Raw genomic sequence first — 57671 nt, forward strand, 5'->3', positions numbered from 1 at the left:
TTTCTATAACGAAAGAACAAATTGAAAATACACCAGAACACTTTACTATATATTCAGGTATTGGTACGCCTTACTTGGAAAATCTCGTATCTACTACAAACCGAAAACTTGTTAAATTATTTGATCGTGATGATGTGGCAATCTACAATTCTATACCAACTGTAGAAGGTACATTAATGATGGTAATTCAACATACCGACTATACAATTCATGGCTCTAATGTAATGGTTTTAGGATTTGGTAGAACAGGGATGAGCGTTGCCAGAGCATTTCAATCATTAGGAGCACATGTCAAAGTTGGAGCAAGACGGTCTGAACATATTGCACGTATTACAGAAATGATGTTTTCTCCTTTTCATATGCAAGACATTGAGAAAGAAGTAGGAAATATCGATATTGTAATTAATACAATTCCGCATCTCGTTGTGACAGCGAATGTTATTTCAAAAATGCCAGCTCATACGTTAGTAATTGATTTAGCTTCTAAACCAGGTGGTACCGACTTTAGATACGCAGAAAAAAGAGGGGTTAAAGCGTTGTTAGCACCTGGATTGCCAGGTATCGTTGCTCCGAAAACAGCAGGACAAATTTTAGCGAACGTTCTTTCTCAGTTATTGGCAGAAGACGTAATAGCAAGAAAGGAGAATGGGGAATGAATTTAAAAGGGAAAAGAATAGGATTTGGTTTTACAGGTTCACATTGTACGTATGAAGAAGTGATGCCTCATTTAGAGAAATTAATTGCTGAGGGCGCAGAAGTACGTCCCGTTGTTTCTTACACTGTTCAATCAACAAATACTAGATTTGGAGAAGGAGCAGAGTGGATTAAAAAGATTGAAGAAATAACAGGTTTTAAGGCAATTAATTCAATCGTTGGCGCAGAACCGCTAGGACCTAAAATTCCACTAGACTGCATGGTGATTGCACCGCTAACAGGAAATTCTATGAGTAAATTTGCAAATGCAATGACAGATTCTCCGGTACTAATGGCAGCAAAAGCGACGTTGAGAAATGGCAAGCCAGTCGTATTGGCGGTTTCGACGAATGATGCGTTGGGGCTTAATGGGGTAAATCTAATTGCACCAACAAGGTGGCGACAAAGCGCGAACGCTTATATGTCGCCATCTTGAGGGAGCTTAGGGTAAAGCACAAGTTCGAAATCATCGAGTCTTTGCCACTTTTCTTTTCTATAAACAGCCTTTTCTAAAACCGACTTTAGGAGGCTGTTTTTCTTTTTCGGATCATCTGTTTTAAAGTACAAATCAAGAACATGCTCCACTTGAGGTATTGTATCCTTCTTCACTTTTTCCTTCTTAATTTCTGTTTTTATTTCTTTCTTTAAGTTTTCCATTGTGGAAGTAATTTCATTGATACGGTCGGAAACGGCTTTCGAACGTTCTAAAAATATATCTACAGTGTAAACGCCGCGCTCTAATAAATCATGTAAATTATTTTTTTGTTTTTGGACATCCACTAATTCTTTCTCAAGCTTTCGTAATGCAGCCTCATTCATTTGAATAACTTGTGTTTCTTTTAATTTGTCATCTTGCTTATGTGCTTCAAAATCAGCTTTATAATTGATATACCATTCTTTTAATGCCTCGAGTAAACGCTTCTCAATTAATTCAGTATAGCTGGATTTGTTTTCGCAACCGCGATGTTTACAATCCATAGTTTCTTTTCGGTTCTTCGGATAACGTTGAACCATACTATAACCACATTTACTACATTTTATAATGCCAGCCAGAGGATTTTTAATTCCGTTCGTATTGTAAGGAACGTGGTACCTCGAATTTAATTTCTCTTGTACTTGCTCAAACAAACTTTCAGGGATGATAGGATCATGTTTGCCGTCAGCGATAATCCAATCTGATTTATCGTTTCTCGCCCGACTACGTTTCACAGCATCAGGACGTTTTTCTTCTTTTCGTTTTTGCCATGTTACTTTTCCGACGTACACATTGTTTTTTAATATATCCAAGATGCTGTAAGGATTCCAATCATTCCCTAACTTACTTTTGTAGCCAAGGTCATTTAATTTGTTCCTAATTGTACTAGCACCCATATCTTCGTTTGCATACCAATCAAATATCATTCTTATGACAGAAGCTTCTTCTGAATTAATCGTTAACGTACGTTCGCGCTTATTTAAGCGATGTATATCATATCCGAAGGGAGCATGTGTACCTAGGTAATTTCCAGCCTCTACACTTGCGATACGGCCGCGTTGCATACGGCGTGTAATAATCTTTAACTCCTTACGTGCCATAAACGCTTCAAATTCGCTGTATTCTTCGTCCCATTCATCATTAAGGTCATAAGTCTTCCTAGGCGTCATAATCTTCGTATTCGAGCGTTTAAACGTTTCTAAAATGATTCCTTGCTCTTTCATACCACCACGACCTAAACGGTCCATATCCATACAAAGGACAACATCATATTTATTATCTTCAATTTCTTCAAGCAGCGCTAACATCTCAGGACGTTTCACTAAGCTCTCACCAGAAACGATTTCCTCTCGGACAGCTAAAACATTTAAGTTCATTTCCTTGGCAATTTTCAGCAGGGTAGTGCGGTGCTTTGCTAAAGTTTCACCTTCGCCGCGTGCTTCGGCTTCGAGATCGGCACGGGATTTTCTTAGATAGATTGCTGTTTTCATAGCATATCCTCCTTTTAATAGTTATTATAAGCTTTAATGATGAATATAGAAGCACTGTTTTTCTGTGAACGCAAAGAACGTTCGTTCTTATTTTGCTGAAAAAGAAAAGCCTATAAAGGCTTTCAAATATGATATTTTATTGAACAGACACAAATTTCTCGAATAAAGCTTTGCGCTTGGCCTTATCATACACGTATGGATTGTTAAATTTCTTATTCCAAGATTGATCCTCTACCTTTAAATCTTCAATCTTAAATCCAAGATATGTATTCAAAGAATTCCTATCTAAGCTAGTGTTATATGTTTTCCCATCGAATGGAAGCGTCATTTTTACCGTATTTAAATCCGGAAACTGTCTTAGTAATCTAGCTGGTTCGCTTACAAACATTTTTTCAATAGCATCTCCAGTTGAGAAATATTGTTTATATTGTTCTTCAGTAACGTTGCTATCTGGTTTTGCTGATTTATAAGATGCAAACGAATCATAGAATGTAATTTCAGCTTCTTTATTATTGAGTTTCATATCCTTAATAAAATTTCCACCTCTAATGTTTTGGACATAGGAAATGAATTCTTTTTGTTTTTCTTCAGCCTTTTTTTGTTCCTCAGCTAATTTCTTTTCTTTAGCTTTTTGTTTCTCTTCAGCATCTTTTTGCTCTTTGGCCTTTTGTTTCTCTTCAGCTTTTTGTTTCTCTTCAGCATCTTTTTGCTCTTTGGCCTTTTGTTTCTCTTCGGCTTTTAGCTTCTCTTCAGCATCCTTTTGTTCTTTGGTCTTTTGTTTCTCTTCGGCTTTTAGCTTCTCTTCAGCATCTTTTTGTTCTTTAGCTTTTTGTGCTTCTTCATTTCTTAACTTTGCATCAGCTTTTTGCTTAGCCTGAATTTCTTGCTTTTCTTCAGGAGTCATATTCATATCAACTCCTACAAATGAAATTATAGATAAAACAAAAGCGATTCCAGTGAATTTTAAGAACTTCTTCATTTTTGGACTCTTTTTAAATAGAAGTACAAGAGAAGTAATTAATAAAACAGTAGTAGCTAAAGTAGCCAGTACTAATAAAAGGGAGAAAAATATTTTCATAGATGTAACTCCTAACGTATAAAAGTGTATTTTAGTTTCAAATTAATAAGTTTTTAAACGAGCAAATCCACTCGGAACTCCATGAATTTCCGCAACTTCTTGAATAGACAAACAAGTATCTTCATAAGCAGAAACCATTTCATCGGTAAGCAACAACTCCACAGCAAATGTATTTGCTTCAATTTCTAAACGATCTACTGAAAAGAATGTTTGGTTACGTAAGAAGGGAGTGTTTGCTTTCGGATGAAGTACAGCATGGCCTAATTCATGTGCACAAACAAATCGTTGGGTAGTTTCATCGATTTGATTATTAATATGAATGAATTTAAAGCGCTTATAAGTGTTGTAAAAGCCAAGAGTATTCCCTAGGTCTTCATACAACACGATAATATCTTTTCGTTTAGCAATTTCAAATGGATTTGTTGTGCCATGTTTGTGTGTGATTTTTAGTACATATTCTTTAATATCCATTCTGTTGCTCCATTCAATCTTTTTTATATTTGTTTGGAGTGAATTTTTGTTTTGCTAGCTGTTTTGCCATTCGCATTGAGTTTTCAAGAGAAATACGAATCATTTCCTTTGTATGCTCATCGATTGGTTCTCCATCAAACATTAAGGCATCTTCGCTGTTTTCTAATTGTTCTAAGGTTTTTTCTAAATCGCGAGCGATGTCACGGGTATCTTTTTTCGTTAATTCAGGAAGTGGACCAGACGAATCTAAATTATCGGCTCTTCCTAATAAATAATCTGTTGTTACTCCTAAAATATTTGCCAAATCCTTTAACATTTCATTTGAGGGAGTACTATGACCATTTTCGTAGTTACTAATGGTGCCTTTAGTTGCATTAACTTTATCTGCTAATCCTTGTTGTGTAAGTTTACGCATTTTACGTGCTTCTTTTAGTCTTTGTGTCAACATTTTCAGCACCTCCTATTAATAAAAGTACAAAAACATTGTACCTTATATGAATTTGATATTAAACTTTGTACAAGAAAATTGTACAAATGCATTGACGTACAAGAATCTTATACTTATAATAAAAGTACAAGTTACTTATACAGGTGGTGAGACAATGAATAAAAACATAAAGTTGATTAGGGCTAGGAACAAAGTAGGATTAACGCAACAAGAATTAGCGGATCAAATGCAAGTCACCAAATCTACAATTAGTAATTGGGAAAATGGATATAGCAACCCAAATCTTGAAAAAGCTATAAGGTTATCCGACATTCTCAATTGTGATGTGAAAGATTTAATTTGACATACAAAAGTACAAGTTTCTTATACTTTCGAGTGCGAAAGCAGGTGGGAAAATGACAGCAACTAACATGGCAGTACCAACAGATCAGCAGCATACAAATATAGAAAGCACTTCAAGAGGTGACACCATGAGCCAACAAGAAGAATATGCAGCGTCTTATGAATTTGGGAAAACGAAAGTTTATATTGTGGCTCCTGAGCCGAAACCACAAAAGGATATTGATAAAATCCTTCGAGCATATTACAAGGCAGGTTGGGCCATCATCGATGAATTGCAAACAAAAGAAAATATGGAGGAGTAGTTCCTCTCTTTTTACATGAAAAATAGACAGGTTATGTATGTACTAATAATTTTAATACTTTAACAACTTAATATGGAGGCGAACAAATATGGGAACAAGCATATATTGTAATTCATCAATAGGTGCGTTATTGCGAGGAGCCAGAGAGTGTTGTGAAGATACAACGTTAACAACGAAGAAAGGACTTGTAGCGCATCTTGGAATTACATATGAACGCTTGAAAAATATTGAAGCTGGTATTTCACAGGTTCCGTTTGAACTAGCGATGGATTGGTGTGATGCAACGAAATCGCCTTTAAACAAACAGGCGATTAAACATATATATGGTGTTGGATTACCACCTACAGATCCACGTTTAACGAGCGATGTGAACTTACAACTTATGAATTACATTAAGCAAGCTGAGGACGGCATTAAAGCAGCAAAAGAAATTATGACATTGCAAGTTACAACAAGACCTTGGCAAATGAATGACTCAAAAAAGAAAGAGTACGCGCAACATGCTACAGAAATATATGACATGATACAAGCGACTCAATGTGTTGTGCAAGCATTAGAGGGCATACACCCTGGACTTCTTGAAGAAGTAAATGGGAACTGGTTAAGAAAAGCCATTTCGGAAAATGTGGTTGTTCATTCGGTTGAGAGTTTACTGAAGTTATCAAAAGTGATGTAAGGGGGAATAACAGTGACAGTAGATTATATAAATCCTAGTTTAGAAGAGTATAAAGAGTTAATTCGTCTTGATGCAATGTTAACAGGTGAAATTAAAATAGCGGCAACGTTTGTTGAGGATGAAAACTTAGAGGAATTAAAAAGAGAGAAAAAACTAATTGGCATTCGAATCAAAATTATAGAAGCTTCATTCGTTTTAAAACATAAATGGGCAAAAGAAAAAGCTACCGCCTAGACAACAGTAGCTCGCAATATATTTCACAAAGCAATTATAACATTATATAAATCATTTGGACAAGCGCTGTGCTTGTCGTTATGACCAGAAAGGGATTGTTCCTCCCATCCCCTTACAATAAGCCTTTCTGGTTGTAACGATGCGTACAGCATCAATTTAAAGAGAAAAGAGGTGTGAACCATGACAACGAAATACAATCGTCTCCATGATCTCGTTCTTCCAGGAGACTTTTCATTTGCGAATAAACTTCATGATTGTATGGTTGCATGTATTCATAACATGTTCAATGCACAAACAATCGAAGAAGCTAATCGTTGGGAAGAGGAGCTTGATCGTTGTACGAAAGAATTTCAAATGCTTCGTGAGACAAAAGCAGAGCATGAAGTATCGAAAAGCTATCGTGTAATCATTAAAGGTCTTCATGCTAAAGGCATTAATGCTTCACTTGTAACTCGTAGAAAATAAAAAATCTACCACTTTGCAGAGTGATAGATGAATGCTCTTGAAAAATTCAAGTTAGGTCAATTATACCAAATTAAACCATGTGAAAGCAATGGAGCGTGTTAGATGCTTTTAGACAAATCGTTATATAAAGTGTTGTTGAATCCTAAATTACTTCAGCAATCGACATCAGAGCAGCACCTTATTTATTTAGTAAAACAATATCTCAAAACAGGATATAAGAATTATCGCTTATTACGTGTAGAGGACGGATTTGCGATATGTAAACAGGAGGATGAATAATATGGCAGTTTATAGACCAGTACATGTTTCATTTTGGCAGGATTCATTTGTTTTAGATCTTACACCGGAGGAAAAATATTTCTACTTATATTTGATGACAAACAGTAAGACGTCCCAATCAGGAATCTATGAGCTTCCACTTCGTATCATTGAAACTGATACAGGGTACAACCGCGAAACTGTTATGAAACTATTAGAACGCTTTGCTGAGTATGGAAAAATTAATTACAACCAAAAAACAAAAGAGTTGTTCTTAATCAATTGGTTGAAATTCAACCCGATTAAAAATGTAAACATTGAAAAGTGCGTTTTAAAAGAAATTCAATCTGTTAAGGATCATGATTTCTTAGTTGATTTTTATGAAACTTGTTTGCAATTAGAAAGAGAGCAAGATTTTAAAATCCCTCGTATTAAGGAGTATTTATCAGTTCGTTTGAAGGGGCTTATAAGGGGCTTCCAAGACCCTAGCAAGGAAGAAGAAAAAGAAGAAGAAAAAGAAAAAGAAAAAGAACAACAACAAGAAGAACGCGCAGGCGCGGAAGAAGTTGTTGAGGTTAATCCAATTTCTTTTTACGAGAAAAACTTCGGATTCATTACACCGTTTATCGCTGATGGTATTCATGCTTGGATAGATGATTTAAATGCAGAGCTTGTTGTAAAGGCTATGCAAATTGCTTTAGAGAAAAATACGAGAAACATGAATTACGTAAATACGATTTTACGAGATTGGCACCTTAAGGGATTGAAAACAGTAGCAGATGTTGAAGCGGCTGATCAAGCATTTCGTGCTCAACGATTAGCAAAAGTACAACAGCAAGCACCCTATCAACAAAAAGGCTTATCAAAATCTACTAAGAACGTAATACAGCAGCAAGAATCATGGGAACAGAACATTCCAACAGAAGAAGAACTTGCAGCACTTAACAAACAGAATGCGTGGTTGGTTCAATGAGTAACGATATGATTCGTAACGTAGAAGCTGAACAAAGCGTTTTAGGTAGCATTATTCAAGAAGGCGATTTAATTAAAGATTGCCAGCTGAAGGCAAAACAGTTTTCTTTACCAACGCATCAAGTGATTTTTAAAGCAATGAAAGAGCTAGAGGATGCTGAGGTTCCGATAGATCTTGTTGCTCTCATTGGAAAATTCGATAAAAGCTTTATGCATCAAATTGGCGGAATTGAATTCTTTGTAAACTTGACAGAGGTTGTAACAACAACTAAAAACTTCTCGTATCACGAAGGTTTAGTGATTGAAGCTTGGAAAATGAGACATGCTCAGGAGGTTGCTGGTAATTTATACAACCGTCTTCAGCAAGATAGGGATATGAGTGCTATTAGTACATCGATTGATGAATTAAGTGCCATCGAAGAAACGGGTTACTCAGATGAATTTAACTTGAAAGATACGCTTGTTGATCTGTATAAAAAAATGCAAATTGATGTAGGGGATTTAACCGGTATTCCAACTGGTTATGACGACTTGAACAGAATGACAGCAGGGCTACAAGAAGGTGATTTAATCATTATCGGCGCTCGTCCCTCGATGGGGAAAACAGCATTTGTATTAAACGTTGCTTTTCATGCAGCAAGTGCTCAGACAGCAACAGGAGTCTTCTCGCTAGAGATGGGAGAAGAACAGTTACTTAAGCGGATGATCTCAAGTACTGGAAATATAGATGCTACAAAATTAAAGAACCCTAAAAAGCTATGTAATTTAAAAGATTGGGAAAAAATTAGTCAGGCAATGGGATTAATAAATGATTTGCCATTAGAAATTTACGATAAAGCAAATGTCATGATGCAAGAGATTTACGCTAAGACTAGGAAACTGAAGCGTAAGTATCCTGATAAAAAGGTTTTAATCGCAATTGATTATTTGCAGCTTATTGTAGGTGACCCAAAGCACAAAGGAAATCGCATGCAAGAGATTGGTGAGATTAGTCGTAAGCTAAAACTTATGGCAAGGGAGCTAAATGTATGTGTAGTTGCATTATCACAGTTAAGCCGTGCTGTTGAAAGTAGGCAAGATAAGAGACCATTACTATCAGACTTGCGTGAGAATGGTCAAATCGAGCAAGATGCAGACTTAATCGCATTCTTATATCGTGAAGATTACTATGACCGTGAAACAGAAAATAAAAACATTACAGAAATCATTTTAGCGAAACAGAGAAATGGTCCAGTAGGTGTTGTTGAGCTGGCATTCATTAAAGAATTTAGTAAGTTCGTAAACTTAGAGCGAAAGTTCAATCAGCAACAGGAGGCGTAATCATGTTATTACGGCGGGAAGTAGAGCGCAGAAAACTAGCAATTATTCGCAAGTTATTAGGCCTTGGATTATCGGAAATTAATGGGCAAACATTAGATCAACTAACGTTAACGCAACTAGAGAACATATTAATTGCAAGCCTTCAAGTATTGGAGGGCAATTAACATGATTCTAACGAGAAATTGGCGTAATGGTGATACGGTTCATATTAAGCGTAAAAAATTTGGAGATATTTTACGAGCGGTACAAGAGTTAGAAAAGCGAGGATACTCATGTGTACATCCGATTAAATCACTAGTACAAAGGCAAAAGGAATTCGTTCATAAACGAACGAACGGAAAGATTAGTGCAGCTAATTACAACTTTACACAGACGAATGCTGATACTTGTTATGTAGTAATGATGAGAAAAGAAAAGAGTGAAGAACATGCGGAAGCAATTAACAATTTTTGATGTTGAGCCTGTTGTTTCATTTGATTCAAAGAAAGCAACAATTCATCGTTTGAATTCAAAACTACGATATACAGATGTGGTTGTACAAATACCACGCCAAGCAAAAGCGATTGATGAATTAAAACCAACGACAGCACCTGATGAACGTTATGAGTTATTTGAAGATTATGTAATTGGCATTTGGCGTTACAAACGAGTGGAGGATAAACAATTTGTATGGGAAGAAGCTGAAGAAATGTGTAAGCGGGCAAGAGATGAAAAAGAGCCGATTCCAATTCGGCTCCATCTGTCACTTGAACAATCATTTGTTCCGGAAAACGTTTTGCAATATTTATAGACAAATAAAAAAAGCTGAGATCACTCTCAACTTACTCCGACAAAGTAATTATAACATATTTGGGAGTGGTTTCGGTGGCGATTATCAAGGAAAACATTGCGGAAATGACAGCGGAAATTTCATTAAATCAAAATATGATCTATGTTGTGAAGGATGGACAGATTCACCCGATCGAGCCGCCAACAACTGGTTATGGCGAACAATCGTTTATATATAAAAGTGGAAAAGTAACTCGTATGGATGAGCGGAAGGTACAGTTAATCTAGATATTTATAAAGATGAGTTCGAAGAAAGGAAGTGAAACTTATGATAGGATAAAGTTAATAAAGCCTATAGTTAACTTAGGTTTGTTATTTGGATGAAAGGAGAAATTATTAGATGATAAAGTCGTTGGAGGATTGGTGTATAGATAATAATCGAATGGATATTTTAGAAGAATATGGGGGGAAGTTAGGTGAATTTTTAAAGGTTACTAAACCTTCAAAAATAGCCTATAATAGTTCGGAATATATACGATGGAATTGTCTAAAATGTGGTTCGTATAAAGCGTTAAAATTCAAAGAACGTATTTTGTTAGATGAAATTGATTGTCTAAGGTGTAAGAAAGAAAAATCATTAAAAAAGCGATTTGAAAAACTACAGTCGCAAGCTACAGACATTGGTTATTTAGCAAAGTCAATACAATCATCTATTCCAGAACAATATTTATACTATTATCTAAAAAAAGTATTTAATAATATTGAAAGTCAAAAACAATTTGACTGGTTAGGGAAGATGTCTATTGATATTTATCTCCCTGAATATAGAATAGGAATTGAATACGATGGAGAAAGATTTCATTCAAATAATTTTAATGACGAATTAAAATTTAAACTTTGCAAAGAGAATCAAGTGAAATTATTAAGAATAGTGGAAAGCTCTAAAGAACAACAAACAAAAACAGAGTATCCTGCGGATTGGTATTATTCATACTGTCCAAATCATAATTATGCTAATATTTCTGAAGTGATTTTGGGATTATTAAATTATATAGATAAAAATAAAGAATCCATATTTCTTGAACACCCTATCAGTCTAAAGAGTGATTTGGCTAATATTGAGAAACAGATAAAAAAAGAATTCGACAAACGAACATTATTCTATAAATGGCCAGAATTAGTGGAGTATTGGGATTATGAAAAAAATGGGGATATACTACCAAATCATGTATTTAAATCAGATAACAAAAGATATTACTTGAAATGTCCTAAATGTAATAAAGAATATAGCTTTATTCCTTATTATAGAAGAAAGGCTATTCCTCCATGTTTTTGTGAAAAACATCAATATGAAAAACGAACAAAGGAGATAATATCTATATATGAAAATAAAGGTTTAATAAACTTTGAAAATAATCTATTAGATAGACAGGTAGAGGATGAAATCTTAAGAACAGCTAAGTGTTTATATGAAAGCTATAGACATTTCGGAACTATTGAAATGTGCTATATAGAGCAATTTAGTAAACCTTTTCTAGTTTATTATCTTCATAAATATACGAATAAAAAAATATACTAATTAATGTATTTATTATTAGGATAACGTGTAAGTTTGAGAGCGAGTTATACTGTTTGTAAAAGGTCGCGCTGTTGTGCATTATCAGGTAAAGCTGTCCCTTTAAAGTTTTTGAAGTTTGGATTAAACCTACTTAGTCACAATTAAATTTGGTATAGAAAAAGATGCTTGGGACGTTATGCAAGGATATTATGCGTCAAATAGAACATCAGGGATTCAAGGGATGTGTTTATAGTAAAATACTAAGTTTTTAACGAAATAATCTTTTTAATAACTGATTGTGCTATTTATATGTGATAATTTATAGTAGGATAAAGTGAGATTAGTAGAGATATAAAAGGAATTTTAATAAAATGATGAATAAATAATCAGGTTACATAGGGAATCTTAAAAGAAATGTCGAAATATAGTTAGCAAGCAGTATTTTCCTATGCTATAATTGATAAGGTTTTTTTAGTGGTTACAATTTATTAAAATATGAATATAAGGATGGGATATGAATAATGGAGTATCCTATAATTGATGTTAATTCATGGGAAGTTGTCGAAGAAATGGGACCAGGAGTCGGAGATCGCCAAAAAGAATGGATAAGAGATCCTGAAACTAAAAGAATTGCAATGTTTAAAATCCCTAGAGAAGGTAGGGGAGAGCATTGGGCTGAAAAACTATGTAGTGAAGTTGCGAGAGTCATAAATTTTCCGTGTGCAGAAGTAGAATTAGCAACTAGAGGCGGGAAAATAGGATGTTTGAGTTATTATTTCGTAAACAGGGAGGATGGTTTTTCTCATTATGATGGTGGGAAATTTTTCCCTTTTGATTATGATGAAGAAACTAATTTAGGTTATAATATACAACTGATTTACCAAGTTTTGAGTCCATATGATTTATTTGAAGAGTTTTTATTCATTGTTGTTTTCGATGCTTTGGTGGGTAATGGAGATAGGCATCAAGACAACTGGGGAATTACGAGGCATGATAAGAGGGATGAAATTTTTATTTCACCTCTATATGACAATAGCGCATGCTTAGGACGCGAAGTTTCATTGGAAAAGGTAAAGGAATATCTTTGCTCAAATTCTCAATTTTTACGATATATATTTCGCTCTCAAGCAAAAATAGGCTGGAGAGAAACGAGAAAAGAAAAGCATTTTGCATTAGTTAAAGAACTTATTGCTCTATTTCCAAATAAAATGTCTGAGTTAATAAAACAATCGGAATCGCTTACAGATGGAATAGTGGAAGAAATTGTTGGAAAACTACCAAATGAAGTAGTTTCGGATGAGTATAAATTGTTTATAATGAAATACATACAGAAAAGAAGAGATATCTTAATAAGAATTGGTGAGAATATGAATAATAAAATTGATAAGTTATTATTAATATGGAAAGATCCGGAGACACGTACACGTTTTACTATAGGGGAATTGTCTTTCGAAAAGGAAACAAATACCTACAAATTCCAATATCAGCAACCCGGGTTAGATGACGCGAAAGAACATGGGTTTAAAGATTATCCTAATTTTCCGAATTTAACGCAGGTTTATGAGTTAGAAGGAAAGTTGTTTCCAAGTATAAAGAGTCGCCTGCCACAGCAGAAGCGACCAGATTTCCCTGAAATCTTAGATCGATATGGATTAGATACGTCTTGTACTGATTTGGAATTATTGGAAGCTACACGTGGACGTTTAGCGACAGATAATTTTGAATTTGTAAAGCCAATAAATGTGGATGGAGAAGTACAACCAAAGATTACTTTTGATTTAGCTGCTGCAAGATATTATAATTTTTCACTGGTTGCCAAAGACTTGCAAGTTGGTGATGCAATAAAGTTGGAGTTAGAAGATAGTGAACATGATAAGTTTGCTGTGAAAGTTTTAACTATAGGAGATGTGCATATTGGTTATGTTCCAAAGTACTATTCTCAAGAGGTGCATTGTATTTTAAAGAAATATCCGAAATGTTCAGCATCCATAGTGGCTTTAGATATTGATAATAAAAACCCAGATGAATGGGCTAAAATCACTTTGGAGATCGTACTTGAAGATAAATAAAGAAAAGCTTACAAAACCCATCTGTTTTTAAATAGATGGGTTTTGTAATATGAAATGGAAATGAATTTTTTTGATCCTATAAAAAATGATACTGTTTGGACTAAGGAGAAAAAGGGGAGAAGTATTAGAAGTGCTATAACTACAGCGCAAAGCATTTTTTAAGATTGTTAAAAAGTGATATAATAACTATTGAATATTTAGTCCTACTGGAAGAACCAGCGGACACTGAACTACAAAGAGCATTAGTGATATTGCTCTGTAGTTTGGTGTCCGCTTTTTGTTTTTTATTAATAAAATAGACAAGGAGTGTTTTTATATATGGCGCAATTAACTTTCTTACCTAAAATTGACCGCAAAGCAACACAGGTTCGTTTGGAAGAGATTCTTGAAAATGTTCGTATTTATAGACAATTTGGGATGATTAGAAATGAGATGAAAGTCACAGCTTCTTGTGAGGTAAGATATCATGGTCCAACAAATATGATAGGAAAGCCAGCTGAAGATATTGCTTTAGTAAATGTTGCTATGAGTGAAAGAGAAATGAAATTGCAACGTTTATCTTGTCAAATCGATAAGGCATTAAGTCGTTTTAGTAAAAATCAAAGGGACATCATTATAAAACGATATTTGGAAGGTGAAGAAGTTTTTGATTACATGGTTTATAACGAGATTGGTATGAGTGAACGTACATATAGACGAAATAAATCTAATGCCTTTTATAAACTAGCTTTTGCTCTTAGATTAGAAGTGTATGAGACAGAAGAACAGGTTGGAGGGGATAGTCTATGAACTTTGTTCAACCTATCCGTGATCCAGAGCAAATACAACATATTAAAGAATACCTAAAGGAAAACAATGAACGCAATTATATTTTGTTTGTGATGGGAATTAATACAGGGTTACGTATAAGTGATATTCTAAAGCTTAAAATAGGAGATTTAAAGGGCAGTCATATTTCAATGAGAGAAAAGAAAACAGGTAAACAGAAACGTATTCAATTGACACCAGCATTAAAAAGAGAGTTACGTTGGTACATTGAAGAAAGAGAAGATAATGAGTATTTAATTAAGAGTCGAGAAGGAAAGAATAAACCGATTGGTCGCAGTATGGCATATAAGATACTTAGAAGTACAGCGGCAGAGTTTGGATTAGATGAGATAGGTACACATACATTACGTAAGACATTTGGATATCATATGTACATGCAAACAAAGAATATAGCTTTGTTAATGGAGATATTCAATCATTCATCAGAAAGAGTTACATTAAGATATATAGGCGTGAACCAAGATGCAATGGATAAGGCTATGACCCGATTTAAAATATAGCAAACATCTTTTTTATTTTTTTGATTTTTTACAGTTAACCATTTTTAGTGTGTTGTGTAATTCAAAAGAGAAAGTATTATGAAGCTATGAATATCAAGGGATTCAGCGACAGGGGCAGTTACACAAAATATAAGATATGGGTAACTATTAATAATATTTCTTAAGGGTTTAATAAATTGGCGCGCTAGTATAGTAATATTATATTTAGATATAAAATTATTAAGGGTTCGAGGATGAATAAGGAGGATGTAATAAATATGTTGAAAGAAGCATGGGGATATATAGTTCAAACAGGTTCAATGTTAGCTTTTATTGGATCTATGGTTACGCTAGTAGTGAATTTAACAATTAATAAAAGAACTAATAAAGTGAGTTCGAGAACATATCTGCACACAACTGTCGAAAATACAAATTTAACGCTTGCAGATTTTCAATTTGAAGATCGAGCAAAATTAATTTTCACTGATGAATATAGAAAATTTGTTCGTGGATTAAATGGACTGGAAAACTCAGACAAAATAAAAAGTGAAACTCCATGTTCATTTTTGAAAATAGGAAACTTAGGTTCTAATCCTTGCTTTGATGTGAAAATCAAACTTACATTGGAGGAGTGGAATAAAGAACTAATACATAAAAGTTACAATGTCTATGTATTACAAGAAGGTGAAGATATATTCATCCCTTTAATAACTTTTAATCGTGAAATATATACATTAGTTTTTTCTGAAATAGAGTATAAGACACTTGCAAATGAAACCTTAATATATCAGATTCGACCGATACGAGAGGCTAATGGAAGAGTGAATATTACTCAGGGCATGTATGTTAAAAGACGGATTAAAAACAAAAAGATTTTCCAAATAGACGCTCCAGATTTAGAATGGAGAAAGTTGAAATAAGTGGCAGAGTCGTGACCGCTTTTTGGCAGGAAATGTGCCGGTTGTTTTGGAATCAACGTGATATATTTGTATTGTGAGAAGTGGCGGAAAACACAACTCACTATGTTGTTCTTGAATTTCTAAACGGTTTGTAATGACGGCACATAAAATCCGAAACCAGCAGATGGTACTGATTGGATGTTACCGTTAAGAAGGAGAGCTTTTGCTCTTCTTTCAATCGCTGACTCTGAGACAAGTAGAAGCAACTATGGGAGAGTGATGTATTGTCGGCGTTTGAAAGAGGTGTAAAACCTCATAACCAAACAAAGTAAAAATATGAAGCACACAAACAAGATTTGTGTATTTGGAACACCGCTATCTTTTATGGTAGTGGTGTTTTCCATTATTAATGGGTAAAACTTCATTTACCGTATTTAAAGTAATAACAATAAGAAATTAACGAAAGGGCAACTGATGCATGGTTGCTCTTTTTACTGTCGATAAATGACGAACGATTGATATAGTCATTAAGTCTCTTTTTGTCGGATAATGAAGATAGAAGGAGATGAGAAATTTGGAAAACTTGAATACTATGGTTGAAAAATTATTAAATGAAATCGATGAAGAGTTTCATTTTATTGAAACGTACAATAAAAAACAAAGGGAAGTTTTGGAGAAACAAGAAAAGAAAATTAAAGAAACAGCAATGACGCTATTACCTATAATGCGTAAGATAAAATCTAATATGTACTTTTTTACAGCAAAAGAAAACAATTTAACGGCGAGAACAAGAAGAGGGCCTATTCTTAAGTTTGATAGTGTTGAAGAGTTAATATATGTATTTTCAGTGGATGATGAGGCACCTGTGATTGTAAACTTAAATAGTGAAGGTAATGTGCAACGTATTAGTTATGATAAGTTACTTCAAGAAGTTGAATTTACACAAATCATGGAGAACCTTCTTTCAGTAGTAACATTCACGGATTCGGTAAAGAAACAATATCAAGATGCAATTAATCAGCTTGAAACACAATTAACTAAATACGAAAACTTATAATTGTAAAAAAGCATTCCATATGGAGTGCTTTTTATTATGCAAAAATTACATAGGTGGTGTTTCGTGTGTTTAGGATATTTAAAATGTTTGCACATGACATTAAGACTTATGTTCATGATGTAATTCAATTGTTCAAAGGTACTAATCGCAAACAAGCAATACCAACTTTGATTGTAGCTCATGATCCAATAGATAAGATGGTCGAAAAAGAAATGGCACAATTGAAAGCAATAAAGGATGAGAAGGAGCAAGAAGAAATGAGTAAATACAAAAAACAAATTACATCCTTAGAAGAACTTCACAAAGTTATCGATGCATTAGAAACATTAAATAAAAAGTATGTAATTACAAAGGTAGTACAAAAAAACGAAACTTTACCAATAGGGAACAGATATCTTTTTAATGTTTGGTTCATTGAGGAAATCGAATGATTAAATCAATAGCATTTGCTTTAGGAATCTGGTCGGGTGTGTTGTTAAGTGTATTAAAGAAAGATAAGGAGAGTGAAACAAAATGATTACTGAAATTAGAAAAACAATATCAGGTACAGAGTATTGGGATAACAAAGAAAAGCGAAGTCTGTTTGTTCCAACTGGTGAAGAACCAGGATTCGAAGTAACTGTTAATCCTGAGAGTATGATCTTGGGCATGGACTTATCAAGTGAGCCTGATAAGACAGTAGTGACAGTACCTTTTAATGATATGACAGTGAAACAGTTACGCGAGTATGCTGATGAGTTAGGTATTGATATTCCAGCTGATGTTAAAAAGAAGGAAGACATCATTGAATTATTATCATGAAGTACTGTGACTTCAATGGCTGCCGTAACAAGATAAGCAAAGGACGTTACTGCGAAGAACATAAGCGCAATAAACCAAGGAAGAAGAAGGATAAGAAGAACATCTATCATCATGATAACAAACCATTCTATCGTACTGATGCATGGAAGTATGTCAGGTCAAAGGTATATGAAAGAGAGAAGGGATGTTGTCAACGATGTGGAGGGTTCGTCTTTGGTAGGCGTGCTCATGTTCATCATGTAATACCAATCAAGGAAGACGAAACACTTAAATTAGAAGAGAACAACTTACGATTACTTTGTCCAGTTTGTCATACAATCGAAGAAAATGAAGACAAACCCAAAAAAGTTTTTCCGAGTTATTTTGGAAGCCCCCCGGTCAAAAAATAAAATTTGTCCTCTGGGGAGGATAGGTAGCGTAGGGGGCACATCAATAGTTGCACCATTTTTTAAAAATGAAGGGGGGTGTGAAAATGGCTCGAATGTCAAAGAAGAAAAAGTTGGAAATGCTAGACGTTGCAAGGGATGAAGAACGAAATAGAATCATAAAATTATTGACTGATGAGGAGAATTTCACACCTTCACTCGAACCATTAATTGAAAATTATTTAGATGCTTTTATCATTTATAAAACTATGTTTGATGAATGGAAATCTGATGGTTTTGCAGCTACAAAAACGCATCAGAATAAGGCTGGGGCGACAAATGAAATGAAACATCCACTTGCTCAACAAGTTGAAACTTGGAATGATAAGAAGAACAAAATGCTAGAATCGCTTGGAATGACGAATAAGGGAAAAAATATGCAAAAAACGCCTAAAATTGTTCCGCAAAATGTACCTAAAGATGAATTAGCAGCTCATCGGAATAAATGGCGGAAATCTAAATGATTATTACATCAGGCGTTAACTATGCTGATAAGTATGTGAATAACGTCATGCGTAATAAAAAGAAATACCCGAAATCGATCATTCTTGCTGTAGAGCGTTATAAGAAGTGGAAAAAACGTAAAGATATTTGGTTTGATGTAGATCGTGCAAATGAAATGTTGGATTTTGTCCAGTCGTTCATCCGTCATGTTAAAGGTCCGCTTGCAGGTCAATTGATGGAATTAGAGCTTTGGGAAATGTTTGTTTTTGCGAATATGTATGGTTGGTATCATAAAAACGAAAAAGGAAAAACAGTTCGTGTTATTCGTGAATCGTATGTTCAAGTACCAAAGAAGAACGGAAAAACAATTATCGCAGCAGGTGCATTGCTCTATGCTATGTATGGAGAACTTGAACTTGGAGCCGATTGTTATTGTGCAGCATCAGACTATGAACAAGCACAAAATGCAGCCGAACCAATCGCACAAGCGATAGAAAATTCCGAGCCTTTGGCAAGTCCCACGCAAATTTATAAAGGTGTTAATGGCACTGTCAGTGGTGCTATGTATCGATATAGCATCGATGGAATTGCATATCAAAATAAATTCAAAGTATTAACGAAAAATACTAAGGGTCTTGAAGGAAAGAACCCTTATTTTGTGTTGAATGATGAGCTCCACGCGCAAGAAAACATGGATATGTACGATAACTTGAAATCAGCACAGATTTCTCGTGAGCAACCAATGATGCTTAATATTTCAACGGCTGGTAAAGGCGCTTCATCTGTTGGGATGCGTGTTTATAAATATGCGAAACTTGTTCTTGAAAATGACGATGATGATTCTTTGTTTGTTGCAATTTGGGAACCAAATAAAAATTATGATTGGGAAGACCGTAAAGTTTGGGAAATGGTTAACCCGAATATTGGTGTTTCCGTTACGATGGAACAACTTGAAATTGAGTTCAAAAAGGCGAAGCAATCGGCACATTCAAAAGCTGAGTTCCTTTCCAAACATTTAAATGTTTTCGTAAATGGTGCTGATAATTATTTTGAGCATGATCAAGTACAACATGTTCTTGTGGAAGATTTGGGTGATCTTACAGGCGAAATTTGTTATTTAGGATTGGATTTATCCAAAACAACAGATTTAACATGTGTAAGCTTAAATTTCCCTTCACATGATGACGAAGGAAAGTCACTTCTCAAAGTGAAACAGATGTATTTTCTTCCTAATGAAAATATTGATTTTAAAGAAAAAGAAGATAATGTACCGTACACTGATATGGTTGAACGAGGTTTTGCTACGTTCTGTGACGGGAAGATGATTGACCAGGATCAAGTCATGGAATATATCGTTGAGTGTATGGATCTATACGATGTACAACAAATAAACTATGATCCAGCGATGTCTCAAAAGTTAATAGAAAAGCTTGAAAATCTCGGTTTAGAATGTATTGCAGTAAATCAGTATCCAAACGTTATGAATGCAATGCTTGATGATTCAGAGATATTAATTTATGAAAAACGCTTAATTACAGACAATCCTTTATTTGTTTATTGTGCTCTTAATGTTGTAGTTGTAACAAATATCAATGGAATGAAAGCACCAAGTAAGCGACAGTCCAAAAAGAAGATTGATGGATTTGTTGCTTTTTTATGTGCTCATAAAGAAACGATGATGGTTATGGATAGCATAACTGAAGAAGGCATGGATGAATTGATTGGTGATATTTATCGATAGAAAGGTGGTGAGAAATTGGGTTTAAGGGATCGGTTTTCAAATTACTTATTTAAAAAAGCTGAAAAGCGTGGCTATCTTGATGATGTTTTAGGTAAAAGTATTCGTTACGGCGGTGTGTATGTTACGGATTCAAATATCTTGCAATCTAGTGATGTTTACGAATTACTACAAGACATCAGTAATCAAATGGTATTGGCTGATATTGTTGTGGAAGATGAATTTGGGAATGAAATCAAAGATGATATTGCACTCCAAATCTTAAGGAATCCTAACCATTATCTAACACAATCTGAGTTCATTAAATTAATGACGAATACCTATTTACTCGAGGGGGAAACATTCCCGATATTAAATGGTGCTCAAATACATTTAGCTTCAAATGTTTTTACAGAGTTAGATGATAATTTGGTAGAGCATTTTAATATTGGTGGCCAAGAAGTTCCTCCATTTATGATTCGCCATGTGAAAAATATTGGTGCAGATCATTTAAGAGGGAAAGGCCTCCTTGATTTGGGACGAGATACACTCGAGGGTGTTATGTCAGCTGAGAAAACTCTGACTGACAAATATAAAAAGGGTGGACTATTAGCATTCTTGTTAAATTTGGATGCTCATATTAACCCGCAGAATGGTGCACAGTCAAAGTTAATCAATGCTATTTTAGATCAACTGGAATCAATTGATGATGCAAGGTCTGTTAAAATGATCCCTCTTGGAAAAGGGTATTCAATAGAAACTCTTAAAAGCCCGCTAGACGATGAAAAGACCCTAGCATACCTAAATGTATATAAAAAAGATTTAGGTAAGTTTTTAGGCATAAATGTGGATACATACACGGAGCTAATCAAAGAAGATATTGAAAAAGCAATGATGTATATCCACAACAAAGCAGTAAGACCAATAATGAAAAATTTTGAAGACCATTTGAGTCTTCTTTTTTATGGTCAAAATTCGGGGAAACGAATTAAATTCAAAATTAATATTCTTGATTTTGTTACTTATAGCAACAAGACAAATATCGGTTACAACCTGGTGCGTACAGCTATTACTTCACCTGATAATGTCGCTGATATGCTTGGATTCCCTAAACAAAATACAAAGGAATCACAAGCTATTTATATTTCTAATGATTTAACTGAAATCGGCAAGAAAGAAGCAGCGGATGGTTCATTGGGAGGGGGGAATGAAGATGAAGGAAATAGTATTACGGCTTGATGGGATTAATGAAGTACCTCGCATATTAGTAGATGGGCGAGAAATTAAAAATATTGTCGCTATTGATTTTAATTGGGGTTCATCAGGTCCTTGTTTTCACGGTAAATCTTTTATAAGAGTTGAATATATCGAAGGAAATGCCGTCAAATCGATTTCTATTGATAGACTTGGCCAACCAACGAAGGGAGGTGACGGCATTGAAAATTGAGGTCCGAGGGAATCAAGTCATACTTGATGGATATGTGAATGTTGTGGACAGAGAAAGTCGAATGTTGCCTTCGCCAAGGGGTTATTTCAAAGAGACGATTGTCCCTAAGGCGTTTGAAAAAGCGTTAAAGAAAGCAAAGAATGTGGACTTACTGTTTAACCACAATAAAAATAGAAAGCTTGGTTCTATTGAAAATGGAAATCTAGAATTGTATGAAGACAATATTGGTTTAAGAGCCATTGCTACAGTTACAGATGAACAAGTGATTGAGAAAGCAAGAAATAAAGAATTACGCGGTTGGTCATTTGGCTTTGTTTCTGAAAAAGATTCATGGGAAGAGGGCGAATCTGGTGTTCAAAAACGATCTATTGAAGAATTAGAGCTTTTAGAAGTTTCTATTTTGGATATGACACCAGCATATGTTGCCACTTCCATTGAAACCAGGGGCGAAAATACAGCCATGATTGAAATGAGAAGTGAAGAAACAGCTGTAAAAACAGTTGTGGAAGATGATACGGAAGAAAGAAACAACATTATTAAACAAATAAAAAAAGTCTTGGAGGAAAATTAACATGAATTTAAAGGAAATCTTAAAAGCGTCTCAAGCTCGAAATAAAGCTCGACTAGCAGAATTGCAAGGTAAAGTAGAGAAGGGTGAAGTTCGTTCAGAAGAATTAGCAGCAGTTAAGGCTGAAGTAGAAGTGTTAACCGAAGAAGCAAAAACTCTTGCTGATGAATTAGCGAAATTAGAAGAGGAAGAAAAAGAAAATCTGGACAAAAAGGATGAAGAGGACCCAGAGAAAAAAGAAGATCCAGCAGCAAAAGAAAATCCGAATACACAAACACAACTATCAGAAGAACAGCGCTCTGTTATTAGTGCGGCTATTGCAGCGGCTCTTTCTACCGAAGGTCATAAATCTACTAAAAATAAGAAGGTAGAGATTCGTTCGGCATTTGCTAATTTTGTCGTTGGTAATATTTCAGAAATGGAAGCACGTGCTTTAGGTATCGAAATTAACAATGGTTCTGTTACTGTTCCGGTTGAAATTTCTAAAGAAGTTATCAGTTATGCTCAAGAAGAAAACCTATTACGTAAATATGGTACTTATGTGTCTACAGATGCTGATATAAAATACCCTGTACTTGTTAAAAAAGCTGAAGCAAATGTATCAAAAACAGAACGTGCGAAATCAGGTAAAGAAATTACGCCAACTGATATTGAATTTGATTCAATTGACTTAGATCCAGCGGAGTTTGATGCATTAGCTACAATTACTAAAAAGCTTCTTAAACGAACAGGTGTGAAAATTGAACAAATCGTTATTGATGAATTGAAAAAAGCGTATGTACGTAAAGAAATAAATTTCATGTTCCGAGGTGACGATGTTGGAAATGAAAACCCAGGGGCTCTGGCTAAAAAATCAGTTCCGTTTTATGAAACTGTACCTGTAAAAGTAGGAGAAGCAGGCTGGTCTCAAGTTTTACAAGATGAATTAACAATTATGACTGGTGTACCAGTTACGGAAGTAATTAAGAAGGCTAAATGGATTGTAAACCGTGCAGCGTATAATATTTTAAATCGAATGACCGATGTCAATGGTCGTAAATTACTTACAAAGACAAATGGTATTTATGAATACGATGGATTCCCACTTGATTTCACAGATGCAGCAAATAAATCAGATACGGACGTTACAACGCCTGTATTCTACTTTGGTGATTTCAGTGCCTTCCACATTCAAGAAGTTAAGGGTGGTATGGAACTTCAAAAGTTAATTGAAAAATATGCTGGTACAAACCAGGTTGGATTCCAAATTTATAACCTTATCGATGGACAATTAATTTACTCTCCATTCGAACCAGCTGTTTACCGTTATGAAGTTGGTGCAACTAAGGGAGCTTAATATGGATGAATTAATTGAGAAATTAAAATCTCATATTCATTGGGAAGAGGGCATGGATCAAACCATGCTCCCTTTTTATATTGAACAAGGTCAACGATATGTAAAGAAATCATGTGGAAGAGAAGTACAATACCTGGTAATTATGTGTGCCGGTATTTTTTATGAATATCGTGTGGCTGAAAAAGAATTGAAAGAAGCACTTGATGCAATAACACCTTTTATTATACAGGAGCAATATGATGCCGAAGAGACAGACGAATAAACTCAAATGGATGGGTGATCTACTCAAATTAGGAGAAACAATTGATCCAGTGACAGACCGTGTTGTTATGGGGTATCCATTGGAACGTAAAATTCGCTATAACAACATTGGAGTTACAGCCACCGATAAATTTACAACGAAAGATACGAATGAAATTGTAAAGAAAATTGAGGTTCGTATTGATCGTGAGATTGAAAATAATCAAAAAGATTACCGTGTAAAAGTTGGTGGTCGTATTTACGATATTGAACGGATTTATGTAAAGGAAGAAGACAGAATGATGGAGGTGTCACTATCCTATGCAAATTAGTTTTGAGCAGTTGCGAAGCCTTATGAAGAAATCTGGTATTCCAGTTTCTCGTGATAGTGCACCAACAGGTACAGATTATCCGTATATTGTGTATGAATTTGTGAATGAACAACATAAGCGTGCATCTAATAAGGTTTTAAAATCTATGCCACTTTATCAGATTGCAGTCATCACAGATGGTACTGAAAAGGATTACGAGCCGTTAAAGGCTGTTTTTAACGAAGCAGGCGTGTCCTATTCTCAATTTGATGGAATGGGTTATGACGAGAACGATGACACCATAACGCAGTTTATAACGTATGTGAGGTGTGCAAATTAATGGCATCGAACAATAACGGTTTTGCAGAAGCACTGGAAGATATCAATACGCTATTACGAGTGAATAAAAAATTAAGTTTGGACGTACTGGATGAAGCAGCAAAGTATTTTGCAGCAGAATTAAAAAAGCGTATCAAAATGTCGAATAAGAATAAGCAAACACATTTGAAAGAGAGCTTAAAAGTCGTTGTAAAGAATGACCGTGTATCTGTGGAATTTGAGGATGCAGCATGGTATTGGTATTTAGCTGAACATGGACATAAAAAGGCAAACGGTAAAGGTAAAGTGAAAGGTCTTCATTTTGCTCAAAATACGTTTGATGCAAAAGGTGACAAAATTGCCGATATTATGGCACAAAAAATAATAGATAGAATGTGAGGATGATAGAAATGACAATTGTAAATAAAGAGATTCAATATACTGTAGGTGTTGAAGAATTATATCTTTGCATGATGGAAGGTGATGAAAAACCTGATGCACTTCCTACTTATGAAGAAGAAATTTATAAGCAGACAAATATTTCAGACGTAACGATCTCTACTACATCTACAAACTTTACAAAATGGGCGTCCAATAAAAAAATTATTAATATCGTAAAAAATACAGCGTTTGGATTAGCATTTAACCTTGCTGGTTTAAACCGTGAAGTGAAAGATAAAATCTTTGGGAAAACACGTAAAAAAGGTGTGTCTTTTGAAACGGCAAAAGCTAAGGAATATCCAAAATTCGCAGTTGGTATTCCATTCCCGCTTAATGACGGAACAAAACTTGTTCGTTGGTACCCAAAATGCACAATAGCGCCCGCAGAAGAATCATGGAAAACACAAAATGAAGAAATGGTTGTGGATGATTCTGCATATACGATTACAGCGGATCCATTATTATTTAATGATGTTACGATGGCTGAATTAGATACTGGTGATGCTGAAGCAAAAGGTATTAAATTTGAAGACTTCCTGAAACAAGTAATTTGTGATGAATCTCAACTAGCGCAACTAGTTGGAACGACCCAAACAGGTAAATAAGGAGTGGTATTATGGCACGTTTAAGTGATTTAGTTAACGTTGATATAAATAGAGAGACAATTAAGATACAGAAGGCTGAACTCCCAGTTATTTTTACAATGGAGTCATTTCCTTATCTTGAAGAAGCGTATGGAAAGCCATATCATGAGTTTCAAAAAGAAATGAATGATATGTTAAAAACGGGAACTGTTACGTTGGGTAAAAATGAAACAAAATTGATGTATATATTGATCTATTCAATGGTGAGAAGTGGCGGAACAGAGTGTACACTTGATGAAATTAAAGGGTCTATTCCTTTAGTTGATTTACCTGATATCTTCCAATCTGTATTTAATATATTTAATAATCAAGATTTCCAATCTGAAGATATGGAGAAGCTGAAGCAAGAAAAAAAGTAAAGAACATACTGAATAAAAATGTGGAATCTCAGTCCGAGTTGGACTGGGATTTTTATTTTTATGTCGGTAATACGTTGCTTGGTTTAAGTATGGATGATTTTTGGGGAATCACACCTAATCATTTTTTGAAACAGTTCATCATGCATCTTCGATATACCAACCCAGATGCACTTGTGGAAGAGAAATCAAAACAAATCTACACGTTAGATCAAACACCATTCTATTAAGAAATGAGGTGAGAAAATGGCTGGGAATAATAAAGAAAGAAACGTCGTTCTTAATTTCAAAATGGATGGTCAAGTTCAATATGCTCAAACATTGAAGCAAATCAACATGGTTATGAATAACGCAGCGAAGGAATATAAGAACCACATTGCCGCAATGGGTCAAGATGCTACCATAACGGATAAATTAACAGCTGAAAAGAAAAAGTTAGAAATTCAGATGGAAGCCGCTAAAAAACGTACCGAAATGTTAAGAAATGAATATCAAGCGATGTCTAAGGATACGAATACGACAGCTGAACAACTTAATAAAATGTACGGTAAATTGCTTGATGCAGAACGCGCTGAAACTTCTTTAAATACCGCAATGAAGAGAGTAAATGAAGGTCTTTCAGAACAAGCAATTGAAGCAAGGGAAGCGCGCGGAAAGTTAGTTGATTTACAAGAGAATTCAAAGAGACTTGAGGTAGAACAAAAACAATTAGCGAGTGCTTTTAAGCTTCAAACAGCCGAATTGGGTCGAAATGCTAGTGAGTCAGATAAATTGGAGTTAGCACAGAAACAGTTGCGCCAACAAATGGATATGACAGATAAGGTTGTACAGAACTTAGAACAACAATTAAGTATGGCCAAACGTGCATATGGTGAGAATTCCACCGAAGTTAAGCAACTAGAAACGAGTTTAAACCAGGCTAAAGCGACGTTAAAACAATTTGAGAATTCACTAGAAACTGCGAATGAGGGTCTTTCACAACAAGCGACAGAATCCAGAAAAGTAAAAGGTGATTTGGATTCTTTACAGCAAAGTGAGAAGAATTTAGAAGCCGAACAAAAGAGATTAACCAGTGCGTTTAAATTACAGAATGCTGAATTAGGAGCAAATGCTAGTGAAGCCGATAAATTGGAATTGGCCCAAAAACAACTAAGTCAGCAAATGGAAATGACGGATAGAGTCGTCCACAATTTAGAGCAACAATTAAGTGCAGCAAAGCGTGTGTATGGCGAGAACTCGAAAGAAGTACAACAGCTTGAAACGAAATTAAATCAAGCTAAAACTACAATGAAGCAATTTGAGAATTCATTACAGAGTGTTGGTCGGAGTGGTTCACAAGCGGCAGATGGTATGGCCGAATTAGGTAATAAAATGGACTTGCACAATATGCTGGAAGCTACTCAGATATTAGAGGGTATGTCCCAACAATTAATTGGAATCGGTAAACAACTTGGAGGACTTTCTGTAGATTTTGATAGATCTCAAAGGAAAATACAAGCTTCATTAGGTTTAACAGCCAAGGGCGCAGAAAATCTCGGTAAGATTTCAAAAGATGTGTGGAAAAAGGGTTTTGGTGAAAGCCTTGAGGAAGTTGATCAGGCACTGATAAAAGTTTATCAAAACATGAGGGACGTTCCATACGATGAGTTACAAATGGCATCAGAAGATGTTTTAACACTTGCAAAGCTCTATGATGTGGACTTAAATGAGGCTACTCGTGGTGCAGGGCAATTAATGTCGCAGTTCGGTTTATCTACACAAGAAACATTTGATTTACTTGCGGCAGGTGCTCAAGCAGGATTGAACTATTCAGATGAACTCTTTGACAATCTTTCAGAGTATGCACCGTTATTTAAACAAGCAGGGTTTAGTGCTGATGAGATGTTTACTATTTTAGCAAATGGAACTAAAGATGGATCGTAAATAATAATTGCGCCACATATCAGCGATGGTATGTCGGAACCCTGAATATGCTGGAAACTCCTTAGAGCCTTTAGTACGAGCAAATGCCGTGACAATCTAAAGGATTGGACAATCAGCAGGGATAGCCGAAAGGAAGCCCTCAACGACTACCAAGGGGCAACTCATTGAGTTGATGGTATAGTCTACTCCCTATTAAATACTGCGAAAGCAGGGGTATAAAGGATAATCTCGATTACATAAATGACCTTGTAAAAGAATTTGGTATTCGTGTACAAGATGGATCTAAAGGTGTGTCAGAAGGATTCGGTGACTTATCAAAAGAGACACAAAATGTATGGAAGGCGTTTAACGAGGGTAAAGGCACAGCAGCTGATGTATTTAATGCCGTATTAGGCGACCTTCAAAAGATGGATGATAAAGTAAAAGCAAACCAGATTGGTGTTGCTTTGTTCGGTACAAAATGGGAAGACATGGGCGCTGCTGCTGTATTAGGGCTTACTGATGTATATGGCGGTCTTGGTGACGTAAATGGTCGTATGGATGAAATGAAAGAGCTTCAAGAGGAATCATTAGGTCAGCAATTCCAAAGTGCCTTACGTGAAACTCAAACAGCACTAGAACCGATAGGGAAAGTATTAACAGATATGGCGAAAGAAATTTTGCCTAAAGTAGTTGATGGAGTAAAGAAAGTATCTAATTGGTTTACTAAACTACCTGAGCCAATTCAGCAGTTTATTACGGTTTTAGGGTTATTAGGTACCACATTTCTTATTTTGACACCGATAATAGCAGCCTTAGCCGTTTCATTTATGGCGTTAGATGCAGCTTTATTACCTATCATTGCAGTTGTTATGGCAGCTATAGTTTGGGTTACAGCGCTTGTATTGGTTATAAAAAATTGGGGAGAAATAACCGATTGGCTTACTGAAAAGTGGACCCAATTTAAGGATTGGCTTTCCGAATTATGGTCTGGAATAGTTCAGGCTTGCAGTGATGGCTGGTCTGCCACAGTTGATTATTTTTCAAATGCTTGGTCTTCATTTTTAGAAATGTGTCACTCGTTTTTTGATCCGATAGGTCAGTTTTTTGTAGATTTATGGACAGGTATTTCAGATGCAGCATCGGAAATTTGGACAGGTATTACTGAGTATTTTTCAGGATTATGGTCTTCATTCATTGAATTGGCAGATAGTATATTGTCTCCGTTGGGTGAATTTTTTAGTAATTTGTGGACTAGCATTGTTGAAACGGCAACTTCATTTTGGAGCCAACTGAAACAAAGTTGGGAAGAAACGTGGAATACCATTTTGACCGTTTTAGATCCAATTATTTCTTTAATTTCTGCGGTACTTGAAGCAGGGTGGCTCTTAATACAGGCGGGTACACAAATTGCTTGGGCGGCAATATCTCAATATATTATTCAACCGATTCAAGAAGCTTATGATTGGGTAAGTGCAAAAATTGGTGAATTAGTAAATTGGCTAGGGCAACAATGGGAGCTTGCGAAATTAGCGGCACAAATTGGTTGGTCTTTATTTAAACAATATATTATTCAACCAGTACAGGAAACTTGGACTTTCGTAAAAGAAAAATTTACTGATTTAGTTTCTTGGTTAGGTCAGCAATGGGAAAAGGCGAAATCTTATACACTTGCAGCATGGAATTTGGTAAAACAGTATGTTATTCAGCCCGTACAAGAATTGTGGAATTGGACGAAAGAAAAACTCAATGATTTAGCAAATTGGATATTGCAAAACTGGGAAAAAATCAAATCTTACACACTTTCGGCTTGGAATTTAGTGAAGAAATATGTGATAGATCCAGTTACTGAAGCTTACAATTCAGCAAAACAAAAATTTACTGATTTATATAATTCAGCGAAAGATAAATTCGATGCTGTAAAGAATGCCGCACAAGAAAAATTCGAGGCAGCAAAGCGATTTATCATTGATCCGATAAAAGAAGCAGTTGATAAGGTCAAAGGATTTATTGATGAAATCAAAGGATTCTTTGATAATTTGAAGTTGAAAATCCCTAAACCTGAACTTCCTAAATTACCTCATTTTTCATTGGAAACTGATACGAAGACCATCATGGGAAAAGAAATCAAGTATCCAACTGGCTTTGATGTGAAATGGAATGCGAAGGGTGGTATTTTTACTCGTCCTACAATCTTCGGAATGAATAATGGCCGTTATCAGGGCGCAGGAGAAGCTGATCCAGAGGGCGTAATTCCATTAAACGAAAAAACACTTGGTGCAATAGGTAAAGGTATCGCGGATACTATGGGCGGAAGTGATCGTAATATCAATGTACAGGTATTTTTAAATAGCAAAGATATTGTGGATACAGTGAATGAATACAACGCCGTTGATGCAAGTACTAAGGTATTTTAAGGAGGGGATAAGGTGTTTAAAATCTATGATAAAAACATGAAGTTGATTAATCTACCTCAAGGTATAATACCTATTAAATTTTCGAGAAGTTCCATTGAAAAAAATATTAATACCTCAACATTTGAAAGTATGGATGGTGTAATAAATCAAGGTTATAACTACGCTGATTGTGATATGCAACTTGAATTTTTTATACGAGCATACGATTTAATAGACGCTGAGTTAATAAGGGATGAATTATATGCACTCTTGGAGCGAAGTGCATTTTTTTACGTTGTTTCAGATCGGCAAGGTGGTAAACGACATAGGGTACAAGTCATAGGGAAATATATGCCCGAAGAAAAAGAGGAAATGGGCATAATTTATGAGGTATTTGTGAAAGTTGGCAGTTATGAACTTCCTTTCGCAGAATCAATTGGTACCTCAGCAAATATTCAGCGTGACGGGATAAATGCAGAGAGTAACCTTTGGGGGTTTGGTATGGGGCTTATTGCAGATGATGAATCACTAATATATCAACACAATGCTGTTGTTGGAAAAAAGTTCCGTATCTTTAACCCTGGTAATGTTCCTGTGCATCCGTTTCAGCAAGATTTAAAAATGACAATCAGTAATGTCAAAGGAAGTATTGAAAAGTTTCAAATCACAAACCTTACAAATCTTAGTAAGGCAAGGATTAATGTACCTCTTTCTAGTACCGATGTTGTTATTTATGATGGTCCAAACGTAACAAGAAATGGACTTGAGTTTTTACGAAATACAAGAAAGGATTTCATTGAACTATCTCCGGGGTGGAATACCCTTGAAATTTTTTACAGTGAATCTGCTATAATATATTTAGATTTTAGGTTTTACTATAAGTAGTAATAGGGGATGTTTATTGTGGCAAGAAAAGAAGTAGGAAGTTTGTGGAGTTCTAAATCAAGGAACGATATGAACGATAATTTTACAGAGTTATATGAGAGGAAAATAACAAGTGCAGATATAAATACAACTACTCCTAAGGGCCCGGATGCTCTTAGTTCAGAATATGGAATAGGGGTTAGTATCTTTTATGATACACAAGATACAGAATCGGGATTACAGTGGATAGATTCATTAGGTCAATCATATTCAGGTGGTCTTCGGGTTATGGTGGAAACAATTAAAGATAAAAATGCTACAATCCAACGTATAAATATTATTAGAACGTCACCAGCTACATATGAAGTTTTAGGGACGTTTATTCGCTCTGCATATGGAAATAATTCATGGGGTCCTTGGTCGAAAATAGATGCACCTAAAAGCATTGTTAATATTCCATCCGGAACAGAGTTATATAATCCCAATGCAGCTAAAGTTGGTCGGTATTACCGTTATAGTACTGGTGAATTGGTACTTATAAACGTTGTATCTTGTTCGGATTTTATATCAGTTTATCCAGGTAGTACATATAGAAAAAACGTAGCTGGACATGTAGCGTTCTTTGACGAAAATTTCAAGTACGTGTACGGAATCAATGTTCAAAACGCTCCAGCAGATATAAAGGTGACAAAGCCTGAAGTGAGGTGGGTATCATTTTCATTTAATACAAATGATGTAGATATTGCATCTTGGAAGTATATAAGTGGTGAAACCGATACTAGCATTATTGATGAAAAAAGATTGATTATTCCAAGGCTAGATGAGTTAGAACAGAGTAAAAATCTGAGACTTGCAAACAGCAAAGTGTTTCTAAAGCTACCAACACCTTATGATGACGGTACAGAGTGGGAAGGTAGATTGCATCAAGCAACGCATCCATCCATCACTCAATTCGATACAGAATGGAATGGTTATAAATATTGGATGGCATTCACACCATATGTAGGTGCTAGATTAAGTACAGAGAACCCTTGTGTCGTCGCGAGTAATGATGGTGTTAAATGGATTGTTCCTGCTGGCGTAACGAACCCTCTTGATAATGCACCAGTCGGTGGGTATAACTCTGACAGTCATATTCTATTTAATTCTTCAACGAATAAATTAGAAATTTGGTATAGAGCAGTGACTGAAAATTCTTCAGTTGAAACATTGAAACGAGTGACATCAGCTGATGGATCAAGCTGGAGCACACCTGAAACGATGTTAGAAAGCAGAGGGGCTGCAAACATCTTACAATACATTGCACCATCTGTAATTTATGAGAATGGTAAATACAGAATGTGGGTGATGAGGGATTATTTCATCTATGTAATGGAAAGTGGCAACGGCAAAAATTGGAGCAATTCTACTCTTATAAACGCTGGTGGTGACTACATTCATTCATGGCATGGAAATGTTCAAAAATATGGTGATGTTTATTATCTATTGAACTGCGATAAATTGAATAATAAAGGTAAGGGTGGAGAATTGTTTTTTTACACTTCACATGATGGAGTGAATTGGTCTAAAGGTAAAAAAGTTATTACTTACACAGGCAATGATTGGGACTATGACGGACATGGAGTATACCGTGGTGCATTGCTATTCAAAGATGAATCTATTCACATTTATTATGGTATGTATGTGAAAGATGAGGTTGGTCAAAAATGGACAATTGGTTTGTCTACTGGGCGCGACACAGATAATTTAATGGGGATTGATCAGAGGGCTTTAGAATTTTATAATGCTTAATTTTGTGTATTTCTAGGGGGAGGTGAAATTAATGTATGTGCGAGATTTAACAGGAGAAGAATACGTTACACAAATAACGTATCTTACCGAAGTAGAATTGAATGGAAATTGTGTACTATCCGCGAAGATTCAGCCTAACAAGCCGAATCTTTTGTTTTTATCCAAACTATCAAAAATGTGGACGATAGTTGACGACAATGATACATCATACAAGATAATCTATTTAAAGAAACAAGGGGAAGGTGAACAACTATCCGCAGAGATAAAAGCAATTCCAAAATTCTTCGATGACGCAAACAATGATAGAGTCTATGAGGTGTATGATAAATCCCTTACCGCTAAAGCAGCTTTTGATATCATTTTTGCAAACAGCGGCTATTTTTATCAGTTAAGTGGAGACTTTACTGCGAAAGAGTGGCAAGGCTTTGGTGGCGGTGCCGCTCGGTTAGATATGTTCAAAGACGCACTAAATCGGTATGGAGCAGAGTTCAAAGTGCTAGGTAATATCGTGTATATTGAGAAACAAATTGGATCTGATTTAAATGTAATGTACAGGCATAGACTTAATGCTTCTAATATCGTTCAAGAGGTAGATGCTTCAAACTTGTGGACGTATATTAAAGGATATGGTGATTATGGTGGTGATAAAGAGGATGGAGATTGGAAAGATGCAAAGTTAAAACGCGAATACACATCACCACTTGCTAAACTAGTAGGTAAACGCCATGCGCCTCCCCTTAAAAACGGTAAAATTAAATTAGCATCCACAATGGATGAAAACTTAAAAACTATTGTAAATGAAAGTTTGAAAATTAGTGTTACAGCTGACATACATGATTTAACGAAACAAAAATACCCGATCGCCCAAAGTTCCGTTGGTGATAGGGTATTTTTAATTGATGAACGAATTGAATTAGATGAAGAGGTTCGTGTGGTAAATCAAAAAATATTACGTGACTGGCGAGGTAATATTTTAGATGTGAAATTAACTTTTGGTAGCCAAGATATTACCAAAAGGCATCAATCAAATCTAAATGCAGCAGCGAAAACAATTAGCGATTTGATGGAAGGACGCGAAAAGTTACCACTCAATGCATTGGCGGCAGAAGTTTCCAATGTAACAAAAATGATTTTAGGTGTTACATCAGAAATTGACATCACAGAGCACGGATTGATTGCGAAGGATAAAAACAATCCAAACTATGTAGTAATTCTAAACTCCGCTGGACTTGGTATTTCACAAGACGGCGGTACGACTTTCCGAAACGCAATTACTGGACGTGGCATACTTGCGGAACATATTCTTGCAGGAACAATTACAACTGGAGGAAATAAGCGAATAGACATTGCAGATGGCTCTATTTGGTCATACGTCGGAGATAAGTTGACTATGAGTTTTGGGCAGTATCAATTAGACTTTTATCATCCAGATGGCACGAAAATTGGAAACTTTGGCCCAGGTAATATAGTTGATACTGATATTCCAGGGCTACGTCTAGTTTTAGCTGAAAATCAAGGTTATTTCAATATTGGACATGATTATAACAAAATAGTTCGACCGACTTTTCGTACTTATAGTTATGACGGTGTATATTACACATTTGTTGCCGGTCCATACTCAGATAATTCGTGGATGGGAGTTTTTGCATCAACGAAGATATGGGAAAGTGACCATCCAAGAAATCAAGCATGCTCTTTGTATTCAGCGGAGGATCACAATGTATATAATTACTTTGGTCGAAATGGTTCGGATAGTAAATACCAATTTAGTTATAACGGTTCTGATCAAAACTCACATGTTATGGGTTATTTTGATAAAGATGGCTTCTGGTCACGCTTAGTGCGAGGCGATTCGATGGAAAGTGGTACGTATAAAGTTGGTTCTGGTGATAAACGGATACACAGTTATACAGATGCGATTGGTTTAGAATTCAGTAAAGCTAATCGGATTCTTGTTCGTCAAGATGGTTCAGTTAATATATTCGCTAATGGAACACTCAAGCATTCGTTCAAGCCAGATGGTAGTAAATCGGGTGGATCTATCGAAATCGATGGTGTCAACTTAGGTATGTCACCAATTGATAGTCCACAAGTTCTCATTGAATATGTTATTTTCGAACAGGTTGTGACTGAAGGTGGTGTTGAAGTAATGCTTGATGAACAGTTCCTAAAGGCTGTAGGAGGAGAATATGCTGTATTTCCATCTTCAGATGTAGAAGTGGAGAAAAAGAAAAATTCTATTATTCTACGTGGTAATAAAACAGTAGATATAAGACTTGTCGGAAAACGTATTGGATACCAGGAAGAATTTTGGTTGAATATGAAATACGAAGCAACAGAGCAGTTATAAGCTGGTCTTTTTTTATTGTCAAAAAGGAGATGAGAACAGTGGAAGATGCAATTTTCAATTCAATGATGCAACAAGGAGCATTCGCATTGTTATTTGTGTGGATGCTTTTTACTACGCAAAAAAAGAATGAACAACGTGAAGAAAAGTATCAAAAAGTAATAGAAAAAAACCAAGAAGTTATTGAAGAACAAGCGAAAGCATTCGGATCTATTTCTAAAGATGTATCAGAAATCAAACAAAAACTATTTGAGGGAGACGATAAATAATGGGACACATTGTAGATATTTCAAAATGGAACGGTAAAATTAATTGGGATGTAGCGGCAGCTCAATTAGATTTAGTAATTGCTAGGGTACAAGATGGGTCAAATGTTGTAGATCATATGTATCAAAGCTACGTGAGTGAAATGAAAAGACGAGGTGTTCCTTTTGGTAATTATGCATTCTGTCGCTTTGTTTCTGAAAATGATGCAAGAGTTGAAGCAAGGGACTTCTGGAATCGCGGAGATAAAGATGCTTTATTCTGGGTAGCTGATGTGGAAGTAAAAACAATGGGCAATATGTTAGCTGGAACATTAGCTTTTATCGATGAATTACGCCGATTAGGTGCTAAAAAGGTGGGTTTATATGTTGGCCATCATACATATAAAGAGTTCCAAGCGGATAAAGTAAACGCTGATTTCGTATGGATTCCTCGTTATGGCGGTAACAAACCAACTTATCCATGTGATATCTGGCAATACACAGAAACAGGACACGTTCCTGGCATCGGAAAATGTGACTTGAACTACTTGGTTGGAAATAAGAGTTTAGAGTGGTTTACAGGAGTAGAGAAAACAATTGCAACTAGTCAATATGATTCTAGTTGGTTTACAAAACAAGACGGTGTATTCACTTTAGATAGAACAATTAATCTAAGAGACAAACCTCATGACGGTAATATTATCGCTACCTTGAACGCAGGTGACCAAGTGAAGTATGATGCTTTTGGAAATGAGGGTGAGGGTTATGTTTGGTTACGTCAAAAGCGTTCGAATGGTTATGGTTATATTGCAAGTGGTGAGACTAGTAACGGAAAACGTGTTAGTAGTTGGGGATCATTTAAGTAACATAAAAATTGCCGGCTCTTAATTGAGCCGGCTTTTTTCTATGAAACGTATAATTCTCCTTTTTTAAAGTTTTTACATTTTCCGCATTGCATACACTGAACCATACCAATTGGCTGTTTCTTCTTTTGTGAAGCAGACACGAAGTAACCAATGCCCAACGGAATCCCGATTACTGTTAAACAGCAAAGTATCCCCATGCGTTTTGCTAATTTCACATAATACATATTATCTCGTAGTTTTACGTTATTGCTCCCACATTTTGAACAAGTAATCCCAGTCTTAAATTCATATTGCCCGATATCGATTCTCCTTTTATATATGAAATACGTTATATTATTACAAATCGGATATCTTTCTAACTTGTTTTTCCTTATTTTTAAAATTCCTCTTATATTGTTTAAAGTCCTGTTTCTCCACATAGAATTGTTCGCCAGTTGCAACGTTTTTCACTAAATATGTTTTCATCATGAATTCTTTGATTGAAAAATAAGTAGCCCATATCCATATTGAAAGTGTAAGAGTTGGAACAGCTAATAGAAAAGTAATTACTAAAATAACAATATCCACTTTAGGCGTTACTCGTTTTAACACTAAACGTTTCCCGGATGCAGCTTGAGCTTGTTCTAATTGTTGCATACGTTGTAGTGATGCTACAGTATCATAACTCATTACATAACCTCCTGATAAATAATGACAAAATTATTATATCAAACTTTAGAGATATTTGGATTGTTTATGAAATTATAAAATGTGCATTTAGAGGGTTTCAGCTCCAGATAAAATCAAATAATTTAACTAACCATGATTTTTATATATAATAGAAGAAATTAAAAAATCCCTCTTTTGTCATCACCCTGTTGGCGTCAACCTCATGCGCCTAATGGCCACAAAAAACATCTACTTCGTCCCATTCGGGCAAGATGCACCAGAGAAAAAACCAAACTCAATGGTAGCTCGTATGGAGCTACTTGAAGATACCGTATTAGAAGCGCTGCAAGGGAAGCAATTGCAACCAGTTGTTGTAGAAAAATTCAGATATATGAATTAAAAAACGAAAAAAAACGGACAATTTTTGATGAAACCATCATTCTTACTGTAGAATATGATAAAATTAACGTTATTAAGATTAGAAGGGGTATTGTATACTCCTTCTGATTCTAAGTTATAGAAGGATTGGTATCTAGAAAGGGGCATAGTGATGGAAAAGCAAAAAACTTTTCATGTCGCTGTAGTTGGAGCAACCGGCGCAGTTGGTGAACAAATGTTAAATACTTTAGAGAAACGAGAATTTCCAATCGGGAAATTAACGTTACTTTCATCTAAACGATCTGCAGGTAAGAAACTTGTATTTAAAGGCGAAGAATTTACAGTTCAAGAGGCAACTCCTGAAAGTTTTGAAGGAGTAGATATCGCACTATTTAGTGCTGGTGGATCTGTATCGAAACAATTAGCGCCAGAAGCAGCAAAACGCGGTGCGATTGTTGTTGATAATACAAGTGCATTCCGTATGACAGAAAACGTGCCACTTGTTGTACCTGAAGTAAATGAAAACGACTTAAAAGAACATAATGGAATTATTGCAAATCCAAACTGTTCTACAATTCAAATGGTAGTCGCTCTTGAACCAGTTCGTCAGCAATATGGTTTAAAACGAGTAATCGTTTCCACATATCAAGCTGTATCAGGTGCTGGTGCGGCAGCGATTGAAGAACTTCATGAACAATCACAAGCAATCTTAAATGGCGAAGAAGTTAAGGCGAATGTTTTACCAGTATCAGGTGATAAGAAACATTTCCAAATTGCTTTTAATGCGATTCCACAGATTGACAAATTCGAAGATAATGGATTTACATTTGAAGAAATGAAAATGATTAATGAAACGAAAAAAATTATGCATATGCCAGAACTAGAAGTAGCGGCTACATGTGTACGTTTACCGGTTGTATCAGGGCATTCTGAGTCTGTTTACATCGAAGTAGAAAAAGAAGGCGTAACAGTAGAAGAATTTAAGAGCTTACTTGCAAATGCGGAAGGTATTGTTCTGCAAGATAATCCAGAAGAACAGTTATATCCAATGCCAGCTACTGCAGTAGGTAAAAACGAAGTATTCGTTGGAAGAATCCGTAAAGATTTAAATAACGATAAAGGATTCCATCTTTGGGTCGTATCTGATAACTTATTAAAAGGCGCTGCATGGAATTCTGTTCAAATTGCAGAGCGCTTAGTAAAATTACAATTAGTGTAAACGGCTAAGAGAAGGTGCAAAATATGAAAATAATTGTTCAAAAATTTGGTGGCACATCAGTACGTGATGAAAATGGACGTAAGCATGCGCTTCATCATATAAAAAAATCGTTAGCTGCTGGTTATAAAGTAGTTACTGTCGTATCTGCTATGGGCCGTAAAGGTGAACCATATGCAACGGATACGTTATTAAGTCTTGTAAATCAAGAGGAATCTACTATTTCTAAACGTGAGCAAGATTTATTATTATCATGTGGAGAGTTAATCTCTGCAATTGTTTTCTCTAATATGTTGAATGAGAACGGCATAAAAGCAGCGGCATTAAATGGTGCACAAGCTGGTTTTGTAACAAATGATGATTTTACGAATGCGAAAATCGTTGAAATGAATTGCGATCGTATACATGAAGAATTAGAAAATCTAGATGTAATCGTCGTTACAGGATTCCAAGGGCAAACGAAAAAAGGTGATACGACAACACTTGGACGCGGAGGTAGCGATACTTCAGCTTCAGCATTAGGTGTTGCGCTTCATGCTGAATTTATTGATATCTTCACAGATGTAGAAGGTGTTATGACCGCGGATCCTCGTATTGTAAAAGATGCACGTCATCTTCAAACGGTAACGTACAATGAAATTTGTAACATGGCTTACCAAGGTGCAAAAGTCGTTCATCCACGTGCAGTTGAAATTGCGATGCATGCAAAAGTACCGCTTCGTGTACGTTCTACTTACTCTGATAGCGAAGGTACGCTTATTGCAGCATACGATGGTGCTACAAAAGGGCAGGATGTAGAAGAACGTCCTGTTACAGGTATTGCCCATGTATCAAATGTAACGCAAATTAAAGTGCTTGCAAAAGAAACTGCATACGATATACAGCAACATGTGTTTAAAGAAATGGCAAACGAAGGCATTAGTGTTGACTTAATTAACATTTCTCCTACTGGTGTAGCTTATACAGTAAATGATAATGTATCAGCTCGCGCTGTCGAAGTGTTGAAGCAACTTGGATATGAGCCAATTGTGACAGAGCATTGTGCGAAAGTATCTATCGTTGGGGCTGGAATGGCAGGTATCCCAGGGGTTACTGCAAAGATCGTTACAGCTTTAGCGGAAAAAGGTATTCAAATTCTGCAATCAGCAGATAGTCATACGACAATTTGGGTTCTTGTAAAAGAAACCGATTTAGTGGAGGCTGTAAATGCATTACATAGTGCGTTTGAGCTTTCAAAAGAAAAGCAACTGGAACAATAAGGAGTGAGACCATGATAGATTTTGGGACAATTGCAACTGCGATGGTAACACCGTTTGATATAAATGGGAATATCGATTTTGCAAAGACAACGAAATTGGTAAATTATTTAATTGATAACGGTACAACAGCAATCGTGGTAGGAGGAACGACAGGTGAATCTCCTACATTAACTTCAGAAGAAAAAGTAGCGCTATATCGCCATGTCGTATCTGTTGTCGATAAAAGGGTGCCCGTAATCGCTGGAACAGGTAGCAATAATACGCATGCTTCTGTTGACTTAACTAAAAAGGCAACAGAAGTTGGTGTTGATGCAGTTATGCTAGTAGCGCCGTATTATAACAAACCGAGTCAAGAGGGAATGTATCAGCACTTTAAAACAATTGCTGAAAGCACTCCGCTTCCGGTTATGCTATATAACGTTCCAGGACGATCTATTGTACAAATCTCCGTTGATACAGTTGTTCGTTTATCAGAAATAGAAAACATTGTTGCGATTAAAGATGCAGGCGGCGATGTACTAACAATGACAGAAATCATTGAAAAAACAGCGGACGACTTTGCAGTATACAGCGGTGATGACGGTTTAACGTTACCGGCTATGGCGGTTGGAGCGAAAGGTATCGTTTCAGTAGCATCTCATGTTATTGGAAATGAAATGCAAGAAATGATTGCAGCATTCCAAGCAGGAGAGTTCAAAAAGGCGCAAAAATTACATCAATTGCTTGTAAGAGTAACTGACTCATTATTTATGGCGCCAAGCCCAACTCCTGTAAAAACAGCGTTACAAATGGTGGGATTAGATGTAGGTTCTGTACGTTTACCACTTCTTCCATTAACAGAAGAAGAAAGAGTGGCGTTACAATCTGTAATGCAATCAATTCCTCGTTAAAAAAAATGACCTAGTGGGAAGCTAGGTCATTTTTTTTGTGTGAAAATGTTTGAATCTGTTTTAAAATAAATTTTTTGTAAAATGATTTTAGGCTCTCCTTTCTTATCTGTATATGTTCCTATAATGTCAAAACCACTTTTTATGTTTAAAATAAATATATTACGCAACTTGTTTTTGTTTAAACGATAGAAAAACTTTTTTCTTTTAAAGTATTGTGTTGTTCTTGCATTAATTTGGAGGAAATCCCTTGATATCTATAGAGACTGTCATCCCCGCTAAGTTAATTGGAAAATGTAACCTTATTAAATTCATATCCAATTTTGTAGCCTACAACTTTTTCGTCATGTATTGCAACGTTTATAAGAAAATAATCTTGCACCTTGAGTTTCGTTAAAAAGTCGTAGCTATTACTGAAAATGTTTTTGTGTAAGTGTAGTAAACTTTCAGTTATGTTTTTAGGAGGAATTGTCTCAAATGTGACGTAATCCATAAAAAACCCTCATTTCATAAGTATTTTTGTGCAATTTAAGAAAAAAATCTAGAAAATCCATCATATGAAAGTAATTTAGAGTATTTAGGGGTGTATTTTCAAAATAATATGGATTATAAAAGCAACGTAAATATACCGGAAATAAGCTCGATACTTTTGGTGTCATTCCTTTCTTTTACTGTTTCTTTCTCACGATTTAACTTGTGTTCTATTTCTTGTATCAGGTATAATATGGCTAAGTAGCTTAGTACGGGTATGCTTAGCAAAATTGGAAGAAATTATAATTTAATTAAATTTTCATATCATATCGAATAAGATATTTGATTTATATAATGAAAGAGAGGTGAAACCTGGTTTAAAAAATAAACAAGGACATGATATCGCATAACGGTAAGGACATTCGTCTTGGACGGTGAATATATGGTGGTTGTAGAGTTTCCCCTGGTGTCTCTACAATTTTAGTGAAATCAGTGTTTGCAAGATTTTTAAACCAGGCAACAACATGAAGAGAAAAGAGAATGAGTCTGTTAAAGTATTTGCTCTTGGTGGAGTAGGTGAAATCGGGAAAAATATGTACTGTGTTGAAATTGATTCTGAAATCTTTATTGTAGATGCAGGATTAATGTTCCCAGGAGATGAAATGTTTGGAATTGATATCGTTATTCCTGATATTACATACTTAGTAGAAAATCAAGAGCGAGTAAAAGGTTTATTTATTACTCACGGTCATGAAGATCATATTGGTGGAATTGTTTACGTACTTCGTAAATTATCTATTCCAGTGTATGCAACGAAATTAACGGTAGGACTTATACAAGAAAAACTTGGCGAAGCGGGCATGTTAGGCCGTGTAGACTTAAAAACAATCGACGCAAATTCAACAGTAGAATTTAATACTACAACGGTGTCATTCTTTGGAACGACACATAGTATTCCGGATTCTGTTGGTGTTTGTTTCCATACATCAAAAGGTGCTGTCGTATATACGGGAGACTTTAAATTCGATCAAACTCCGATTGGAAATAGTGGAGCAGACCTTGGGAAAATGGCACAAATCGGAAATGAAGGCGTACTTTGCTTATTATCTGATAGTACAAATGCTGAGCGTCCAGGCTATACAGGTTCGGAAAAAGAAGTTGGGGTAGAAATTTCTAAAGTATTCTACGGCGCAGAAGGTCGCATTATCGTTGCTTCATTTGCATCGAATGTACACCGTATTCAACAAGTGTTTGATGCAGCTGCTGAAACGGGAAGAAAAGTAGCAGTAGTGGGACGTAGTATGGTGAAAGTAGTAGACATTGCTAGACGTCTTGGTTATTTAGATGTTCCAGAAGGTATGGTTATTTCACTGCAAGAAGTAGATAATTTCCCAGAGAAAAAGGTAGCTATTTTAACGACAGGTAGTCAAGGTGAACCGATGGCAGCCCTTTCTAGAATGGCGAAGCAAGCACATAAACAAATTTCAATTCGTAAAGGTGATACGGTTATTATTGCGGCTTCTCCAATTCCAGGTAATGAAATTTCTGTATCAAAAATTATTGACTTATTATTTAGAGCTGGAGCTGAAGTTATTTATTATGGCGAAAGAAAAGTCCATGTTTCAGGTCACGGTAGTCAAGAAGAATTAAAACTAATGTTAAATTTAATGAAACCGAAGTATTTTGTACCCGTACATGGTGAGTTCCGTATGCAAAAAGCACATGCATATTTAGCTGAAGATGTAGGTATTGCAAGAGAAAATATCTTTATCGTAGAAAAAGGCGATGTAATTGCTTTTGGTGACGATGAAGCGAACTTAGTTGGTAAAGTACAAGCTGGTAATGTTTTAATTGATGGACTAGGTGTAGGTGACGTTGGAAATATCGTTCTTCGAGATAGAAAGATGTTATCTCAAGACGGAATTTTAGTAGTTGTTGTAACACTTGGTAAAGATGAAAAGAAAATTATCTCTGGTCCAGAAATTATTTCACGTGGCTTTGTATATGTTCGTGAATCAGAAGCGTTAATTGACCGATCTACAGAGATTGTACGTATGATTGTTGAGCAATCAATTAAAGAGTATTCGATTGAATGGTCTATGTTAAAACAAAATATCCGTGAGTTATTAGGACAGTTCTTGTACGAAGAGACAAAGAGAAAGCCTATGATCTTACCGATTATTATGGAAGTGTAAAAAAGATCACCTTTACGGGTGATCTTTTTTCTTTTGTAACTCCATCGAATGAAATTTATAACTTAAGAAATAATAGTTATATACGAGTGAAAGGGGATGCGATATGACAGAACGTGATCGTTATACAAATGAGGAGAAAGAAGCTGAGCCAAAAGAAATTGGGAAAGAAGCGTCGATAGTAGAGAAAATTCAACAACTTGGACAAACAAATGTACCACAAATGAATGAATCGCGTATTCATTGTTTAACAATTGTTGGGCAAGTGGAAGGTCATATTCAGTTGCCTCCGCAAAATAAAACAACAAAATATGAGCATATCATTCCGCAAATTGTCGCGATTGAACAAAATCCGAAAATTGAAGGTTTGCTTTTAATATTAAACACAGTTGGAGGTGACGTTGAAGCTGGACTAGCGATTTCTGAGATGGTAGCTTCGCTTTCAAAGCCGACGGTATCTCTTGTTTTGGGCGGGGGACATTCCATTGGTGTACCAATTGCTGTCTCTACTGATTATTCATTTATTGCGGAAACTGCGACTATGACAATTCATCCAATTCGTTTAACGGGTCTTGTCATAGGTGTGCCACAAACATTTGAGTATTTGGATAAAATGCAAGAAAGAGTCAGTCGATTTGTGACGAAGCATTCGAAAGTAACGGAAGATCGTTTTAAAGAGCTTATGTTTGCGAAAGGAAATTTGACGCGAGATATTGGAACGAATGTAATTGGTGGAGATGCGGTGAAGTATGGTCTTATAGATGATGTCGGTGGTATTGGTAGCGCACTTCGAAAATTAAACGAATTAATTGATGAACGCATGGACAGCCATACAGAAGGGACAATGTTACAATGATTTTATATACAATTATGCCAGAGCAACTTGTATATCCGGCCGATTATTCACAATGTGAAAGCCAAAAAGTTGTGAATATAAATGGCGTGGAATTAATGGTTTCTGAGGAAAGTAATCAATGTTATTCTATTGTACGTGTGTTAAGTACGAACCCGTTTGACTACTTAGAATATGAGCCTGGTCAGAAAATAACCTTTTAGCAAAAAGAAGGATTTTGCTTAGAAGCTATGGTATAATATAAAAAACAAGACGGTTGAGCAGCCATGAGTAGGCTGCTTTCTTCTGTTTATTTAACATTTTACAAGAAGTGTAAATATGGAAGATATAAAGACCTGAAAAATAGAGAAAACAGACGTATAAGTAGGGCTTTTTTAAAAGGGAGTTTTTCTTATATGTAGAACGTGAGGTGAAGAAATGGCAAAACAAAAGCAAAGAGGGACGAAGGCAAAGGCAAGACGTACGATAAAGCCAACCTTGTATTATGAAATCGTCGGTTTGACTCTTTTTGCACTTTCAATCATTACGATTTTACAGCTAGGTGTTGTAGGGAAATCGTTTGTATTATTTTTTCGTTTCTTCTTTGGTGAGTGGTACATAATTGGTGTGTTAGGTGTAATAGCTTTATCAGTTTCGTTTGTTATAAAACGCGGATGGCCGAACCTTTTAAATAAACGGTTAATCGGAGTTTATTTAATTGTATTGGCGATATTGATGTTTAGTCATATTACATTATTTAACCTTCTTACGAAAGATGGAGCAGTGCAAAATACTTCTGTTATTGTGAGTACGAAAGATAACTTCTTTCTTGAAATGAAAAAGGGGCCAGATAGCGTTCATTTAGGCGGTGGTATGTTTGGTGCGCTTATGTTCGCAACATGTTACTTCTTATTTGATGAAGTAGGAGCTTATATCATTGGAATTATTCTAGTTATTCTCGGAATACTTTGTATAACAAATAAGCATATTGGTGAAGTCCTTGCTCCGGTAGGGAGAATTCTTAGAAGTCAATTTGAAGTGATACAAGAGGATTATAAAGATTGGCGATCCAAAAGGGCTGCGGAACAAACAGAGAAGAAAAAAACAACAAGAAGTTCAAGACACGAACGCGTTGTGGAGCAAGAAGAAATTATTGAACCTATGGAAGAGATACAAATTGATCCTCCGATTATTTCAAATTTCACTGAAAATTATCCTGTAAATGAAGAAGAGGATAAACGAATCGAAGTAGAACAAGAACAAGAAGATTTGATTACTTCACCGTTTATAGAAGAAGCTCCACCTGTTGAGGAGCCGAAGAAAAAGCGTGGAGAAAAAATCGTTGAATCGCTAGATGGTGAAACGAAAGCACCTCCTATGCAATTTTCTAATGTAGAAAATAAAGATTACAAGCTTCCTTCACTTGATATATTAAAATTCCCGAAAAATAAGCAAGTTACAAATGAAAATGCGGAAATTTATGAGAATGCTCGTAAATTAGAACGTACATTCCAAAGTTTTGGCGTGAAAGCGAAAGTAACAAAAGTACATAGAGGACCTGCAGTTACGAAGTATGAAGTGTATCCCGACATGGGAGTGAAGGTAAGTAAAATTGTTAGTTTAAGTGATGATTTAGCGCTTGCATTAGCGGCGAAAGATATTCGTATTGAAGCACCTATTCCAGGGAAGTCAGCTGTAGGGATTGAAGTTCCGAACTCAGAAGTTTCTATGGTAACCCTTAGGGAAGTACTTGACTCTAAGGCTAATAATCATCCGGAAGAGAAGTTGTTAATTGGTCTTGGACGAGATATTACAGGTGAAGCTGTATTAGCCCGTTTAAATAAAATGCCCCATTTACTAGTAGCAGGTGCGACAGGTAGCGGGAAAAGTGTATGTATTAACGGTATTATTGTTAGTATTTTAATGCGTGCAAAACCGCACGAAGTAAAATTAATGATGATTGATCCGAAAATGGTAGAGTTAAATGTATATAACGGTGTTCCTCATTTGTTAACGCCAGTTGTAACTGATCCGAAAAAAGCATCGCAAGCTTTGAAAAAAGTTGTGAGTGAGATGGAACGTCGTTATGAATTGTTCGCTCATAGTGGTACGCGTAACATTGAAGGGTATAACGATTATATTAAAAATCATAATAGTCAATCGGAAGCGAAACAGCCTGAATTACCTTATATTGTAGTAATTGTGGATGAGTTAGCAGATTTAATGATGGTTGCTTCGTCGGATGTAGAAGATGCAATTATGCGCTTAGCACAAATGGCTCGTGCGGCTGGTATTCATTTAATTATTGCAACGCAGCGTCCGTCAGTTGATGTAATTACTGGTGTTATAAAAGCAAATATTCCATCGCGTATTGCATTCGCTGTGTCTTCTCAAACGGATTCTCGTACAATTCTTGACGGTGGTGGCGCAGAGAAGCTATTAGGTCGAGGAGATATGCTGTTTATACCTATTGGTGCATCAAAGCCAGTACGTGTACAAGGGGCATTTTTATCAGATGATGAAGTTGAAAGAGTTGTAGAATATGTTATTGGACAGCAAAAAGCCCAGTATCAAGAAGATATGATTCCGCAAGATGTTCCTGATACAAAGCGGGAAGTAGAAGATGAATTATATGATGAAGCAGTTCAGCTTGTAGTGGAAATGCAAACAGCGTCCGTTTCTATGTTGCAACGTAGGTTTAGAGTAGGTTATACGCGAGCTGCTCGTTTGATTGATGCAATGGAAATGAATGGTGTAGTAGGTCCTTATGAAGGTAGTAAACCGAGAGAAGTGCTCATTAATGATGTACAAGAAAAAAGTTCTTAAAAAAAAGCCTAATTGTTTTTGCAATTAGGCTTTTTTATATACGGTTTTTGTTATATACTATAGTCAGCAACAAAGAAAGGGCTTACATTCTATGTGATTCTTTAGAATACGAATGCTATAGGTATTATTTTTATAAATGTTCGATATTCAATGTAGAAAAATGTTAAATTTTGTTGACACGTATGGGAGCAAGTGGTAAGATTACTTCGAAAAGAATCACTGCCTCATATAATCTTGGAGATAAGGTCCATAAGTTTCTACCTGGCAACCATGAATTGCTGGACTATGAGGGGAAAAGTGTGTAACAAAGGATGTAAGGGATCTTTGTACCGAACTTTTTCTCGATATGAGGAATGTTTATGGTGCAAAGTTTTTTTTATGCAGTAAAGAGTGAAAATTTATTCTTGAAAAAGTATTAATATTTATTCGATAATTATGATTGTTTTTAGTATTTACTGTTTAGTAATTTACTATGTTGTAAGTTGAAAAAAGAGAAAAGAAGTCTTACATCAGAGGTCGAATAATTGAAATGCGGGGGAGTCTTATGTCAGTAAAATCCGATAGTCGTCACCTATATTTACGGGTGATAGATTACATCAAAGAAAAAATTAAAGATGGAGCTTACAAAGAAAGACAAAAGTTACCGTCAGAGTTTGATCTCGCGAAAGAACTTGGCGTAAGTCGAGCGACTTTAAGGGAAGCATTACGTATTTTAGAGGAAGAAAATGTTGTCATTCGTAGACATGGTGTAGGGACATTTGTAAATGCGAAACCGTTATTTTCTTCTGGAATTGAGCAACTTTCTAGTATTACAGATATGATTTCTAGTGTGGGGAAAACACCGGGAACAATCTTTTTATCATCATCTACAACAACTTTAACAGAAGAAGAAAAAGAGAAGTTTAATAGTGAAGATGGTTTTAATGCAGTAATGATTGAGCGTGTACGTACAGCAGATGGAGAACCAGTTGTATATTGCGTTGATAAACTGGCAAAAGAGATTTTACCAGATTTATCTGGATACAATGAGGAATCATTGCTTACTGTTATACATAATAATACGCACAAACGTATTACGTACGCGGTTGCTCACATTGAGCCAATAGGTTATCATCCGAAAATTTCACCGATTTTAGAATGTGAACCTGAAACGGCACTGCTAGTTTTAAAACAAATGCACTATGATCAAAATGATGAACCAATCTTATATTCTATCAATTACTTTAGAGCTGATAAGTTTAGCTTCCACGTATTAAGAAAACGTATGTAGGTAAGTTCCTTTTTAGGGAGGTGACAGCAAGAAGTTAGGGACAGCAGCGTAAGAATAAAGAGATATATTTATTATTTTAGGAGGGGTTTCTAGTATGAAGAAAAAAACAGGTCTATTATTATCGTTAACGTTAGCAGCAAGTACAGTGTTAGGTGCATGTGGTAACTCGGATAAGGCGAGCAGTGACAAGAAAGACACGAAAGACAATAAAGATTTCAAGGTTGGTTTGGTAACAGACGTTGGGGGCGTTGATGATAAATCATTTAACCAATCTTCTTGGGAAGGATTACAAAAATTTGGTAAAGATAATGACTTAAAAGAAAAGACAAATTATCGTTATCTTCAGTCTGAAAAAGAAGCTGATTATATTCCGAATTTAAAAAAATTCTCAAAAGATAAATATGATTTAACTTTCGGAATTGGTTATAAATTAGAAGGTGCAATTAAAGAAGTAGCAAAAGAATCTCCAAAACAACAATTTGCAATCGTTGATACTGTAGTAGAGGCACCAAATGTAACGAGTATTACATTTAAAGATCATGAAGGATCATTCCTTGTAGGTGCGGTGGCAGCTATGTCAACAAAAACGAATAAAGTAGGATTTGTTGGTGGAATGAAGAGTGACTTAATTAGTAAATTTGAAAATGGATTTAAAGCTGGTGCAAAAGCAGTAAATCCAAACATTGAAATTGTATCTGAATATGCAGAAGCATTCGATAAACCTGAAAAAGGTACAGTTCTTGCGTCGGCAATGTATGGTCAAGGTGTAGATGTAATTTATCATGCTGCTGGTGGTACAGGTAATGGAGTATTTACTGAAGCGAAAAACCGTAAGAAAAAAGGTGAAAATGTTTGGGTAATCGGTGTTGACCGTGACCAAAATCAAGAAGGTATGCCTGAAAACGTAACATTAACTTCAATGGTAAAACGCGTTGATATCGCTGTAGAAAAAGTAGCGCAAGAAGCAAAAGACGGTAAATTAGAAGGCGGTAAAGTAGAAGCGTTTGGCTTAAAAGATGACGGTGTTGGTATTTCAAAAACAACTGACAATGTGAAAAAAGTTAACCCTGAAATTTTAACAAAAGTAGAAGAGTTTGAAAAGAAAATTACAGATGGTGAAATTAAAGTACCAGCTACAGATAAAGAGTATAAAGAATATGAAGCTTCTCTAAAAAAATAAATAGAGAAATAGCAAAGGTTAGTTCATAGAACTAACCTTTGTATGTATAAAACTTCCGAATTGCTTAATAAGTTAATAGTGTAATAGGGGAATGTTCCCTGTTAAAAGGAGGAACACAATGGAATACGTAATTGAGATGAATAACATTACGAAAGTATTCCCAGGCATTGTAGCGAATGATGATATTACGCTGCAAGTAAAGCAGGGAGAAATACATGCTTTACTTGGAGAAAATGGTGCAGGGAAATCCACATTGATGAATGTACTATTTGGTTTGTACCAACCAGAACAAGGTGAAATTAAAATTAAAGGAAAAACTGTAAAAATTACAAATCCGAATATAGCAAATGACCTAGGTATTGGAATGGTCCATCAACACTTTATGCTTGTTCATAATTTTACAGTTACAGAGAATATTATTCTCGGAAATGAACCAAAGAAAAAAGGGAAAATTGCTATTGAAGATGCTGCGAAAGAGATTCAAAAACTGTCTGAGCAATATGGTTTATCTGTGGATCCATATGCAAAAATACAAGATATTTCTGTAGGTATGCAGCAGCGTGTTGAAATTTTGAAAACATTGTATCGCGGGGCGGGAATTTTAATATTTGATGAACCGACTGCTGTGTTAACACCTCAAGAGATACATGAGTTGATTCAAATTATGAAGAAGCTTGTACAAGAAGGAAAATCTATCATTCTTATTACACATAAGTTAAAAGAAATTATGGAAGTTTGCGATCGTTGTACAATTATTCGCAAAGGAAAAGGGATTGGAACCGTTGACGTTGTAAATACGGATGAACATAAACTTGCAGAATTAATGGTCGGACGTCAAGTGAATTTTAAAACAGAGAAAATAGACGCGAAACCAAAAGAAGAGGTACTTTCAATTGCAAACCTTGTTGTTCACGATGCGCGTCAACTACCTGCTGTAAAAGGCCTTGACTTAACTGTTCGTGCGGGGGAGATTGTTGGTATTGCAGGGATTGATGGAAATGGACAAAGTGAATTAATAGAAGCAATTACTGGTTTACGAAAAGTTGAGTCAGGTTCTATTGCAATTAAAGGGAAAGAAATAACGAATTGGCCTGTTAGAAGAATAACAGAAGAAGGAATTGGTCATATTCCAGAAGATCGTCATAAACACGGACTCGTTCTTGATTTTTCTGTTAGAGATAATATAGTTCTGCAAACGTACTATAAAAATCCGTTTTCAAAGAAAGGGATTTTAAATTTCAGCAAAATTACAGAAAAAGCAAAGGCGCTTATTGAGCAGTTTGATGTACGTACACCTGGTGAGCAAACGTTAGCTCGTGCACTATCTGGAGGGAACCAGCAAAAGGCAATTATTGCACGTGAAGTAGACCGTGATCCAGATTTGTTAATTGCAGCACAGCCAACACGTGGCTTAGATGTAGGCGCAATTGAATTTATTCATAAGAGATTAATAGAGCAAAGAGATAAAGGAAAAGGTGTATTACTTTTATCACTAGAGTTAGAGGAAATCTTAAATGTTAGCGATCGAATTGCTGTTATTTATGAAGGGAAAATTGTAGCAATTGTTGATGCGAAAGAAACGAATGAACAACAGCTTGGATTGTTAATGGCTGGAGGAACAAAGAAGGAGCAGGTGGGTACAAATGGCTAAAAAAATTTTAACAGAACGAACGATAAATATTTTAGTCCCAGTACTATCCGTTATTTTCGGTTTACTTGTAGGAGCAATTGTAATGCTAGTTAGTGGCTATGACCCAATTGTTGGTTATAGTGCACTTTGGACGGGGATGTTTGGTAGCGCAAGTGCGATTGGTGAGACGCTTCGTACAATGATACCGCTTATTCTTGCTGGATTATCAGTGGCGTTTGCATTTCGTACAGGTTTATTTAATATCGGGGTAGAGGGTCAATTGTTAGTTGGTTGGCTTGCAGCGGTTTGGTTCGGTTATGCAGTCTCACTACCAGCTTTCCTTCATATTCCATTATCTATTTTATTTGCAGCATTGGTAGGTGGGATTTGGGGTTTCATCCCTGGATACTTAAAGGGAAAGTTTCAAGTTAATGAAGTTATTGTAACAATTATGATGAACTATATCGCGTTATATGTAACATATGACATTATTAAGCGTTTCTTACACGAGGGTAATGATAAAACATATGATATTAAAGAGAGTGCGTCATTATCTTCAGATTGGCTTGCTTCCATTACCGATGGTTCACGCCTTCACTGGGGAATTGTTGTGGCCATTTTAGTAGCTATCTTAATGTGGTTCTTATTAGATCGAACAACTTTAGGTTACGAATTAAAGTCAGTAGGATTTAATCAACATGCTTCTCAATATGCAGGTATGAAAGTTTCTCGTAATGTAGTAATCTCCATGACAATTGCTGGTGCATTTGCAGGGATTGGTGGAGCAATGGAAGGGTTAGGAACATTCCAAAGCATGACAGCGATGTCTTCGTTTACAGGAGTAGGATTTGACGGGATTGCCGTAGCGCTCCTTGGAGGAAATAACCCGTTTGGTATTATTCTCTCAGCATTATTATTTGGTGGTTTGAAAAGTGCTTCCCCTCAAATGAACTTTGAGGCAGATGTACCATCAGAGCTTATTAACGTAATTATTGCGTGCATCATCTTCTTTGTTGCATGTAGTTATGTGCTAAGATGGGCGCTTACACGCATGAGCAAGGAGGGGAAATAAATGAGCTTTTTAGATATATTAGCCATTCTTGTGACGGGCACGTTATATACATCAGCACCTATAATTTTCACAGCACTAGGTGGTGTATTTAGTGAACGATCGGGTGTTGTAAATATCGGATTAGAAGGACTAATGATATTTGGTGCATTTATTGGAGTTGTTACAAACCTATTAATGGGCGATACTTGGGGAACGATGACTCCGTGGATTGCATTATTATTTGCGGCAATTGGTAGTGGATTATTCGCATTACTTCATGCGGTAGCATCTATTACATTCCGAGCTGATCAAGTTGTAAGTGGTGTAGCGATTAACTTCTTATCTCTTGGTTTAACAGTATTTGCAATTAAGAAGATTTTTGATAAAGGACAGACTGACTTTATTCAGTATCGTATTGAAAAGATTGACATTCCAGGCCTTTCGGATATTCCGGTTATAGGGAAAATATTCTTTTCAAACGTACCAATAACGTCGTATATTGCCATTATTTTAGCATTCGTTGTTTGGTATGTTATTTATAAAACGCCGTTCGGGCTTCGTCTACGTGCTGTTGGTGAACACCCAATGGCAGCGGATACGATGGGGATTAATGTATATAAAATGCGTTATATTGCAGTTTGTATATCAGGGGTGTTTGCTGGAATTGGTGGGGCGATTTTTGCAATGTCAATTTCTAATAACTTCTCAGGAGCAACTATTACAGGACAAGGTTTCTTAGCTTTAGCTGCTATGATTTTTGGAAAGTGGAATCCACTAGGTGCATTAGGTGCAGCTCTATTCTTTGGTTTTGCGCAGTCTCTTAGTGTAACTGGCGGAACAATTCCTGTATTAGACCAAATTCCAAGTGTTTTATTAACGATATTACCGTATGTATTCACAATATTAGCACTCGTTGGTTTTGTAGGTCGATCTGAAGCTCCGAAAGCATTAGGAACGCCTTATGAAAAAGGAAAACGATAAGTATTTTGTAAGCATAAAAAAAGCTCGCACATTAGTGCGGGCTTTTTTACATAGAATATATGTAATACGGAGTTTTACGATGTTCCTTACATATTAAAGTTTTTAGAAAGAGTCGTTTGTAAGCATAATAAGGAAGAAAAGTTGATTTTTTATTTCTAAAAACTGTATATTGAAGAGGAATATTCCTATATACGTAAAGGAGGGCTATAAATGAAACTAATGGAACAACAACTACATGAGTTAGGTGGTTTGCGCGTACATATTATTCCGACTGATAAATATAAAACGAATACCTTTGTATTTCGTTTTAAAGCGCCTTTAAATGAGGAGACGGTGACAGAGCGTGCCCTATTGCCATACGTATTGCAAAGTGCGACAGAAAAATTGCCTTCTGTAATTCGTCTTCGTCAATATTTAGAAGAATTATACGGGTCTTCTTTAGCGGTGGATGTAAGTAAAAAAGGAGAAGACCATGTCATCTCCATTTATGTAGACATTGCAAATGAAGTATATTTACATGATGCACCACCGTTATTTGAAAAAGCGCTTTCTATGTTATCAGATATTGTTTTGCACCCGGCAACAGAAGGAAATGGTTTTTTACCCTCTATTGTAGAAAGTGAAAAGAGAGCGCTCTTACAGCGAATTGAAGCTACTTATGATGATAAAATGCGTTATGCAAATGAGCGTTTAATTGAAGAAATGTGTAAAGTAGAACCGTATCGATTGAGTGCAAATGGAAAAAAAGAGAGTGTTACTTCCATTACAAATGAAAGTCTGTATCAATATTATCAAAAGGTGTTAGCGGAAGATGAAATGGATCTTTATATTATTGGTGATATTTCAGAAAACGCAGTTGATCTTGTAAATAAGTATTTTTCTATTTCAACGCGCCCTGTGAAAGAAAGAAATGTGCTACTTCATAAGCGAAATAATGAAGAAAAAGAAGTTGTTGAAAAACAAGAATTAAAACAAAGTAAACTACACATTGGTTATCGTACGTTTGTCACTTATAAAGATGAAGATTATTTCGCACTGCAATTGTTCAATGGGTTATTTGGAGGCTTTTCTCATTCGAAGTTATTCGTCAATGTCCGTGAAAAAAATAGTTTAGCGTACTATGCGGCATCGCGCTTTGAAAGTCATAAAGGTCTATTGTTTGTTATGTCAGGAATTGAAGCGAAAAATTATGAAAAAGCAGTTGAGATTATTAAAGAACAAATGCTTGCGATGCAAAACGGAGATTTTTCTGAAGAAGAGATGCATCAAACGAAAAGCGTCATTCAAAATCAAATATTAGAAGCGATTGATACACCACGCGGATTTGTAGAAATGCTGTATCATGGAGTTATTTCAGATCGTACGCGCCCAGTTGAAGAATGGCTTACAGGTATAGAGAGTGTGACGAAAGAAGAGATTGTGAATGTTGCAAAAAATATCGAACTAGATACAATTTACTTTTTACATGGAACGGAGGGAGAATAAATGGAGAAGATTGTTTATGAGCAATTAAAAGAAACACTCTATTATGAAAAACTTCCGAATGGATTAGATGTATACATTTTACCGAAGCAAGGGTTTAATAAAACATTTGCAACGTTTACGACGAAATATGGTTCTGTAGATAATACATTTGTACCATTAGGTAAAGAAGAAATGATTCGTGTGCCTGATGGGATTGCTCATTTTCTGGAGCATAAATTGTTTGAAAAAGAAGATCACGACGCTTTCCAATTGTTTAGTAAACAAGGTGCATCGGCAAATGCATTTACATCCTTTACAAGAACAGCTTACCTTTTTTCGTGTACATCAAATGTAGAACAAAACTTAAACACATTGTTAAACTTCGTACAAGAGCCTTACTTCTCTGAAAAAACAGTTGAAAAAGAGAAGGGGATTATCGGGCAAGAAATTCAAATGTATCAAGATAATCCAGATTGGCGTTTATACTTCGGTTTAATTGATAGCTTGTTTGTAAAGCACCCAATTAAAATTGATATTGCAGGGACAATCGAGTCTATTAGTAAAATTACGAAAGACCTATTGTATGAATGTTATGAAACGTTTTATCATCCAAGCAATATGTTAATGTTTGTTGTTGGAGCAATTGACCCTGAAAAAACAATGGCGTTAGTGCGTGACAATCAAGCGAAAAAAGATTATAAAAATCAGTCAGAAATTGTGCGGTCATTTGAAGAAGAACCAGATGAGGTAAATGAAAAGAAAAAAATCATTTCGATGCCTGTGCAAACACCAAAATGTTTAGTTGGTATAAAAGCGACAAATTTAAAAGAAAAGGGGCAAGCTCTTTTAAAACAAGAAATTGCACTTACATTGCTTTTAGATTATTTATTTGGAAAAAGTTCTGTTCATTATGAATCCTTATATAATGAAGGTCTTATTGATGATTCGTTCTCGTATGACTATACGGAAGAGAATAACTTCGGTTTTGCAATGGTTGGTGGTGATACGAAGCAACCTGATGAGTTGGCAGAGCGCTTGAAAGATATTTTATTAAAAACAAATTATGATCAATTAGATGAGGCAGCATTAGAGCGAGTAAAGAAAAAGAAAATTGGTGGTTTTTTACGCTCACTAAATTCGCCAGAATACATTGCAAATCAGTTTACACGATATGCTTTTAATGAATCTAGCTTGTTTGAGGCATTGACTGTATTAGAAGGACTGACCGTTCAAGATTTACAAGAAGTAGCAAAATTATTATTATCAGAAGAAAAAATGAGCATTTGTCAAGTTTTGCCGAAAAAATAAAATTTTAAAGATACCCTCATCTTATCATTGAAAAATTGTAAGATGAGGGTATTATTTAGTTGTGTGACAATTGAACTTGTAGAGATAAGAGAGGGAATTTATGAAAAAGTATGCGTTAGTAACTGGAGGAAGCGGAGGGATTGGCTCTGCTATTTCAAAACAATTAATTCAAGATGGATATACAGTATATGTTCATTACAATAACGGTGAAGAGAAAGTAATGGAGTTACAGAAGGAATGGGATGAAGTAATCCCTGTTAAAGCTAATTTAGCTTCAAGTAATGGGGCGGAGCAATTGTGGAAACAAATTGAACATCCTATTGATATTATTGTATACGCAGCTGGAAAGAGTATCTTTGGATTAGTAACAGATGTTACTAATGAAGAATTAGATTATATGGTGGAGCTTCAAGTGAAGAGTGTATATAGACTTCTATCGATGGCGCTCCCACCGATGATTGGTCGAAGAAGTGGTAATATTGTCATTGTTTCATCCATTTGGGGGCAAATAGGTGCTTCTTGTGAAGTGCTTTACTCAATGGTAAAAGGTGCACAAAATTCATATGTGAAAGCTTTAGCAAAAGAAGTTTCTTTAAGCGGATTGCGTGTGAATGCAGTAGCACCAGGTGCAATTGAAACGGAAATGTTAAGTGTCTTTTCTGAAGAAGATAAGATTGGGATTGCAGAAGATATACCATTAGGTAGAATAGGTTTACCAGAAGAGGTAGCAAAAACAGTTTCATTTCTCGTATCACCAGGTGCATCTTACATAACTGGACAAATTATCGGAGTGAATGGCGGTTGGAATTGCTAAGAAATTCTTGCATAAAAAATAAAAAAATGTACAAATTAAGCATGATTCTATTACTAAATAGTGAGGTGCTTAAACATGTCAGTTTTAGAAAACTTTGATCAGTGGAAGAGCTTTTTAGGAGAAAGATTAGAACAAGCGCAAGGAAAAGGACTTGATGGTGGTGCGGTATCAGACATGGCATTTCGTGTTGGAGATTATCTAGCTAATGAAGTAGAAGGAAGAAATGACCAAGAGAAATTATTAGCTGAACTTTGGAAAGTTGCTGATGAACAAGAGCAACATATGATTGCAAATTTAATGGTTAAGTTTGTACAACATAAGTAAAAGTAGAGAGGAGATTCTCCTCTCTACTTTTTTTGTATAATAATTAGATGGGGGAGATTATACATTTAGCTTCCCTATTAAGGTGAAATCATATAATATAGTACGTAGGTGTAAAGTAAGCAAGGGGAGTGATCTTGGATGATTGAATGGTATTTTGAATATGAAATACATAAAAACCGACCTGGCTTGCTTGGTGACGTTTCTTCGTTAATCGGTATGCTCGGCATTAATATTGTCACAATTAATGGTGTAGATAATGCACGACGTGGGTTACTCCTTATGTGTGATAATCAAGAGCAGATTTCTAGGCTTGAATCAATTTTAAATACGATGGATAACATAACGGTAACGAAATATCGTCCGCCAAAGCTAAGGGATAAACTAGCGGTTAGACATGGTAGGTACATACAACGAGATGCAGATGACAAGAAAACATTTCGTTTTGTGCGTGATGAATTAGGATTACTTGTAGACTTTATGGCGGAGATTATGAAAAAAGAAGGCCATAAACTAATTGGGATACGAGGAATGCCACGTGTCGGAAAAACAGAATCCATTGTTGCCGCAAGTGTTTGTGCAAATAAAAGATGGTTATTTGT

63 protein-coding genes, 4 pseudogenes and 1 riboswitch (2 of these 68 cut by a window edge) are annotated in these 57671 nt (G+C 35.6%); of the genes and pseudogenes, 61 read left to right on the forward strand and 6 right to left on the reverse strand.

The window, feature by feature from the left end:
* Both dpaA and dpaB read left to right on the forward strand, forming a co-directional pair.
* Positions 1–656: the 3' portion of a dipicolinic acid synthetase subunit A gene (dpaA, locus tag COI75_RS13505; protein ID WP_000954736.1), read on the forward strand. The gene continues 247 nt to the left of window position 1, outside the view; 656 of the gene's 903 nt are visible here — the last part of the coding sequence; its start codon lies off the left edge, out of view; the stop codon is at positions 654–656.
* Positions 653–1123: pseudogene (dpaB, locus tag COI75_RS13510) on the forward strand (dipicolinate synthase subunit B); the annotation flags it as partial. The gene dpaA and the pseudogene dpaB, both read left to right, overlap by 4 nt.
* Here the strand turns inward: dpaB and COI75_RS13515 are convergent.
* The 4 genes from COI75_RS13515 to COI75_RS13530 all read right to left on the reverse strand — a co-directional run bounded on the left by COI75_RS13515 (position 1111) and on the right by COI75_RS13530 (position 4655).
* Positions 1111–2658 (reverse strand): recombinase family protein, encoded by a 1548-nt coding sequence (locus COI75_RS13515; protein WP_098448360.1) that lies wholly within the window; start codon positions 2656–2658, stop codon positions 1111–1113. The pseudogene dpaB and the gene COI75_RS13515 sit on opposite strands and share 13 nt — an antisense overlap.
* 136 nt (positions 2659–2794) lie before the next feature.
* On the reverse strand, positions 2795–3736 hold the full coding sequence (locus tag COI75_RS13520) for a hypothetical protein (RefSeq protein ID WP_098448361.1): 942 nt from the start codon (positions 3734–3736) through the stop codon (positions 2795–2797).
* Positions 3737–3778: 42 nt separating this feature from the next.
* A complete protein-coding gene (locus tag COI75_RS13525) occupies positions 3779–4207 on the reverse strand; it encodes an ImmA/IrrE family metallo-endopeptidase (RefSeq protein WP_098448362.1) in 429 nt (142 codons plus the stop codon).
* A gap of 13 nt (positions 4208–4220) precedes the next feature.
* Positions 4221–4655 carry a helix-turn-helix domain-containing protein gene (locus COI75_RS13530; RefSeq protein WP_098448363.1) on the reverse strand — a complete coding sequence of 145 codons (435 nt, stop codon included), beginning with the start codon at positions 4653–4655 and terminating at the stop codon, positions 4221–4223.
* 154 nt (positions 4656–4809) lie between these two features.
* Between COI75_RS13530 and COI75_RS13535 the strand changes: the two genes are divergently transcribed.
* From COI75_RS13535 to COI75_RS13730, 41 genes and pseudogenes are all read left to right on the forward strand, one after another.
* On the forward strand, positions 4810–4998 hold the full coding sequence (locus tag COI75_RS13535; RefSeq protein ID WP_098448364.1) for a helix-turn-helix transcriptional regulator: 189 nt from the start codon (positions 4810–4812) through the stop codon (positions 4996–4998).
* Positions 4999–5050: 52 nt separating this feature from the next.
* Complete coding sequence (locus COI75_RS13540) at positions 5051–5299, forward strand: hypothetical protein (RefSeq protein ID WP_098448365.1); 249 nt, start codon at positions 5051–5053, stop codon at positions 5297–5299.
* 88 nt (positions 5300–5387) lie between these two features.
* Positions 5388–5975, forward strand: coding sequence for a sporulation sigma factor-processing peptidase (locus COI75_RS13545; protein ID WP_098448366.1), 588 nt, complete (start codon positions 5388–5390; stop codon positions 5973–5975).
* Positions 5976–5987: 12 nt separating this feature from the next.
* A complete protein-coding gene (locus COI75_RS13550; RefSeq protein ID WP_098448367.1) occupies positions 5988–6209 on the forward strand; it encodes an RNA polymerase subunit sigma in 222 nt (73 codons plus the stop codon).
* Positions 6210–6389: 180 nt separating this feature from the next.
* On the forward strand, positions 6390–6674 hold the full coding sequence (locus COI75_RS13555) for a hypothetical protein (protein WP_098448368.1): 285 nt from the start codon (positions 6390–6392) through the stop codon (positions 6672–6674).
* 102 nt (positions 6675–6776) lie between these two features.
* Entirely contained in the window at positions 6777–6953 is a 177-nt protein-coding gene (locus COI75_RS26910; protein ID WP_176535583.1) for a hypothetical protein, read from the forward strand.
* 1 nt (position 6954) lies between these two features.
* Positions 6955–7905 carry a DnaD domain-containing protein gene (locus COI75_RS13560; protein WP_098448369.1) on the forward strand — a complete coding sequence of 317 codons (951 nt, stop codon included), beginning with the start codon at positions 6955–6957 and terminating at the stop codon, positions 7903–7905.
* Complete coding sequence (dnaB, locus tag COI75_RS13565) at positions 7902–9224, forward strand: replicative DNA helicase (protein ID WP_098448370.1); 1323 nt, start codon at positions 7902–7904, stop codon at positions 9222–9224. The genes COI75_RS13560 and dnaB overlap by 4 nt, the downstream gene beginning before the upstream one ends.
* 2 nt (positions 9225–9226) lie before the next feature.
* Complete coding sequence (locus tag COI75_RS26915) at positions 9227–9388, forward strand: hypothetical protein (protein WP_176535584.1); 162 nt, start codon at positions 9227–9229, stop codon at positions 9386–9388.
* Between the two features lies 1 nt (position 9389).
* Positions 9390–9677: a hypothetical protein gene (locus COI75_RS13570; protein WP_098448371.1), complete on the forward strand. Its 288-nt coding sequence runs from the start codon at positions 9390–9392 to the stop codon at positions 9675–9677.
* Positions 9652–10014 (forward strand): cell division protein SepF, encoded by a 363-nt coding sequence (locus tag COI75_RS13575; protein WP_098448372.1) that lies wholly within the window; start codon positions 9652–9654, stop codon positions 10012–10014. Before COI75_RS13570 ends, COI75_RS13575 begins: the two co-directional genes overlap by 26 nt.
* Positions 10015–10088: 74 nt before the next feature.
* Positions 10089–10280: a DUF3954 domain-containing protein gene (locus COI75_RS13580; protein WP_098001219.1), complete on the forward strand. Its 192-nt coding sequence runs from the start codon at positions 10089–10091 to the stop codon at positions 10278–10280.
* A gap of 112 nt (positions 10281–10392) precedes the next feature.
* Positions 10393–11571, forward strand: a complete 1179-nt coding sequence (locus COI75_RS13585; protein ID WP_098448373.1) for a zinc-ribbon domain-containing protein — start codon at positions 10393–10395, stop codon at positions 11569–11571.
* Positions 11572–12071: 500 nt separating this feature from the next.
* The gene (locus COI75_RS13590) at positions 12072–13619 is read left to right on the forward strand and encodes an HIRAN domain-containing protein (protein WP_098448374.1); all 1548 of its coding nucleotides are present in this window, start codon (positions 12072–12074) and stop codon (positions 13617–13619) included.
* A 318-nt stretch (positions 13620–13937) separates the two neighbouring features.
* Positions 13938–14408, forward strand: coding sequence for an ArpU family phage packaging/lysis transcriptional regulator (locus COI75_RS13595; RefSeq protein WP_098448375.1), 471 nt, complete (start codon positions 13938–13940; stop codon positions 14406–14408).
* Positions 14405–14947, forward strand: a complete 543-nt coding sequence (locus COI75_RS13600) for a site-specific integrase (protein ID WP_098448376.1) — start codon at positions 14405–14407, stop codon at positions 14945–14947. Before COI75_RS13595 ends, COI75_RS13600 begins: the two co-directional genes overlap by 4 nt.
* 257 nt (positions 14948–15204) lie before the next feature.
* Positions 15205–15846: a hypothetical protein gene (locus COI75_RS13605; RefSeq protein WP_098448377.1), complete on the forward strand. Its 642-nt coding sequence runs from the start codon at positions 15205–15207 to the stop codon at positions 15844–15846.
* A 553-nt stretch (positions 15847–16399) separates the two neighbouring features.
* Entirely contained in the window at positions 16400–16882 is a 483-nt protein-coding gene (locus COI75_RS13620) for a hypothetical protein (protein WP_098448378.1), read from the forward strand.
* Between the two features lie 65 nt (positions 16883–16947).
* Positions 16948–17313 (forward strand): hypothetical protein, encoded by a 366-nt coding sequence (locus tag COI75_RS13625; protein WP_255265676.1) that lies wholly within the window; start codon positions 16948–16950, stop codon positions 17311–17313.
* A gap of 82 nt (positions 17314–17395) precedes the next feature.
* Positions 17396–17683, forward strand: coding sequence for a hypothetical protein (locus tag COI75_RS13630; RefSeq protein ID WP_098448379.1), 288 nt, complete (start codon positions 17396–17398; stop codon positions 17681–17683).
* The gene (locus tag COI75_RS13635; protein ID WP_098448380.1) at positions 17680–18072 is read left to right on the forward strand and encodes an HNH endonuclease; all 393 of its coding nucleotides are present in this window, start codon (positions 17680–17682) and stop codon (positions 18070–18072) included. The genes COI75_RS13630 and COI75_RS13635 overlap by 4 nt, the downstream gene beginning before the upstream one ends.
* Before the next feature lie 83 nt (positions 18073–18155).
* Entirely contained in the window at positions 18156–18572 is a 417-nt protein-coding gene (locus COI75_RS13640) for a P27 family phage terminase small subunit (protein WP_141535104.1), read from the forward strand.
* Positions 18569–20293, forward strand: coding sequence for a terminase large subunit (locus COI75_RS13645; protein WP_097807536.1), 1725 nt, complete (start codon positions 18569–18571; stop codon positions 20291–20293). Before COI75_RS13640 ends, COI75_RS13645 begins: the two co-directional genes overlap by 4 nt.
* Before the next feature lie 15 nt (positions 20294–20308).
* The gene (locus tag COI75_RS13650) at positions 20309–21508 is read left to right on the forward strand and encodes a phage portal protein (RefSeq protein WP_098448381.1); all 1200 of its coding nucleotides are present in this window, start codon (positions 20309–20311) and stop codon (positions 21506–21508) included.
* A complete protein-coding gene (locus tag COI75_RS26540; RefSeq protein ID WP_141535105.1) occupies positions 21483–21716 on the forward strand; it encodes a hypothetical protein in 234 nt (77 codons plus the stop codon). Before COI75_RS13650 ends, COI75_RS26540 begins: the two co-directional genes overlap by 26 nt.
* Positions 21706–22287 (forward strand): HK97 family phage prohead protease, encoded by a 582-nt coding sequence (locus COI75_RS13655; protein WP_141535106.1) that lies wholly within the window; start codon positions 21706–21708, stop codon positions 22285–22287. The genes COI75_RS26540 and COI75_RS13655 overlap by 11 nt, the downstream gene beginning before the upstream one ends.
* 1 nt (position 22288) lies before the next feature.
* Positions 22289–23620 carry a phage major capsid protein gene (locus COI75_RS13660; protein ID WP_098448383.1) on the forward strand — a complete coding sequence of 444 codons (1332 nt, stop codon included), beginning with the start codon at positions 22289–22291 and terminating at the stop codon, positions 23618–23620.
* A 1-nt stretch (position 23621) separates the two neighbouring features.
* Positions 23622–23882 carry a head-tail connector protein gene (locus COI75_RS13665; RefSeq protein WP_097807532.1) on the forward strand — a complete coding sequence of 87 codons (261 nt, stop codon included), beginning with the start codon at positions 23622–23624 and terminating at the stop codon, positions 23880–23882.
* Positions 23860–24192, forward strand: coding sequence for a hypothetical protein (locus COI75_RS13670; RefSeq protein WP_141535107.1), 333 nt, complete (start codon positions 23860–23862; stop codon positions 24190–24192). Before COI75_RS13665 ends, COI75_RS13670 begins: the two co-directional genes overlap by 23 nt.
* Positions 24182–24511, forward strand: coding sequence for a hypothetical protein (locus COI75_RS13675; protein WP_097807530.1), 330 nt, complete (start codon positions 24182–24184; stop codon positions 24509–24511). Before COI75_RS13670 ends, COI75_RS13675 begins: the two co-directional genes overlap by 11 nt.
* Complete coding sequence (locus COI75_RS13680; RefSeq protein WP_097807529.1) at positions 24511–24888, forward strand: HK97-gp10 family putative phage morphogenesis protein; 378 nt, start codon at positions 24511–24513, stop codon at positions 24886–24888. The genes COI75_RS13675 and COI75_RS13680 overlap by 1 nt, the downstream gene beginning before the upstream one ends.
* A gap of 11 nt (positions 24889–24899) precedes the next feature.
* Positions 24900–25535, forward strand: coding sequence for a major tail protein (locus COI75_RS13685; RefSeq protein ID WP_097807528.1), 636 nt, complete (start codon positions 24900–24902; stop codon positions 25533–25535).
* Between the two features lie 11 nt (positions 25536–25546).
* On the forward strand, positions 25547–25933 hold the full coding sequence (locus COI75_RS13690; protein ID WP_097807527.1) for a hypothetical protein: 387 nt from the start codon (positions 25547–25549) through the stop codon (positions 25931–25933).
* Between the two features lie 38 nt (positions 25934–25971).
* On the forward strand, positions 25972–26160 hold the full coding sequence (locus tag COI75_RS13695) for a hypothetical protein (RefSeq protein WP_097807526.1): 189 nt from the start codon (positions 25972–25974) through the stop codon (positions 26158–26160).
* Between the two features lie 16 nt (positions 26161–26176).
* A pseudogene (locus tag COI75_RS13700) lies at positions 26177–27850 on the forward strand (phage tail tape measure protein); the annotation flags it as partial.
* A 227-nt stretch (positions 27851–28077) separates the two neighbouring features.
* A pseudogene (locus COI75_RS13705) lies at positions 28078–30249 on the forward strand (phage tail tape measure protein); the annotation flags it as partial.
* Positions 30250–30261: 12 nt separating this feature from the next.
* Positions 30262–31113 carry a phage tail domain-containing protein gene (locus tag COI75_RS13710; protein WP_097807525.1) on the forward strand — a complete coding sequence of 284 codons (852 nt, stop codon included), beginning with the start codon at positions 30262–30264 and terminating at the stop codon, positions 31111–31113.
* 18 nt (positions 31114–31131) lie between these two features.
* A complete protein-coding gene (locus COI75_RS13715; protein WP_098448384.1) occupies positions 31132–32883 on the forward strand; it encodes a hypothetical protein in 1752 nt (583 codons plus the stop codon).
* Between the two features lie 31 nt (positions 32884–32914).
* Positions 32915–35233 (forward strand): phage tail protein, encoded by a 2319-nt coding sequence (locus tag COI75_RS13720; RefSeq protein WP_098448385.1) that lies wholly within the window; start codon positions 32915–32917, stop codon positions 35231–35233.
* Between the two features lie 38 nt (positions 35234–35271).
* Positions 35272–35499 (forward strand): BhlA/UviB family holin-like peptide, encoded by a 228-nt coding sequence (locus tag COI75_RS13725; RefSeq protein ID WP_255265678.1) that lies wholly within the window; start codon positions 35272–35274, stop codon positions 35497–35499.
* A complete protein-coding gene (locus tag COI75_RS13730; protein ID WP_098448386.1) occupies positions 35499–36341 on the forward strand; it encodes a GH25 family lysozyme in 843 nt (280 codons plus the stop codon). Before COI75_RS13725 ends, COI75_RS13730 begins: the two co-directional genes overlap by 1 nt.
* Before the next feature lie 38 nt (positions 36342–36379).
* On the opposite strand, the gene COI75_RS13735 is transcribed toward COI75_RS13730, so the two are convergent.
* On the reverse strand, positions 36380–36565 hold the full coding sequence (locus COI75_RS13735; RefSeq protein WP_098448387.1) for a hypothetical protein: 186 nt from the start codon (positions 36563–36565) through the stop codon (positions 36380–36382).
* Between the two features lie 112 nt (positions 36566–36677).
* Positions 36678–37010 carry a hypothetical protein gene (locus COI75_RS13740; RefSeq protein WP_098448388.1) on the reverse strand — a complete coding sequence of 111 codons (333 nt, stop codon included), beginning with the start codon at positions 37008–37010 and terminating at the stop codon, positions 36678–36680.
* A 190-nt stretch (positions 37011–37200) separates the two neighbouring features.
* Here COI75_RS13740 and spoVFB point away from each other — a divergent pair.
* From spoVFB to COI75_RS13840, 18 genes and pseudogenes are all read left to right on the forward strand, one after another.
* Positions 37201–37389: pseudogene (gene spoVFB, locus COI75_RS13745) on the forward strand (dipicolinate synthase subunit B); the annotation flags it as partial.
* Positions 37390–37539: 150 nt separating this feature from the next.
* The gene (asd, locus tag COI75_RS13750) at positions 37540–38586 is read left to right on the forward strand and encodes an aspartate-semialdehyde dehydrogenase (protein WP_000414852.1); all 1047 of its coding nucleotides are present in this window, start codon (positions 37540–37542) and stop codon (positions 38584–38586) included.
* 23 nt (positions 38587–38609) lie between these two features.
* Positions 38610–39842: an aspartate kinase gene (gene dapG / locus COI75_RS13755; protein ID WP_000692463.1), complete on the forward strand. Its 1233-nt coding sequence runs from the start codon at positions 38610–38612 to the stop codon at positions 39840–39842.
* A gap of 11 nt (positions 39843–39853) precedes the next feature.
* On the forward strand, positions 39854–40732 hold the full coding sequence (dapA, locus tag COI75_RS13760) for a 4-hydroxy-tetrahydrodipicolinate synthase (protein WP_000564771.1): 879 nt from the start codon (positions 39854–39856) through the stop codon (positions 40730–40732).
* A gap of 992 nt (positions 40733–41724) precedes the next feature.
* Positions 41725–43395: a ribonuclease J gene (locus COI75_RS13775; RefSeq protein WP_000823074.1), complete on the forward strand. Its 1671-nt coding sequence runs from the start codon at positions 41725–41727 to the stop codon at positions 43393–43395.
* A gap of 103 nt (positions 43396–43498) precedes the next feature.
* Complete coding sequence (gene tepA, locus COI75_RS13780) at positions 43499–44248, forward strand: translocation-enhancing protein TepA (protein ID WP_000139809.1); 750 nt, start codon at positions 43499–43501, stop codon at positions 44246–44248.
* Positions 44245–44448 (forward strand): YlzJ-like family protein, encoded by a 204-nt coding sequence (locus tag COI75_RS13785; RefSeq protein WP_000605031.1) that lies wholly within the window; start codon positions 44245–44247, stop codon positions 44446–44448. Before tepA ends, COI75_RS13785 begins: the two co-directional genes overlap by 4 nt.
* Positions 44449–44662: 214 nt before the next feature.
* The gene (locus COI75_RS13790) at positions 44663–47050 is read left to right on the forward strand and encodes a DNA translocase FtsK (RefSeq protein ID WP_001118797.1); all 2388 of its coding nucleotides are present in this window, start codon (positions 44663–44665) and stop codon (positions 47048–47050) included.
* A gap of 204 nt (positions 47051–47254) precedes the next feature.
* Positions 47255–47356, forward strand: a riboswitch (purine riboswitch).
* 238 nt (positions 47357–47594) lie between these two features.
* The gene (locus COI75_RS13795; protein ID WP_000114185.1) at positions 47595–48320 is read left to right on the forward strand and encodes a GntR family transcriptional regulator; all 726 of its coding nucleotides are present in this window, start codon (positions 47595–47597) and stop codon (positions 48318–48320) included.
* 94 nt (positions 48321–48414) lie between these two features.
* The gene (locus tag COI75_RS13800; protein ID WP_000730602.1) at positions 48415–49500 is read left to right on the forward strand and encodes a BMP family lipoprotein; all 1086 of its coding nucleotides are present in this window, start codon (positions 48415–48417) and stop codon (positions 49498–49500) included.
* A gap of 118 nt (positions 49501–49618) precedes the next feature.
* Complete coding sequence (locus COI75_RS13805; RefSeq protein ID WP_000456932.1) at positions 49619–51151, forward strand: ABC transporter ATP-binding protein; 1533 nt, start codon at positions 49619–49621, stop codon at positions 51149–51151.
* The gene (locus COI75_RS13810) at positions 51144–52202 is read left to right on the forward strand and encodes an ABC transporter permease (RefSeq protein ID WP_001074696.1); all 1059 of its coding nucleotides are present in this window, start codon (positions 51144–51146) and stop codon (positions 52200–52202) included. The genes COI75_RS13805 and COI75_RS13810 overlap by 8 nt, the downstream gene beginning before the upstream one ends.
* Positions 52203–53162: an ABC transporter permease gene (locus COI75_RS13815; protein WP_000008850.1), complete on the forward strand. Its 960-nt coding sequence runs from the start codon at positions 52203–52205 to the stop codon at positions 53160–53162. It begins immediately after the preceding gene.
* 210 nt (positions 53163–53372) lie between these two features.
* On the forward strand, positions 53373–54647 hold the full coding sequence (yfmF, locus tag COI75_RS13820) for an EF-P 5-aminopentanol modification-associated protein YfmF (RefSeq protein WP_000772423.1): 1275 nt from the start codon (positions 53373–53375) through the stop codon (positions 54645–54647).
* Positions 54648–55934, forward strand: coding sequence for an EF-P 5-aminopentanol modification-associated protein YfmH (gene yfmH / locus COI75_RS13825; protein ID WP_000411941.1), 1287 nt, complete (start codon positions 54648–54650; stop codon positions 55932–55934).
* 100 nt (positions 55935–56034) lie between these two features.
* On the forward strand, positions 56035–56748 hold the full coding sequence (gene ymfI, locus COI75_RS13830) for an elongation factor P 5-aminopentanone reductase (RefSeq protein WP_000759592.1): 714 nt from the start codon (positions 56035–56037) through the stop codon (positions 56746–56748).
* A gap of 75 nt (positions 56749–56823) precedes the next feature.
* The gene (locus COI75_RS13835) at positions 56824–57072 is read left to right on the forward strand and encodes a DUF3243 domain-containing protein (RefSeq protein WP_000114505.1); all 249 of its coding nucleotides are present in this window, start codon (positions 56824–56826) and stop codon (positions 57070–57072) included.
* Between the two features lie 138 nt (positions 57073–57210).
* Positions 57211–57671, forward strand: the 5' portion of a protein-coding gene (locus COI75_RS13840) for a DUF3388 domain-containing protein (protein WP_000574107.1). It continues 325 nt past the right edge of the window; only the first 461 of its 786 coding nucleotides appear in the window; its start codon is at positions 57211–57213; its stop codon lies off the right edge, out of view.

Source organism: Bacillus cereus, assembly GCF_002564555.1.
Taxonomy (GTDB): Bacteria; Bacillota; Bacilli; order Bacillales; family Bacillaceae_G; genus Bacillus_A; species Bacillus_A cereus_K.

Excerpts from the sequence above, each read along its gene's own strand:
- COI75_RS13515 (WP_098448360.1), bottom strand. The coding sequence starts at position 2,658 with ATGAAAACAGCAATCTATCTAAGAAAATCCCGTGCCGATCTCGAAGCC.
- COI75_RS13520 (WP_098448361.1), bottom strand. The coding sequence starts at position 3,736 with ATGAAAATATTTTTCTCCCTTTTATTAGTACTGGCTACTTTAGCTACT.
- COI75_RS13525 (WP_098448362.1), bottom strand. The coding sequence starts at position 4,207 with ATGGATATTAAAGAATATGTACTAAAAATCACACACAAACATGGCACA.
- COI75_RS13530 (WP_098448363.1), bottom strand. The coding sequence starts at position 4,655 with ATGTTGACACAAAGACTAAAAGAAGCACGTAAAATGCGTAAACTTACA.
- COI75_RS13535 (WP_098448364.1), top strand. The coding sequence starts at position 4,810 with ATGAATAAAAACATAAAGTTGATTAGGGCTAGGAACAAAGTAGGATTA.
- COI75_RS13540 (WP_098448365.1), top strand. The coding sequence starts at position 5,051 with ATGACAGCAACTAACATGGCAGTACCAACAGATCAGCAGCATACAAAT.
- COI75_RS13545 (WP_098448366.1), top strand. The coding sequence starts at position 5,388 with ATGGGAACAAGCATATATTGTAATTCATCAATAGGTGCGTTATTGCGA.
- COI75_RS13555 (WP_098448368.1), top strand. The coding sequence starts at position 6,390 with ATGACAACGAAATACAATCGTCTCCATGATCTCGTTCTTCCAGGAGAC.
- COI75_RS26910 (WP_176535583.1), top strand. The coding sequence starts at position 6,777 with ATGCTTTTAGACAAATCGTTATATAAAGTGTTGTTGAATCCTAAATTA.
- COI75_RS13560 (WP_098448369.1), top strand. The coding sequence starts at position 6,955 with ATGGCAGTTTATAGACCAGTACATGTTTCATTTTGGCAGGATTCATTT.
- dnaB (WP_098448370.1), top strand. The coding sequence starts at position 7,902 with ATGAGTAACGATATGATTCGTAACGTAGAAGCTGAACAAAGCGTTTTA.
- COI75_RS26915 (WP_176535584.1), top strand. The coding sequence starts at position 9,227 with ATGTTATTACGGCGGGAAGTAGAGCGCAGAAAACTAGCAATTATTCGC.
- COI75_RS13570 (WP_098448371.1), top strand. The coding sequence starts at position 9,390 with ATGATTCTAACGAGAAATTGGCGTAATGGTGATACGGTTCATATTAAG.
- COI75_RS13575 (WP_098448372.1), top strand. The coding sequence starts at position 9,652 with ATGCGGAAGCAATTAACAATTTTTGATGTTGAGCCTGTTGTTTCATTT.
- COI75_RS13585 (WP_098448373.1), top strand. The coding sequence starts at position 10,393 with ATGATAAAGTCGTTGGAGGATTGGTGTATAGATAATAATCGAATGGAT.
- COI75_RS13590 (WP_098448374.1), top strand. The coding sequence starts at position 12,072 with ATGGAGTATCCTATAATTGATGTTAATTCATGGGAAGTTGTCGAAGAA.
- COI75_RS13595 (WP_098448375.1), top strand. The coding sequence starts at position 13,938 with ATGGCGCAATTAACTTTCTTACCTAAAATTGACCGCAAAGCAACACAG.
- COI75_RS13600 (WP_098448376.1), top strand. The coding sequence starts at position 14,405 with ATGAACTTTGTTCAACCTATCCGTGATCCAGAGCAAATACAACATATT.
- COI75_RS13605 (WP_098448377.1), top strand. The coding sequence starts at position 15,205 with ATGTTGAAAGAAGCATGGGGATATATAGTTCAAACAGGTTCAATGTTA.
- COI75_RS13630 (WP_098448379.1), top strand. The coding sequence starts at position 17,396 with ATGATTACTGAAATTAGAAAAACAATATCAGGTACAGAGTATTGGGAT.
- COI75_RS13635 (WP_098448380.1), top strand. The coding sequence starts at position 17,680 with ATGAAGTACTGTGACTTCAATGGCTGCCGTAACAAGATAAGCAAAGGA.
- COI75_RS13640 (WP_141535104.1), top strand. The coding sequence starts at position 18,156 with ATGGCTCGAATGTCAAAGAAGAAAAAGTTGGAAATGCTAGACGTTGCA.
- COI75_RS13645 (WP_097807536.1), top strand. The coding sequence starts at position 18,569 with ATGATTATTACATCAGGCGTTAACTATGCTGATAAGTATGTGAATAAC.
- COI75_RS26540 (WP_141535105.1), top strand. The coding sequence starts at position 21,483 with ATGAAGGAAATAGTATTACGGCTTGATGGGATTAATGAAGTACCTCGC.
- COI75_RS13660 (WP_098448383.1), top strand. The coding sequence starts at position 22,289 with ATGAATTTAAAGGAAATCTTAAAAGCGTCTCAAGCTCGAAATAAAGCT.
- COI75_RS13665 (WP_097807532.1), top strand. The coding sequence starts at position 23,622 with ATGGATGAATTAATTGAGAAATTAAAATCTCATATTCATTGGGAAGAG.
- COI75_RS13670 (WP_141535107.1), top strand. The coding sequence starts at position 23,860 with ATGCCGAAGAGACAGACGAATAAACTCAAATGGATGGGTGATCTACTC.
- COI75_RS13675 (WP_097807530.1), top strand. The coding sequence starts at position 24,182 with ATGCAAATTAGTTTTGAGCAGTTGCGAAGCCTTATGAAGAAATCTGGT.
- COI75_RS13680 (WP_097807529.1), top strand. The coding sequence starts at position 24,511 with ATGGCATCGAACAATAACGGTTTTGCAGAAGCACTGGAAGATATCAAT.
- COI75_RS13685 (WP_097807528.1), top strand. The coding sequence starts at position 24,900 with ATGACAATTGTAAATAAAGAGATTCAATATACTGTAGGTGTTGAAGAA.
- COI75_RS13690 (WP_097807527.1), top strand. The coding sequence starts at position 25,547 with ATGGCACGTTTAAGTGATTTAGTTAACGTTGATATAAATAGAGAGACA.
- COI75_RS13720 (WP_098448385.1), top strand. The coding sequence starts at position 32,915 with ATGTATGTGCGAGATTTAACAGGAGAAGAATACGTTACACAAATAACG.
- COI75_RS13730 (WP_098448386.1), top strand. The coding sequence starts at position 35,499 with ATGGGACACATTGTAGATATTTCAAAATGGAACGGTAAAATTAATTGG.
- COI75_RS13735 (WP_098448387.1), bottom strand. The coding sequence starts at position 36,565 with ATGTATTATGTGAAATTAGCAAAACGCATGGGGATACTTTGCTGTTTA.
- COI75_RS13740 (WP_098448388.1), bottom strand. The coding sequence starts at position 37,010 with ATGAGTTATGATACTGTAGCATCACTACAACGTATGCAACAATTAGAA.
- asd (WP_000414852.1), top strand. The coding sequence starts at position 37,540 with ATGGAAAAGCAAAAAACTTTTCATGTCGCTGTAGTTGGAGCAACCGGC.
- dapG (WP_000692463.1), top strand. The coding sequence starts at position 38,610 with ATGAAAATAATTGTTCAAAAATTTGGTGGCACATCAGTACGTGATGAA.
- dapA (WP_000564771.1), top strand. The coding sequence starts at position 39,854 with ATGATAGATTTTGGGACAATTGCAACTGCGATGGTAACACCGTTTGAT.
- COI75_RS13775 (WP_000823074.1), top strand. The coding sequence starts at position 41,725 with ATGAAGAGAAAAGAGAATGAGTCTGTTAAAGTATTTGCTCTTGGTGGA.
- tepA (WP_000139809.1), top strand. The coding sequence starts at position 43,499 with ATGACAGAACGTGATCGTTATACAAATGAGGAGAAAGAAGCTGAGCCA.
- COI75_RS13785 (WP_000605031.1), top strand. The coding sequence starts at position 44,245 with ATGATTTTATATACAATTATGCCAGAGCAACTTGTATATCCGGCCGAT.
- COI75_RS13790 (WP_001118797.1), top strand. The coding sequence starts at position 44,663 with ATGGCAAAACAAAAGCAAAGAGGGACGAAGGCAAAGGCAAGACGTACG.
- COI75_RS13795 (WP_000114185.1), top strand. The coding sequence starts at position 47,595 with ATGTCAGTAAAATCCGATAGTCGTCACCTATATTTACGGGTGATAGAT.
- COI75_RS13800 (WP_000730602.1), top strand. The coding sequence starts at position 48,415 with ATGAAGAAAAAAACAGGTCTATTATTATCGTTAACGTTAGCAGCAAGT.
- COI75_RS13805 (WP_000456932.1), top strand. The coding sequence starts at position 49,619 with ATGGAATACGTAATTGAGATGAATAACATTACGAAAGTATTCCCAGGC.
- COI75_RS13810 (WP_001074696.1), top strand. The coding sequence starts at position 51,144 with ATGGCTAAAAAAATTTTAACAGAACGAACGATAAATATTTTAGTCCCA.
- COI75_RS13815 (WP_000008850.1), top strand. The coding sequence starts at position 52,203 with ATGAGCTTTTTAGATATATTAGCCATTCTTGTGACGGGCACGTTATAT.
- yfmF (WP_000772423.1), top strand. The coding sequence starts at position 53,373 with ATGAAACTAATGGAACAACAACTACATGAGTTAGGTGGTTTGCGCGTA.
- yfmH (WP_000411941.1), top strand. The coding sequence starts at position 54,648 with ATGGAGAAGATTGTTTATGAGCAATTAAAAGAAACACTCTATTATGAA.
- ymfI (WP_000759592.1), top strand. The coding sequence starts at position 56,035 with ATGAAAAAGTATGCGTTAGTAACTGGAGGAAGCGGAGGGATTGGCTCT.
- COI75_RS13835 (WP_000114505.1), top strand. The coding sequence starts at position 56,824 with ATGTCAGTTTTAGAAAACTTTGATCAGTGGAAGAGCTTTTTAGGAGAA.